At 71.8% G+C, this 57,671-nt stretch carries 44 protein-coding genes, 4 tRNA genes and 1 pseudogene (1 of these 49 running past the window's edge); 26 read left to right on the forward strand and 23 right to left on the reverse strand.

Annotated elements, in window-relative coordinates; genetic code table 11:
• The first annotated feature begins 200 nt into the window (after positions 1-200).
• Both AB0C62_RS20855 and AB0C62_RS20860 read left to right on the forward strand, forming a co-directional pair.
• Positions 201-452, forward strand: coding sequence for a hypothetical protein (locus AB0C62_RS20855; protein ID WP_362975176.1), 252 nt, complete (start codon positions 201-203; stop codon positions 450-452).
• 273 nt (positions 453-725) lie between these two features.
• Positions 726-812 (forward strand) — tRNA-Ser (locus AB0C62_RS20860).
• 92 nt (positions 813-904) lie between these two features.
• Here the strand turns inward: AB0C62_RS20860 and AB0C62_RS20865 are convergent.
• From AB0C62_RS20865 to AB0C62_RS20905, 9 genes are all read right to left on the reverse strand, one after another.
• Positions 905-1,759 carry an HAD family hydrolase gene (locus AB0C62_RS20865; RefSeq protein WP_362975178.1) on the reverse strand — a complete coding sequence of 285 codons (855 nt, stop codon included), beginning with the start codon at positions 1,757-1,759 and terminating at the stop codon, positions 905-907.
• Positions 1,756-3,033 (reverse strand): serine--tRNA ligase, encoded by a 1,278-nt coding sequence (gene serS, locus AB0C62_RS20870; RefSeq protein WP_362975180.1) that lies wholly within the window; start codon positions 3,031-3,033, stop codon positions 1,756-1,758. Before serS ends, AB0C62_RS20865 begins: the two co-directional genes overlap by 4 nt.
• A 671-nt stretch (positions 3,034-3,704) precedes the next feature.
• On the reverse strand, positions 3,705-4,640 hold the full coding sequence (pheA, locus tag AB0C62_RS20875) for a prephenate dehydratase (protein ID WP_362975181.1): 936 nt from the start codon (positions 4,638-4,640) through the stop codon (positions 3,705-3,707).
• 196 nt (positions 4,641-4,836) lie between these two features.
• The gene (efeB, locus tag AB0C62_RS20880; RefSeq protein ID WP_362975182.1) at positions 4,837-6,204 is read right to left on the reverse strand and encodes an iron uptake transporter deferrochelatase/peroxidase subunit; all 1,368 of its coding nucleotides are present in this window, start codon (positions 6,202-6,204) and stop codon (positions 4,837-4,839) included.
• Positions 6,205-6,212: 8 nt separating this feature from the next.
• Positions 6,213-8,318: a copper resistance protein CopC gene (locus tag AB0C62_RS20885; protein ID WP_362975184.1), complete on the reverse strand. Its 2,106-nt coding sequence runs from the start codon at positions 8,316-8,318 to the stop codon at positions 6,213-6,215.
• Positions 8,319-8,331: 13 nt separating this feature from the next.
• The gene (locus AB0C62_RS20890) at positions 8,332-8,832 is read right to left on the reverse strand and encodes a copper chaperone PCu(A)C (protein WP_362975185.1); all 501 of its coding nucleotides are present in this window, start codon (positions 8,830-8,832) and stop codon (positions 8,332-8,334) included.
• On the reverse strand, positions 8,829-9,482 hold the full coding sequence (locus AB0C62_RS20895; protein WP_362975187.1) for an SCO family protein: 654 nt from the start codon (positions 9,480-9,482) through the stop codon (positions 8,829-8,831). Before AB0C62_RS20895 ends, AB0C62_RS20890 begins: the two co-directional genes overlap by 4 nt.
• Positions 9,483-9,681: 199 nt before the next feature.
• Positions 9,682-10,425 (reverse strand): YcnI family protein, encoded by a 744-nt coding sequence (locus tag AB0C62_RS20900; protein ID WP_362975189.1) that lies wholly within the window; start codon positions 10,423-10,425, stop codon positions 9,682-9,684.
• Positions 10,426-10,636: 211 nt separating this feature from the next.
• Positions 10,637-11,461, reverse strand: coding sequence for a hypothetical protein (locus AB0C62_RS20905; protein WP_362975191.1), 825 nt, complete (start codon positions 11,459-11,461; stop codon positions 10,637-10,639).
• 252 nt (positions 11,462-11,713) lie between these two features.
• Between AB0C62_RS20905 and AB0C62_RS20910 the strand changes: the two genes are divergently transcribed.
• Entirely contained in the window at positions 11,714-12,169 is a 456-nt protein-coding gene (locus tag AB0C62_RS20910; RefSeq protein WP_362975193.1) for an ATP-binding protein, read from the forward strand.
• A gap of 20 nt (positions 12,170-12,189) precedes the next feature.
• Here the strand turns inward: AB0C62_RS20910 and AB0C62_RS20915 are convergent, their stop codons facing one another.
• The 4 genes from AB0C62_RS20915 to AB0C62_RS20930 form a co-directional block, all read right to left on the reverse strand.
• Entirely contained in the window at positions 12,190-13,722 is a 1,533-nt protein-coding gene (locus AB0C62_RS20915) for an MFS transporter (protein WP_362975195.1), read from the reverse strand.
• 274 nt (positions 13,723-13,996) lie between these two features.
• Positions 13,997-15,427 carry a PLP-dependent aminotransferase family protein gene (locus AB0C62_RS20920; protein ID WP_362975197.1) on the reverse strand — a complete coding sequence of 477 codons (1,431 nt, stop codon included), beginning with the start codon at positions 15,425-15,427 and terminating at the stop codon, positions 13,997-13,999.
• A gap of 160 nt (positions 15,428-15,587) precedes the next feature.
• The gene (locus AB0C62_RS20925) at positions 15,588-17,039 is read right to left on the reverse strand and encodes an aminopeptidase P family protein (RefSeq protein WP_362975347.1); all 1,452 of its coding nucleotides are present in this window, start codon (positions 17,037-17,039) and stop codon (positions 15,588-15,590) included.
• Positions 17,040-17,174: 135 nt separating this feature from the next.
• The gene (locus AB0C62_RS20930) at positions 17,175-18,686 is read right to left on the reverse strand and encodes a PP2C family protein-serine/threonine phosphatase (protein ID WP_362975349.1); all 1,512 of its coding nucleotides are present in this window, start codon (positions 18,684-18,686) and stop codon (positions 17,175-17,177) included.
• A gap of 483 nt (positions 18,687-19,169) precedes the next feature.
• On the opposite strand from AB0C62_RS20930, the gene AB0C62_RS20935 reads away from it, so the two are divergent.
• Both AB0C62_RS20935 and AB0C62_RS20940 read left to right on the forward strand, forming a co-directional pair.
• Positions 19,170-19,835, forward strand: a complete 666-nt coding sequence (locus AB0C62_RS20935; RefSeq protein ID WP_362975199.1) for a bifunctional DNA primase/polymerase — start codon at positions 19,170-19,172, stop codon at positions 19,833-19,835.
• A gap of 130 nt (positions 19,836-19,965) precedes the next feature.
• Positions 19,966-20,475, forward strand: a complete 510-nt coding sequence (locus AB0C62_RS20940; RefSeq protein WP_362975351.1) for a hypothetical protein — start codon at positions 19,966-19,968, stop codon at positions 20,473-20,475.
• 233 nt (positions 20,476-20,708) lie between these two features.
• Here the strand turns inward: AB0C62_RS20940 and AB0C62_RS20945 are convergent, their stop codons facing one another.
• The 3 genes from AB0C62_RS20945 to AB0C62_RS20955 form a co-directional block, all read right to left on the reverse strand.
• Positions 20,709-21,674 carry a DUF5926 family protein gene (locus AB0C62_RS20945; protein ID WP_362975201.1) on the reverse strand — a complete coding sequence of 322 codons (966 nt, stop codon included), beginning with the start codon at positions 21,672-21,674 and terminating at the stop codon, positions 20,709-20,711.
• A 128-nt stretch (positions 21,675-21,802) separates the two neighbouring features.
• Complete coding sequence (locus tag AB0C62_RS20950; RefSeq protein WP_362975203.1) at positions 21,803-22,432, reverse strand: ATP-binding protein; 630 nt, start codon at positions 22,430-22,432, stop codon at positions 21,803-21,805.
• Positions 22,433-22,559: 127 nt separating this feature from the next.
• On the reverse strand, positions 22,560-23,369 hold the full coding sequence (locus AB0C62_RS20955) for a glycerophosphodiester phosphodiesterase (RefSeq protein ID WP_362975205.1): 810 nt from the start codon (positions 23,367-23,369) through the stop codon (positions 22,560-22,562).
• 256 nt (positions 23,370-23,625) lie between these two features.
• Here AB0C62_RS20955 and AB0C62_RS20960 point away from each other — a divergent pair, with 256 nt between their 5' ends.
• Entirely contained in the window at positions 23,626-25,143 is a 1,518-nt protein-coding gene (locus tag AB0C62_RS20960; protein WP_362975207.1) for a trypsin-like peptidase domain-containing protein, read from the forward strand.
• Between the two features lie 63 nt (positions 25,144-25,206).
• Positions 25,207-25,293, forward strand: a tRNA-Ser gene (locus AB0C62_RS20965).
• 112 nt (positions 25,294-25,405) lie between these two features.
• On the opposite strand, the gene AB0C62_RS20970 is transcribed toward AB0C62_RS20965, so the two are convergent.
• Positions 25,406-26,281 (reverse strand): bifunctional DNA primase/polymerase, encoded by an 876-nt coding sequence (locus AB0C62_RS20970; RefSeq protein ID WP_362975209.1) that lies wholly within the window; start codon positions 26,279-26,281, stop codon positions 25,406-25,408.
• A gap of 383 nt (positions 26,282-26,664) precedes the next feature.
• Here AB0C62_RS20970 and AB0C62_RS20975 point away from each other — a divergent pair, with 383 nt between their 5' ends.
• The 8 genes and pseudogenes from AB0C62_RS20975 (at position 26,665) to AB0C62_RS21010 (ending at position 35,440) form a co-directional block, all read left to right on the forward strand.
• The gene (locus AB0C62_RS20975; protein WP_362975210.1) at positions 26,665-26,973 is read left to right on the forward strand and encodes a hypothetical protein; all 309 of its coding nucleotides are present in this window, start codon (positions 26,665-26,667) and stop codon (positions 26,971-26,973) included.
• A 279-nt stretch (positions 26,974-27,252) separates the two neighbouring features.
• Positions 27,253-28,449, forward strand: coding sequence for an acyl-CoA dehydrogenase family protein (locus tag AB0C62_RS20980; RefSeq protein WP_362975212.1), 1,197 nt, complete (start codon positions 27,253-27,255; stop codon positions 28,447-28,449).
• A gap of 191 nt (positions 28,450-28,640) precedes the next feature.
• Positions 28,641-29,837, forward strand: a complete 1,197-nt coding sequence (locus tag AB0C62_RS20985) for a bifunctional MaoC family dehydratase N-terminal/OB-fold nucleic acid binding domain-containing protein (protein WP_362975353.1) — start codon at positions 28,641-28,643, stop codon at positions 29,835-29,837.
• A gap of 1 nt (position 29,838) precedes the next feature.
• Positions 29,839-30,924 carry an acyl-CoA dehydrogenase family protein gene (locus tag AB0C62_RS20990; RefSeq protein ID WP_362975214.1) on the forward strand — a complete coding sequence of 362 codons (1,086 nt, stop codon included), beginning with the start codon at positions 29,839-29,841 and terminating at the stop codon, positions 30,922-30,924.
• A gap of 125 nt (positions 30,925-31,049) precedes the next feature.
• Positions 31,050-31,409, forward strand: a pseudogene (locus tag AB0C62_RS20995) (acyl dehydratase); the annotation flags it as partial.
• Between the two features lie 215 nt (positions 31,410-31,624).
• Positions 31,625-32,791 (forward strand): lipid-transfer protein, encoded by a 1,167-nt coding sequence (locus tag AB0C62_RS21000; protein WP_362975216.1) that lies wholly within the window; start codon positions 31,625-31,627, stop codon positions 32,789-32,791.
• 236 nt (positions 32,792-33,027) lie between these two features.
• On the forward strand, positions 33,028-33,582 hold the full coding sequence (locus AB0C62_RS21005) for a SigE family RNA polymerase sigma factor (protein WP_362975218.1): 555 nt from the start codon (positions 33,028-33,030) through the stop codon (positions 33,580-33,582).
• 214 nt (positions 33,583-33,796) lie between these two features.
• A complete protein-coding gene (locus AB0C62_RS21010) occupies positions 33,797-35,440 on the forward strand; it encodes a long-chain fatty acid--CoA ligase (protein WP_362975355.1) in 1,644 nt (547 codons plus the stop codon).
• Positions 35,441-35,643: 203 nt separating this feature from the next.
• Here AB0C62_RS21010 and AB0C62_RS21015 read toward each other — a convergent pair whose 3' ends face one another.
• Positions 35,644-40,086 carry a PAS domain-containing protein gene (locus AB0C62_RS21015; RefSeq protein ID WP_362975220.1) on the reverse strand — a complete coding sequence of 1,481 codons (4,443 nt, stop codon included), beginning with the start codon at positions 40,084-40,086 and terminating at the stop codon, positions 35,644-35,646.
• A 281-nt stretch (positions 40,087-40,367) separates the two neighbouring features.
• A complete protein-coding gene (locus tag AB0C62_RS21020) occupies positions 40,368-40,925 on the reverse strand; it encodes an SSI family serine proteinase inhibitor (protein ID WP_362975222.1) in 558 nt (185 codons plus the stop codon).
• Positions 40,926-41,093: 168 nt separating this feature from the next.
• Between AB0C62_RS21020 and AB0C62_RS21025 the strand changes: the two genes are divergently transcribed.
• Positions 41,094-41,184 (forward strand) — tRNA-Ser (locus tag AB0C62_RS21025).
• 203 nt (positions 41,185-41,387) lie between these two features.
• Positions 41,388-41,460 (forward strand) — tRNA-Arg (locus AB0C62_RS21030).
• A 555-nt stretch (positions 41,461-42,015) separates the two neighbouring features.
• Here AB0C62_RS21030 and AB0C62_RS21035 read toward each other — a convergent pair.
• Positions 42,016-42,456, reverse strand: a complete 441-nt coding sequence (locus AB0C62_RS21035; protein ID WP_362975224.1) for an STAS domain-containing protein — start codon at positions 42,454-42,456, stop codon at positions 42,016-42,018.
• Between the two features lie 214 nt (positions 42,457-42,670).
• Here AB0C62_RS21035 and AB0C62_RS21040 point away from each other — a divergent pair, with 214 nt between their 5' ends.
• The 8 genes from AB0C62_RS21040 (at position 42,671) to AB0C62_RS21075 (ending at position 53,652) form a co-directional block, all read left to right on the forward strand.
• Entirely contained in the window at positions 42,671-43,546 is an 876-nt protein-coding gene (locus AB0C62_RS21040) for a DUF2797 domain-containing protein (RefSeq protein ID WP_362975225.1), read from the forward strand.
• 118 nt (positions 43,547-43,664) lie between these two features.
• A complete protein-coding gene (locus AB0C62_RS21045) occupies positions 43,665-44,609 on the forward strand; it encodes an amidohydrolase family protein (protein ID WP_362975227.1) in 945 nt (314 codons plus the stop codon).
• A gap of 166 nt (positions 44,610-44,775) precedes the next feature.
• Positions 44,776-45,516, forward strand: coding sequence for a response regulator transcription factor (locus tag AB0C62_RS21050; RefSeq protein WP_179165267.1), 741 nt, complete (start codon positions 44,776-44,778; stop codon positions 45,514-45,516).
• Positions 45,513-47,108: a HAMP domain-containing sensor histidine kinase gene (locus tag AB0C62_RS21055; RefSeq protein ID WP_362975229.1), complete on the forward strand. Its 1,596-nt coding sequence runs from the start codon at positions 45,513-45,515 to the stop codon at positions 47,106-47,108. Before AB0C62_RS21050 ends, AB0C62_RS21055 begins: the two co-directional genes overlap by 4 nt.
• Positions 47,109-47,121: 13 nt before the next feature.
• Positions 47,122-48,648: a bifunctional glycosyltransferase family 2/GtrA family protein gene (locus tag AB0C62_RS21060; RefSeq protein ID WP_362975231.1), complete on the forward strand. Its 1,527-nt coding sequence runs from the start codon at positions 47,122-47,124 to the stop codon at positions 48,646-48,648.
• Positions 48,645-50,933: a glycosyltransferase family 39 protein gene (locus tag AB0C62_RS21065; RefSeq protein WP_362975232.1), complete on the forward strand. Its 2,289-nt coding sequence runs from the start codon at positions 48,645-48,647 to the stop codon at positions 50,931-50,933. The genes AB0C62_RS21060 and AB0C62_RS21065 overlap by 4 nt, the downstream gene beginning before the upstream one ends.
• Positions 50,934-51,175: 242 nt before the next feature.
• Entirely contained in the window at positions 51,176-52,705 is a 1,530-nt protein-coding gene (locus AB0C62_RS21070) for an MFS transporter (RefSeq protein ID WP_362975234.1), read from the forward strand.
• Positions 52,706-52,878: 173 nt separating this feature from the next.
• Positions 52,879-53,652, forward strand: coding sequence for a TetR/AcrR family transcriptional regulator (locus tag AB0C62_RS21075; RefSeq protein ID WP_362975236.1), 774 nt, complete (start codon positions 52,879-52,881; stop codon positions 53,650-53,652).
• Positions 53,653-53,817: 165 nt separating this feature from the next.
• Here the strand turns inward: AB0C62_RS21075 and AB0C62_RS21080 are convergent, their stop codons facing one another.
• Entirely contained in the window at positions 53,818-54,288 is a 471-nt protein-coding gene (locus AB0C62_RS21080) for a PPOX class F420-dependent oxidoreductase (RefSeq protein WP_362975238.1), read from the reverse strand.
• Positions 54,289-54,442: 154 nt separating this feature from the next.
• Here AB0C62_RS21080 and AB0C62_RS21085 point away from each other — a divergent pair, with 154 nt between their 5' ends.
• The gene (locus AB0C62_RS21085) at positions 54,443-55,171 is read left to right on the forward strand and encodes an ANTAR domain-containing protein (protein ID WP_362975357.1); all 729 of its coding nucleotides are present in this window, start codon (positions 54,443-54,445) and stop codon (positions 55,169-55,171) included.
• Positions 55,172-55,178: 7 nt separating this feature from the next.
• Here the strand turns inward: AB0C62_RS21085 and AB0C62_RS21090 are convergent, their stop codons facing one another.
• Entirely contained in the window at positions 55,179-56,000 is an 822-nt protein-coding gene (locus AB0C62_RS21090; protein WP_362975240.1) for a YceI family protein, read from the reverse strand.
• 95 nt (positions 56,001-56,095) lie between these two features.
• A protein-coding gene (locus AB0C62_RS21095; RefSeq protein WP_362975242.1) for an MFS transporter crosses the window boundary here: on the reverse strand, positions 56,096-57,671 show its 3' portion. 956 nt of this gene lie beyond the right edge of the window; the window shows 1,576 of its 2,532 coding nt (coding positions 957-2,532); its start codon lies beyond the right edge, outside the window — the gene reads right to left on this strand; the stop codon is at positions 56,096-56,098.

Below are 57,671 nucleotides of genomic sequence, written 5' to 3' on the forward strand. Positions count from 1 at the left end.
CCAGGAGTACGTCGAGTCCGCCGCCCAGGGGATCCGCGTCCACGAGCAGGGTGCGCCTGCCCTGGCGCGCCGACGTGAGGGCCGATCACCGGCCACGCGCGCGGGGAGCCTCTTCTCTCTGCCGGTTTTTCTTGACGGGGGCTTCACCCCGGTCCGGGCACACTGGGGCGAACGGGGACGTACGGCCAGGAGGAACGGGGATGGCAGCAGAGGAACCGCGGGGTGACGACCCCGAGCGGCCCGGGGACGCGGCCGGTGAGCGCTGGGACGACCTGGTGCTCGACGAGGACTTCGTGCGGTCCGCGGAGACGACGGAACCGTCGGCCCGGGCACGCATGCTCGCCGCCCGCTGGCGTGAGGAGGGCCCCGAACCGGAGCCGTGGCGCTCGGACGAGCCGCCCGCGGGATGGTTCTTCAGCAAGGGCCGCCGGCGCAGATGGCGCCGCAGGTGAGACCCGCAGCCGGTCCCTCGGGTGACGGCCTTTAATCAGTGGCGCCCAAGTCGACCGGCAGGCACAGTAGTTGTGTCCCCACCGCCGGAAACGACCGGCGCCACACTCTGGGAGAGGAGCGCGACGATGTTCATCAGGAGCAGTTCGTCGAGCTCCCGACAGGGCAGCCCGCGGCGGGTTTCGGAGTAGTTACCCCTCCGTCGAACCCGCTCCGCACGGGGGGCTGCCCGGGGCGGCCGCTTCGAGCGCGCGTGTCGCGCGGGCCGCCCACCCGGAGGATTGGCCGAGTGGGAAGGCACCGGCTTGCTAAGCCGTGGTCGGGGGTGAAACCCCGCGCGCGTTCGATCCGCGCATCCTCCGCAACACGTTCCACCCGCAGCAGCGCTCACGCCGCTGCGGTGACAGTCGTCATCAAGGCGTGGCAATCCCTGCGGTCATCACCGCGGAACCCGCTACGACTGAGCCAGCAACCGCTCGAGCACGACCGCGATGCCGTCCTCCTCGTTCGTGGACGTCACCTCGTCCGCGACCGCCTTGAGGTCGGCGTGGGCGTTGGCCATCGCCACGCTGTGCGCGGCCCACGCGAACATCGGGATGTCGTTCGGCATGTCGCCGAAGGCGATGGTGTCCACGGCCTTCGCGCCGAGGCGGCGGGCCGCCAGCGACAGTCCCGTCGCCTTGGAGAGGCCGAGGGGGAGGAGTTCCACTATCCCCGCGCCCGCCATCGTGACGCCGACCAGCCCGCCAGCGACCTCCGTGGCCACGGCCGCGAGTTCGTCGTCCGAGAGCGTCGGGTGCTGGACGTACACCTTGTTCAGCGGCGCCGACCAGAGGTCCGCCGCGTCCCTGATCGGCACGACCGGCAGCGGTCCGTCCTGCACCCGGTAACCGGGGCCGACGAGCACCTCGCCCTCGAGTCCGTCACGGCTCGCCGCGAGCAGCAGCGGGCCGACCTCCGCCTCGATCTTGGCGAGCGCGAGACCGGCGAGCTGCCGGTCCAGCGTCACCGAGGTGAGCAGACGGTGCTCCCCCGCGTCGTACACCTGGGCGCCCTGGCCACAGACCGCGAGGCCCTGATAGCCGAGGTCGTCGAGGATGTGACGCGTCCAGGGCACCGCGCGCCCGGTGACGACGATGTGCGCCGCGCCCGCCGCGGTGACCGCGGCGAGCGCCTCACGCGTACGCGCCGAGACCGTCTCGTCGGAACGCAGCAGCGTCCCGTCGAGGTCGGTCGCGACGAGCTTGTACGGGAACGTCCGCGCGCCCGTGGCCTCGGACGGGCCCGTGGACCCCGTGGTACCGGTCACTTGGAGATCGGCTCCAGAAGCTCACGGCCGCCCAGGTAGGGGCGCAGCACCTCGGGCACCCGCACCGATCCGTCGGCGAGCTGGTGGTTCTCCAGGATCGCCACGATGGTGCGCGGCACGGCACACAGCGTGCCGTTCAGCGTCGACAGCGGCTGGACCTTCTTGCCGTCCCGCATGCGGACGGACAGGCGCCGGGCCTGGAAGCCGTCGCAGTTCGAGGCCGAGGTCAGCTCGCGGTACTTGCCCTGGGTCGGGATCCACGCCTCGCAGTCGAACTTGCGGGAGGCCGAGGAGCCGAGGTCGCCACTCGCCACGTCGATGACCTGGAAGGGCAGTTCGAGGCCGGTCAGCCACTGCTTCTCCCAGTCGAGGAGGCGGCGGTGTTCGTTCTCCGCGTCCTCGGGGTCGACGTACGAGAACATCTCGACCTTGTCGAACTGGTGCACGCGGAAGATGCCGCGGGTGTCCTTGCCGTAGGTGCCGGCCTCGCGGCGGAAGCACGGTGAGAAACCGGCGTAGCGCATCGGCAGCTGGTCGGCGTCGAGGATCTCGTCCATGTGGTACGCCGCGAGGGGGACCTCGGAGGTGCCGACCAGGTAGTAGTCGTCCTTCTCCAGGTGGTACACGTTCTCCGCGGCCTGGCCGAGGAAGCCGGTGCCCTCCATGGCGCGCGGGCGGACCAGCGCGGGGGTCAGCATCGGGGTGAAGCCGGCCTCGGTGGCCTGGGCGATCGCCGCGTTGACGAGGGCGAGCTCCAGGAGCGCGCCGACACCCGTCAGGTAGTAGAAACGCGAGCCGGACACCTTGGCGCCGCGCTCGACGTCGATGGCGCCCAGCGACTCGCCGAGCTCCAGGTGGTCCTTGGGCTCGAAGCCCTCGGCGGCGAAGTCGCGGATGGTGCCGTGCGTCTCCAGGACGACGAAGTCCTCCTCGCCGCCGACCGGGACGTCGGGGTGCACCAGGTTGCCGAGCTGGAGGAGGAGGCGCTTGGCCTCCTCGTCGGCCTCGTGCTGCTCGACGTCGGCCGCCTTGACGTCGGCCTTGAGCTGCTCGGCCTTCTTCAGCAGCTCGGCGCGCTCTTCGGGGGAGGCCTTGGGGATCAGCTTGCCGAGCGACTTCTGCTCGGAACGCAGCTCATCGAAGCGGACGCCGGACGACCTGCGCCGCTCGTCGGCGGAGAGAAGGGAGTCGACGAGCGCGACATCCTCTCCACGGGCGCGCTGGGAGGCGCGAACACGGTCGGGGTCCTCACGGAGCAGGCGAAGGTCAATCACCCCTCAAGGCTACCGGTGCGTGCTTCCGGCGAACGACTCGATATTCCGGTGCGTGAGGTCTGTCACGTTATGAGTGAAATGCCGGGTCGAATCTCTTGATCACCGATCATCGTCAATGAAAGGGACCTTACTCCCTGAAACGGGGCAGGGGGCCGGTCGACGGTTGACCGGATTTCCTTGCGGGAGCCGGGACTTGGGATCGGGTTGTCCACAGGAATCTGCCACTCGGGATAGTTATCCACAGGCTGTGTGGAAGATCTGTGGATGCCGGAATTGATCATTCCGGCGACACTTCTGCGGATGAGGAATTCCCGGCTCAAACCCTCCGTACACCCACTTTCGGGTGTAAATGATTCGCTCCATAGAGTTGATCAATGGAAAAGGGTGGACGAAGGGTGACGTGCGGGTCTGTGGAGGAACTTGGGCATTGTAGGACGATTTGTCGACGATGTAGTGCTTCGTTGTCGACTTGTCCCCAGGTCGAGAAGCGCGCCTGTGGATAACTTCTGTGGATGGCGAAAATAGGCAGGTAGGACCGGGGGAGAAAACCCGGACGGGTGTGGATCCGCCGGTCGGGAGGGGGGTGCCCTCAGGGCGTGCGGGGCCGGGGCATGCGAATGCGCCGGTCGGGCCGGTGGGTATCGGTCGGCCGGACGCTTCGGTCCTGTCGGTCAGGAACGGCCGTCCTGGCAGCGCGCCAGCCAGTCCGACGCCGCGGAGAACTCGCTGTCCGAGGTCCCGGGCCGCAGCGGCCGGACGTCCTTCAGTGCGACACCGGCACGCGGGTACGAACCGAGGAAGCGCACCTGGGGGCAGATCCGTTTGAGGCCCATCAGCGCCTCACCCACCCGTCGGTCGGTGATGTGGCCCTCGGCGTCCACCGAGAAGCAGTAGTTGCCGATGCCCCGGCCGGTGGGGCGGGACTCGATCCGCATCAGGTTGACGCCGCGCACGGCGAATTCCTGCAGCAGTTCGAGCAGGGCGCCCGGGTGGTCGTCGCCGAGCCAGATGACCACGGACGTCTTGTCGGCGCCGGTGGGCGCGGCGGGCCTGGCCGCACGGCCGACCAGCACGAAACGGGTCTCGGCGTTCGCCGCGTCGTGGATCTCGGTGACCAGCGGGTCGAGACCGTACGTCGCCGCCGCGAACTCGCCCGCGAAGGCCGCGTCGTACCGGCCTTCCTGGACCAGCCGGGCGCCGTCCGCGTTCGACGCGGCCGACTCCCACAGGGCGTCCGGGAGGTGTGCGCCCAGCCAGTTGCGCACCTGGGGCTGGGCGACCGGGTGCCCGGTGACCGTCTTGACGTCCTTCAGCGTGGTGCCGGGCCTGACCAGCAGGGCGAAGGCGATCGGCAGCACGACCTCGCGGTAGATCATCAGCGGGTCGCCCTTGGCCAGCTCGTCGAGCGTGGCGGTGACACCGCCCTCCACCGAGTTCTCGATCGGGACGAGCGCACCGGCCGCCTGGCCGCCGCGCACCGCGTCGAGCGCGGCCGGCACGGACACCATGGGCACCAGCTCCCGCGTCGCGGCCTCGGGAAGCGTGCGGAGGGCGGCCTCGGTGAACGTTCCCTCGGGGCCGAGATAGGTGTAGCGCGTCGCCGACATACCGTCACCCTAATGGGCCTTGCCCCACGAGGCTCACGGCTGCGGAAACAGGGCACCCAGGGGTGAATCCACCCGACCGGACGGACCGGACGACGGGAACTGTGCCGGACGGGTGGGACGACGGGACCTCTGCCGGGCGGACCGACGGACGGGACCTGCGCCGGGCGACCGGAGGACGGGAACCGTACCGGGCCGCTCAGCCCTCCAGAAGCCGTTGCCCCACGTACTCCCCCCGCGCCGCTCCGCCCGGCACCGCGAACAGGCCGCTCGACTCGTGCCGGATGAAGTCGGAGAGGGCGTCACCGCGGTCGAGTTTGCGCTGGACGGGGACGAAGCCACGCAGCGGGTCGGCCTGCCAGCACACGAAGAGCAGGCCCGCGTCGGGCACCCCGTCCGCGTCGATGCCGTCGTGGAAGGAGAACGGCCGGCGCAGCATCGCGGCACCGCCGTTCTGGTCGGGCCGGGTGATCCGGGCGTGCGCGTTGATGGGCACGACCAGGTTGCCGTCGGCGTCGGTCCTGTCGAGGTCCATCGTGGTCTTCTCAGTGCCGCCACTGAGCGGTGCCCCGGTGGACTTCCTCCGGCCGATGACGTCCTCCTGGGCCTTGCCCGAGAGCTTCTCCCAGTCGTCGAGCAGCATCCGGATCCGGCGTACGACCGCGTACGAGCCGTTCGCCATCCACGCCGGGTCACCGGAACCGGGCACGAAGATCCGCCCGTCGAAGTCGGGCTCGGACGGCTTCGGATTGCGCGTGCCGTCGATCTGCCCCATCAGGTTGCGCGCGGTCATGGGGGACGCGGTGGCGCCGGGCGACCGGTTGAAACCGTTCATCTGCCAGCGCACCCGTGCCGCGCTGCCCGCGTCCTTCTGGAGCGCGCGCAGGGCGTGGAAGGCGACCAGGGCGTCGTTCGCCCCGATCTGCACCCACAGGTCGCCGTTGCTGCGTCCCTTGTCGAGGTGGTCGGAGGAGAAGTCGGGCAGCGGATCCAGTGCGACCGGACGCTGCTTCTCCAGCCCTGTACGCGCGAAGAAGCCGTGGCCGAAGCCGAACGTGACGGTCAGGGACGACGGGCCGGCGTCGAGCGCGACGTCGGTGTCGTCATGGCTCGCGGCCTCGCCCGCCATCAGTCGCTCCGCCGTCGCCGACCATCGGCGCAGCAGGGCGGAGGCTTCCCGGCGGCCCGCGCCCGCCGTCAGGTCGAAGGCGACGAGATGGCCGCGCGCCTGGAGGGCGGTGGTGATGCCGGGCTGATGTTTCCCGTGAAACATCTCCGCGTCCGCGCCGACCGAGGCCAGCGGAACGGTCCGGTCGGCGGAGGGGGCCGCGGCGTAGCCCACGGCGGCCCCGCCCGCGCCGAGGGCGAGCCCCGTGGCACCGGCGGTCCCGAGCAGCCGACGTCGTGACATGACCCTCGTCGGAGCGCCCTCCGACGAGGCCGCCCGCGCCGACGGGTCGGCGGAAGCCTCGGGAGCCGTCGCGCGGGGGGCCTTCGGGGAGGTCTTCTTCGCGGAGGCGGTCTCGCGGGCGGCGGAGGACGTCCCGGGAGTGGACTGGTCAGCCATGGTCAGGTTCAGCCGATCTGCGCGTTCTTGTTCACGGTGACCTGGTCGATGTCCGAGGTGCGCACGGTCACCGCGATCTTCCAGTCGCCCGCCATGGGGATCTGTACAGCGCTCGCCGCCCAGTGTCCCGTGGCGATCCGGTCGGGCGTCACGGGCAACGGGCCGACGTCCTTCGCCTTGAGGGTGAGGGCGAGCTTCACCTCGGGCACGTCGAAGGCCTTGCCGTTCGGCCGGACCACGAAGACGTGCATCTCGTTGCCGCCGACGCGCGCCGGGTCGAAGGTGACCTCGGCCGTGCCCTTGCCGTCCTGGCCACCCGTGTCGAAGGGGATCTTCAGCGACAGGGGACCGGACCGCTGGGCGGCGGCTCCCTTGGCCTGCTGGACCGCCTCTTCGGTGCGTCCCGGCTCGGTGGTCGTCAGCGCGGTCGTGACCGCTAGCAGGACGACCGCGACGGCCGCCTCGGCGAGCACCGAGCGGCGCAGGCCCGTGCGGTTCGGGTCGGCGTCGCGGACGCGCTGGGCACGCGCCGTGTCCACGGCGGCCTGCTGCCGGGCCAGTTGGGCGGCGCGTCGGGAGTCGGCGGGGACGGTCGCGGGTGTCCTGCGCGCCGACCGCTGCTCCACCAGCGCGGCCTTGGCGGTCCGGGGGGCCGCGTCAGCGAGCCCGCCCGTCCAGCGCCGTGAGATCGAGGCGACGCCCACGAGCACGGCCACCAGACCGATCTTGACGAGCAGCAGCTGCCCGTACGTCGTGTCGGTGAACGCCGACCAGGAGCCGACCTGGCGCCACGACTGGTAGATGCCGGTCGCCACCAGGACGAGGACGCTCCCGAACGCGAGGCGGGAGAAGCGGTGTACGGCCGCGGCCTCGATCTGCTCCTCGGCCGGTGCCCGGAACAGGGCCACCAGCAGAGTCGTCAGGCCGCCGAGCCAGACGGCGACGGCCAGCAGGTGCAGCACGTCGACGGGCATGGCGATGCCCGCCTGGACGCCGGTGGAGGCGTGCTCGGCCATGGCCCAGCTCGCGGCGAGTCCCGCCGCCACGACCACGCCGCCGATGGCGAGTCCGAAGGTGAGGTCCTTCTTCTCGGCGGCCAGGTCGGCCGCCTCCGTGGCGGGGTCGGGGGTGTAGTCCGTCCCGTCCGGGTCCTCGGCGGCTTCCGGGGCGGCGGCCTTCGTGACCGCAGCCTTCCCGCCGCTCCCCTTGGTGCCGACGGCCTTCGCCCCGGTCGGCTTCGTGGCGGTTCCCTTGGCGCGGCCGCCCTTGGTGCTGTTCGCCTTCTTGGTGGCGGCGGCCAGCGCCTCGGCGGCCGCCCGCGCGTCCTCGTCCCGCTTGGCGTACGCGCCGAACAGGACGGCGATGAACAGTGCCGCCGCGGCGAGCAGCAGCAGCCGTGACACCAGCGCCGCGCCCGACTTGGTCTGCAATACCTGTCCGAGCAGGTTCAGGTCGAAGATGTCGCCGACCTTGCCCGACCCGACGTACGAACCGCGCAGGAGCAGCAGGGCGAGCGTGGAGACCGTCAGGGTGAGCCAGCCGGCGACCACGAGTCGCTGGACCGGCCGGACCCCGGAGCCGCGCTGCCAGCAGCCCAGCACGAACGCGGCGCCGCCGACGAGCAGGATGAACCCGGCGTAGGAGAAGTAGCGGCCGGCTCCGTAGAGGAAGCCCACCACTCCGCCGCCGACCGCCTGGCCGGACACGGCGACGGAGGTCTGCGAGGGCGCGCCGATGGAGAAGGTGAAGGCGCCCGAGACGGGGTGGCTGTCCGCAGACACCACCTGGTAGGTCACGGTGAACGTGCCGTCGGGCAGGCCCGCGTGGAGCTTCACGCCGTACGTGCTGCCGCCCAGGTCGCTCGGACCGCCGGTGTCGACCCGCTTGCCCTGGGGGTCGAGGACCCGCAGCGAGCTGTCGTTCATCGAGACCTGCTCGGAGAAGGTGAGCGAGATCTGCGAGGGTGCCTCGGCGACCACCGTCCCCTGCTGCGGATCGCTCCCGGTCAGCGCGGCGTGCGCGGAAGCGGGCGCGGCGCCCGCCAGGAGTGCGCCGGCGACGGCGAGGAACAGCAGCAGGAGGGTCCGGAAGCGGGGGGCGATGGTCGGTGTCACGGTGGTGCCTCCCTCAGTGCCCGGAGTCGGGGTTGTAGGTCGCGGACTTCACCGGCATGGAGATCTTCACCGTGCCGGACGTGGCGAAGTGCAGTTCCAGAGCCACCTTCTCGCCCTGCCGGGGCTTGTGGGTGAGCTTTGCGAACATGAGGTGGTTGCCGCCGCTCGCGAAGTCCAGGGTGCCGTGGGCGGGCACGGCGAAGGACTTCTCCTCCTCCATCGCACCGTCCTTGGTGGAGTGGAGCGTCACGTCGTCCGAGAGGTCGCTGGTGACGGAGGTCAGCCGGTCGGCACCACCGGAGTTGGTGACGGTGAAGAACCCCGCCGCCATGGTGGCCATGCTCGGGGCGGGCATGTAGGCGCCGGTGATCCTGAGGTCGGGCCGGCCCGAGGAGGACAGCGATCCCGAGGAGTCGCCGTCGCCCGAGCCGCAACCCGCGAGCGTCACCGCCGCGGCTATGGCCAGCGCGCCGAGGGCGAGGGGCCGTGCCGGACGGCCGGGGCGGCGCCTCACGGGGTCTTCCCCTCGACGATCTTGGGAAGGTCCTTGGTGTAGTCGTCGACCGTGGCGTCCTCGCCGTACAGCACATAGCCGCCGTCGGTCTTCGGCGAGAACGCGATGACCTGGGTGCCGTGCACGGAGACGAGCTTGCCGTTCTTGTCCTTCGAGGTCGGCTCGATGGAGATGCCCAGGGTGCGGGCGCCGGCCTGGATGGTGGAGAAGTCGCCGGTCAGGCCGATGAAGTCGGAGTCGATGCCCTTGAGCCACGTGCCGAGCGCGGCGGGGGTGTCGCGGTCGGGGTCGGTGGTGACGAACACGACGCGCAGCTTGTCCTGCTCGGCCTTGGGCAGCTGCTTCTTCGCGACGGCCAGGTTGTTCATCGTCAGCGGGCAGACGTCGGGGCAGTGCGTGTAGCCGAAGTAGACGAGCGTGGGCCGGCCCTTGGTCTGCGCGCGCAGGTCGAACTTCTTGCCGTTCGTGTCGGTGAGTACGAGGTCCGGCTTCTCGAACGGCTTGTCGAGGACCGTCGCGGGCTTGCCCGAGTCGGCGTCGACGGACACGTCGGCGACGGGCTTGTTGCTGTCGTCGCCAGTGCCGCAGGCGGAGAGGGTCAGAGCGGCGGCTGCGAACAGGGCGGCCACCGCGTACGTCTTCTTGCGCATAGAAAAATGTCCCAGATGTGAGTGCCCGGGTGCGCACCGGGGGTCGTCCGCGGCCGAAGGGCCAGGTCCGGCAGGCCGGGAGGGCCATGCCGGACCCGGCCGTGATCCGGCCGGACGGGTCCGGAGAGCCGCGTTCCCGCGGCCCTCCGGTGCGCACCGAGGCGGGTGGGTCTCAGTGCCTCGGACGCCGTGCGGCGTCTCAGGCGTTCGTACGCCGACGGCCGGCGATCACGCCGTACGCCACGCCCAGCGCGCCCACGACGATGCCCACGACGCCGAGAACACGCGCGGTCGTGTCGCTGCTGTCCGAGGAGGCGGCCGCCTGATCGGTGTCCTTCACGGCGCCCTCGGACTTCTCCTTGTCGGAGGCGTCCTCGGCGCCGGCGGAGCCGTGGTGGTCCTCCGTCGCGGCCGACAGGGCGAGCACCGGCGCCGGGTTCTCGGGCTCCTCGGCGCCCTCCTTCTGCGGCTCGATCCAGCGCACGACCTCCTTGTCGTCGTACGTCTGGATCGCCTTGAAGACGAGCTGGTCGGTGTCTTCGGGCAGCGCGCCGACGGAGAGCGGGAACTTCTGGAAGAAGCCCGGCTGGACGCCCTTGCCGTCGGCGGTCCAGGTGACCTTGGTGACGGCTTCGTCGATCTTCTCGCCGTGCAGGGTCACCGGCTTGTCCAGCTTGGACTTGGTGACCTCGACGTTCCAGCCCTGCACCGGCTGCGGCATGACGGAGGCGAGCGGGTGGTCCGCCGGGAGGTTCACCTCGAGCTTGGTGGTCGAGGCGTCGTCGCGCTCGTTCGGAACCTTGAAGTTCACGACGGCGTAGCCGCCCTTGGCCGCCGCCCCGTCGGGCGAGACGCTGACGTGCGCGAACGCGGGCGCGGCGGACAGGGCGAGAACGGCCGAGGCGGCGACGGTGCCGACGGCGGCGATACGAGAAGCCTTCATGGAAGGGAACACTCCACTCTCAGTTCGATGGCGAAGGGGACGCGCGGACGCCTCGGTGGTCCGGTACGGAGTGAGCCCGTGCCCGGGGAGACCTGGCGGGTACGCGCGCGTGCGGCACGACCGCGTCCCCTCCGGGAGAGCCCGGGAGGCCCGTGAAGTCCCTGGGATACGGGGACTTCGGGCTTCCGGCTCCGCGAGGCGGCGCGTCGTGTCAGGCGGCGAGGGAGAGAGCGGAGGCGGGCGGTCCGCGTCGGACCACCGTGTGCTGGAGCGCGGCCGTCCGCGGAGCGCGGAGCGTACGGGGCGCGGTACGGCGCGGGCGCGCGATCTCGGGCGCCCCCTGAAGACCCGTGCGCAGAGCGCGTACGAGAGACAGGGCGGCACGCAACGACCGTACGAGGGCCCCTTCGGCGACGCCCTGGGCCGACAGCCGCATGAGGCGGAGCAGCGCCAGATCACCGCGGCGCAGCACCCACCCGGCGGCGACGGCCGCGAGGGCGTGACCGAGCAGCATCGGCAGAGAGGGCAGCATCGGCATCGCGGCGCCCCCGGCGACCGGCACCGCGTCCGTGGCATGCCCCATGGACGACGTGCCCGTGTCGAGCCGCGCGTCGGCGAGGATCTTCTGGGCGTGCGCGGGGCTGATCGCCGCGGCGGTCGTACCGCACACCAGCCGGGCGGCCCGGGCCACGAGAGTGGCGTCGGACATCGGCATGCCCGAGGGCATCGAGCCCATGGACCCGGTGGCCGTGGTGACCGCGTGCTGGCTCAGCCCGAAGAGCGTGTGCAACGCGGTCTGGCCGACCGCGAGGACGGCCACGATGCCGGGCAGCGCCCGCTCCCGCCCCGCCAGCGTGACGGCGACGGTGAACACCACGAGGAAACCGACGCCCAAGGTCCACAGCGGAACCACGGCGCAGGAGGCGATTCCATGACCGGCCGCGGCCAGCGCGACGCAGACCGCGGCGAACACCGCGGCCCTGAGGATCCGTAGGTCGGCTCCGGAGGGCGCCGAACGCTGGTGGGGGGCAGTCATGGCGGGCTCATCATCGCACTGGGCACACCCGTCACCCACGGCAGGTCCACAAGGTGAGGTACGACCGGTCTGTCCGCAACGCCGCCTACGACCGGAACGTCGGCTTCCGTACGTCAACTCGCAACCGCATACACCGACCTCCGGCGCCCGCGCATCCGCCGTATGGGCGCCGTCCTCGGACGTATGCGATTGCGCACGGGTGCTTGCGGCAATACGTATCGGTATGTCGAGCCGCGGCCGGGAGGCTGGAGCATGAGCATCTGGTGGTCACTCCATCTGCGGCGCGAGGCTGCGAGCGTTCCCCTCGCCCGACGCCTGCTGCTCGGCACGATGGAGAGCGCCGGTGTCGACCCCGACGTCTCCTACGACCTCTCCGTCGCCCTCACCGAGGCCTGCGCCAACGCCGTCGAACACGGCGGGGACACCGCCCGGGGTGACGCCGGTGAGGCGTACCGGGTGACGGCCTATCTCGACGGCGACCAGTGCCGCATCGAAGTCACCGACTCCGGCCCCGGCTTCCCCGGTGGGAACGCCCGCCCCGCACTCCGCCCCGCCGACCAGGACGCCGAACACGGCCGGGGCCTCTGTCTGATCCAGGAGCTGGCCGACCACGTCCACTTCGGCAACGACCCGGGTCCGGGCGGCGCGGTGGTCAGCTTCGACAAGATCCTCAAGTGGCGGAAGTCCCCCTCCCTGCTGCCCGCCTAGCGACGCGAGCGGTCCTGCGCTCAGCACTCCGCGCCCTGCGCCGCGGCGGCACCGGCCGGCGCGAGCCGGATCCGGGTCCCGACCTTCGGGCGGCCCTCCCCGCCCTCTCGGCGCGTCACCTCACCTTCCCGGCGCTCCTGCGCACCGTCCCGGTGATTGCTCTCGGACTTCTCCCCGTCGGCCGCCTCCTGGCGATCGGCCCCGCCCTGCTGCTCCGACTGCGCCGAGCTGCGGGAGGCCGCCCATCGGGTCGCCGGGCCCATCGCGTACGAGGCGCCGAGCATCAGGCCACCGAGCAGCAGCCAGCCCGGCGTCCCCCAACCGACCAGCAGGGCCGTCAGGACGAGCGGGCCCATGGTCCGCGCCACCGTGACCCCTGTGCCGAAGAAGCCCTGGTACTCGCCCATGCGGTCGGCGGGGGCGAGGTCGAACGCGAGCTGCCACGAGCCCGCCGAGTGCTGCATCTCGGCGACGACCTGGAGCATCGCACCCGCCACGAGGACGGCCGCCGCGATCCAGGGGGAGACGCCGGACGACAGGGCGAACACCATGCAGGACGCCAGCATGACGAGCCCGGAGCGCCGTATCGAGCGGGTCGCCGTGACGAGGCCCGTGACACCGCGGGCCATCCGCACCTGGAACACCATCACCGCACCGGTGTTGAGCACGAACAGCGCGGAGACCAGCCAGGCGGGTGCCTCGGTGCGCTCGGTGATCCACAGCGGAATGCCGAGGCTGAGGAGCGGCATCCGCAGCAACAGCACGGTGTTGAGGAACGTGACCAGCACGTAGGGGCGGTCGCGCAGCACACCGGCTGCCGCGCCCCGCCCACTCCCCCGGCCGCTGCGCCCGCCCCGACCGTCCCGAGGACTCTTGCCGACGAGACCGACCCCGACCCGGCCGGCCGTCCGGTCCACCCCGGCGGGCTCGACCGACGGCAGTCGCCACAGCAGGCCGGCGCACACCAGGAAACTCACCGCGTCCAGCACGAACACCCCGAGGTACGCGGACCGGGTCCCGGCGTGCAGCGCGAGACCGCCGAGGCCCGCGCCCACCGCCAGACCGGCGTTCAGCGTCGACTGGAGGTGCGCGAGGAGTCCGGTGCGCTCCCCGGCCGGTATCAGCGAGGCGAGCAGCGCCTGCCGCGCCGCCCCGAGCCCGGACTGCGCGGAAGCGTAGGCGCAGGCCGCGAGGACGAAGGGGAGGAATCCTCGGACGAGCAGGAAGGACGCGACCGCCGTGGCGGTGGCCAGCGCCAGCAGGACGGCGGTGCCGCGCGGCCCGCGCCGGTCGGCGAGCCGGCCCAGCGGCACACCCACCAGCGAGCCGATCGCCCATGCCACGGTCAGCCCGAGCCCGACCCGCTCGGCGGGCAGCCCGACGACGTGCGTGAAGTACAGCGCGGACGTCACGTAATAGGCGCCGTCACCCACCGAGTTGCTCAACTGTGCGAGAGCGAGCACCCGCTGCGGTCCGGCGGGCGGCAACACCCTGCCCGCCCCGTTTCGCTTCACGGTCGAGCGCTCTGCGGATCGTGCGTCGCGAGTCGTCATGTCTTCGACGCTACGGGCCGGATGGACCGCTCGGCAGGCCCATTCCTCACACCTTTTCGTGACCCAATTCACGGGTCGGCCATGACATTCGTCAGATCCTGCGGACGGCCGTCGAGCCCCGGATCAAGGGTCCTGGACCAAGGCGTTCGGGTCAGGGAACCAAGCACGGCGGCTCGTCCCGGGCGCCCGGGACAAGGGCCCCCGGCTCAGTGGTCCGGGTTCCCGGGTGGTCAAGGCGCCTCGGTTCGGACGCCCTCTGCCAACGCGCCCTGGATCAGAACGCCCCGGCTCTCGCCGTTCCGCTCGACCCGCTCGGGCGGGCCGCCGGCCGCGCGCCTCCCAGCACCCGCCCGAGAGCCTCCAGCGCCTCGGGATACGTCCGCTCCCTCGGTGTCCCGTACCCGACGACCAGACCCTGCGGCCGCCCGTCACCCGGAGCGTGCCAGTGGTCGCCGAGCCGTCCTACCGCCAACCCTTCCTCCGCCGCGCGCGCCAGCACCTCCGCCTCGTCCGTCACTTCGACCAACGCGTGCAGGCCCGCGGCGATCCCCCGCACGCTCCTGCGCGCCCCCACCCGGTCGAGGAGCTGGTCCCGGCGGCGCCGGTACCGGAGCCTGCACGCGCGCACGTGACGGTCGTAGGCGTGACTGACGATCATCTCGGCCAGCGCCAACTGGCCGATGGACTCGGTGTGGTGGTCACTGTGCAGCTTGATGTCGGCGACCGGGTCGACCAGTTGGGGCGGCAGCACCATCCAGCCGAGGCGCAGTGCGGGGCCGAGCGTCTTGGAGGCGGTTCCGAGATAGACGGCGTGGCCTGGTGCCATGCCCTGGAGCGCGCCGACCGGCTGCCGGTCGTAGCGGAACTCGCCGTCGTAGTCGTCCTCGATGATCAGCGCGTCCCGCGCGCGTGCCCAGTCGGTGAGCGCCCGCCGCCGCTCCGGGTGGAGCGTGACGCCGGTCGGGTACTGGTGCGCGGGGGTGACGACGACCGCGTCCGCACCGAGGGTCTCCAACCGGTCGGCGCGGGCGCCGTGTTCGTCGACGGGCAGCGGCACCACGGTGCCGCCCGCCTTGCGCACCACGTCCCGGTGGAACGGCAGCCCCGGGTCCTCCATGGCCACGGTCCCGCCGTCCAGCACACGCGTGAGGAGGGCGAGGCCCTGGACGTAGCCGGAGGTGATGACGATCCGCTCGGGCGGCGCGATCACTCCGCGGGTCCGCCCCAGGTAGTCCGACAGGGCGGTGCGCAGTTCGATGCGGCCCCGAGGGTCCCCGTAGTCGTACGCCAGGGAGGGCGCCGTGGCGATGGCCCGGCGCAACGCCCGCAGCCAGGCCGCCGCCGGGAACGTTCCGACGTCCGGACTGCCGGGGCGCAGATCGAAACGGGGCGCACGCGCGTGTGGCGCCCGTACGTCCGCCGGGGTCCCGTCTGCCGGAAGGGAAGCCACCTCGGTGCCCGAACCCTGCCGGGCGGTCAGATAGCCCTCGGCGATGAGCTGGTCGTACGCCGCCTTCGCCGTGCCCCGTGAGAGGCCGAGCTCGACGGCGAGGCGCCGTGTCGCGGGCAGCCGGGTACCGGGGGCGAGCCGTCCGGCGCGGACGGCGTCCCGCAGCGCCCGTTCCAGCCCGGCCCTGCGCCCGGCCGCCGCGTCCGGCTCCAGATGGAGATCCACCCCGACGCCGGACCAGAAGTCGTCGTCCACGAAAAGCCGCCCCCTAGGCACACCGAAAACCCGCGGGCGCACCGATCCGCCCGCGGGCCACCGCACTCCGGGGGCCGCCGTCCCCCGGACAAACCGCTGGCCGGGCACTCTGGAGGGCACCCGGCCGGCAGTCTCGTATCAGCCCTCGTGGGGCACTATGTCAGCCCTTGAGGGACGCCATCCAGGCCTCGACCTCGTCCGACCGGCGCGGCAGGCCGTCCGACAGGTTCCGGTTGCCGTCCTCGGTGACGAGGATGTCGTCCTCGATGCGGACGCCGATGCCGCGGTACTCCTCGGGCACGGTCAGGTCGTCCGCCTGGAAGTACAGGCCCGGCTCGACGGTCAGGCACATGCCCGGCTCCAGCGTGCCCTCGACGTACGTCTCGGTGCGCGCGGCGGCGCAGTCGTGGACGTCCATGCCGAGCATGTGGCCGGTGCCGTGCAGGGTCCAGCGGCGCTGCAGGCCGAGCTCCAGGACGCGCTCGACCGGGCCCTCGACGAGGCCCCACTCGACGAGCTTCTCGGTCAGCACCCGCTGCGCGGCGTCGTGGAAGTCGCGGTACTTGGCACCCGGCTGGACGGCCGCGATACCGGCCTCCTGGGCCTCGTACACGGCGTCGTAGATCTTCTTCTGGATCTCCGTGTACGTGCCGCTGATCGGCAGCGTGCGCGTGACGTCGGCGGTGTAGAGCGTGTGGGTCTCCACGCCCGCGTCGAGCAGCAGCAGGTCGCCGGAGCGGACCGGGCCGTCGTTGCGCACCCAGTGCAGGGTGCAGGCGTGCGGTCCGGCGGCGCAGATCGAGCCGTAGCCGATGTCGTTGCCCTCGACCCGCGCGCGCAGGAAGAAGGTGCCCTCGATATAGCGCTCGCTGGTGGCCTCGGCCTTGTCGAGGACCTTCACGACGTCCTCGAAGCCGCGGACGGTGGAGTCGACGGCCTTCTGCAGCTCGCCGGCCTCGAACGCGTCCTTGACCAGGCGGGCCTCGGAGAGGAACACCCGCAGTTCGTTGTCGCGCTCGGCGGTGACCTTGTCGGTCAGGGCGGCCTCGACGGCGGCGTCGTATCCGCGCACGACACGCACGGGGCCGGTGGCCTCCGACAGCGCGGCGGGCAGCTCCCGGACGTCCGAGGCGGGGATGCCGTACAGCTGCTCGGCCTCGGCGAGGGAGTGACGGCGGCCGACCCACAGCTCGCCCTGGCCGGAGAGCCAGAACTCGCCGTTCTCCCGGTCGGAGCGCGGCAGCAGGTAGATCGTCGCCTTGTGGCCCTCGGTGGCCGGCTCCAGCACGAGGACGCCGTCCTCGGTGAGGTTGCCGGTGAGGTACGCGTACTCGACGGAGGCACGGAAGGCGTACTCCGTGTCGTTCGAGCGGGTCTTCAGGTTGCCCGCGGGGATCACCAGGCGCTCGCCCGGGAAGCGCGCGGAGAGCGCGGCGCGGCGGGCGGCGGTGTACTCGGCCTGCGCGATCGGCGTGAGGCCGCGCAGCTCGGTGTCGGCCCAGCCGGACTTCATGCTGTCGGCGAGCTCGTCGGACACGCCCGGGTACAGGCCGTTCTTCCGCTGCTTGATGGGCTCTTCCTCGCCCGCTTCGTCAGCGGTTTCGTCAAGCACGGCTTCCGGGGTCTCCGGTGTGAGCGCCTCCGACACGGTCTGCCTCCTAGATACGACTCTGGACCTCCTCCATCGTACGGTCGTGCTGAAGGGGGCCCAGGGCCGGAAGGCCTGTTACACGAGGTGTCCGTGCGCTCACTCGAAGCGGGCCGCCAGGAGGACGACGTCCTCGTCGCTGTCCGCCTCGTCGAGACCGTCCGGCAGGACCGTGCGCAGGACGTGGTCGGCGATCGCGCCGGGGTCGTCCCGCACGGCCTTCGGGACCCCGGCCGCCGCCGCGTGCAGCCGCGCGAAGGCGCGGTCCATCGGGTCGCCCGTGCGGTGCAGCAGCCCGTCGGTGTAGATGAGCACGGTCTCGCCGCGTTCGGCGGTCATCTCGACGCTCGGGGCCTCCCAGCAGGCGAGCATCCCGAGCGGCGCCGACAGCGAGGTCTCGACGAACTCGGTGCGGCGCGGGCCGATGACCAGGGGCGGACTGTGACCGGCCCCGGCGAGCGTGAGCTTGCGCAGGGCGGGCTCGCAGTAGGCGAACAGGGCGGTCGCCGAGCGGGCCGGTTCGGTGAGCCGGAGCAGCAGTTCGAGGTCGGAGAGCACCGCGACCGGATCCTCGCCCTCCATCACCGCGTACGCCCGCAGGGAGGCCCGCAGCCGGCCCATGGCGGCGACCGCGCTGGGCCCCGAGCCGGTGACGGAGCCGACGGCGAGACCGAGCGCGGCGTCGGGCAGCGGCAGCGCGTCGTACCAGTCGCCGCCGCCCCGCGGACCGGTGCGGTGCCGGGCGGCGAGCTGGACGCCGGAGACCCGCGGCAGCCGTGACGGAAGCAACTCCGCGGAGATCGTCGTCATGCACGCGCGCGTGCGCTCCAGCTCCAGGAGCCGCGCCAGGTGCTCGGTGGCGTACCGGGCGTACAGGCCGATGAGGTGGCGCTGCCGCTCGACCGGTTCGGCGGGCTCGTCGTAGAGCCAGACGGCGGCGCCCAGGCGGCCGGCGGCCTCGGTGGACAGGGGCAGCGCGTAGCTGGCGGCGTAGCCGAGGCGGGCGGCCACCTCGCGGTGGCGGGGGTCGAGCCCGTCCTCCGAGAGGAGGTCCGGCTGGGCGATCTCGCCCTCGCCGCCCGGCAGGCCGTCCAGGATCTTCCCGTACGACATGGAGCTGCGAGGGACGGTCTCGATGTGGCCGAGGTCCGCGCGGGCGAGGCCGAGGCCGATCGTGGTGTCGGGGCCCAGTCCGTCGCCCGGTTCCATGACGACGAGACCGCGCCGAGCGCCCACGAGGGCCGCTCCGGCGCGCAGCAGTTCCTGGAGCGCCTCGTCCAGGGTCGACGTGCGCGCCAGCCGCTCGGTGAGTTCGTGGAGGGTGGTGAGATCCGAGACCCAGCCCGCGAGTCGATCTTGGAGAACCGCTCCGGGGCCGGTGGGCGGCGCGACCGAGGCGGCACCCGGGGGAGCAGGCGCGGGCGCGACAGTGTGTGCGGGCGAGGGAACCGTTGAATCGATTCCAGCCACTTTCGGAAGGTGAGGGGCGTTCATGACGTCCGGCTTTCCGGCCGGTGCGTATTGCTCGTTAGCATCGCAAACCCCCATGTAGTTCTGCGCCGCTAGCAGTGTCTCCACATGTACACGCACTCGTGAGGGGATGTCCAGCATTGTCCTGCTGGGATTCCTGGTGTCCATGAGACCGGCGGTAACCCTTGCGGGAAAACTAAGTTGGCCTAAAACTGACTCGGGTAACGGCTTATTGAGGTCGACTGGCCTCGTTCGACGGAGCGTCACAGCGGTCGTGGTGGGTACGTACTCGGTGAAGGCCAGGGGCGGTTGAGATCCGCCCGGAACCTGGCGACGGACCCGGGCGTCTTAACCACTGACGACCGTGCCCCATCCTCCCGTGGCGGAGGCGGCAAGAAGTACTGCGGGACGTAAAACGCCAGGCGCCGCCACCCCACGCCATGCCCATGCTTTGGATGTACGCAGTGTGGGCGCGGACACAGCCACATGCTCGGCCCAGAGGGGTTCCCCTTGTCTCCAGCAGGGGTGTGATGCGCCAGCAGGTACGCACAGTGAAGAGATCGACACATGGTGTGATGTGATCCTCGGTGTTGCCAGGCGTGCAACGGAAAGGAACGAGCGCTCATGCGCGAGATCCTCGGAAGGCGACGCAGGCTCCTGTCCAGGCGAAACAACGGGAGGCCTGAGATCCTCAGCGCGGCCCTGACCTTCGCGACCGCATGGCACTGGCCCGTCCTCCCGGGTGTGGCGGCCGACCCGCAGGGGCGTGCCCGCTGCGGATGCCCCGACCCGGAGTGCACGGTGCCCGGTGCCCATCCCTTCGACCCCGGCCTCCTCGCGGCCACCACGGACGAGCGCATGGTGCGCTGGTGGTGGGGCAACCGGCCCTCGGCGCCCATCGTGCTGGCCACCGGGGGAAGCGCCCCGTGCGCGGTGAGCCTGCCGGCTCTCGCCGCGGCCCGCGCTCTGGAGGCCCTCGACCGCGCGGGCATGCGCCTCGGCCCGGTCGTCGCGTCCCCCAACCGCTGGGCGATCCTCGTCGCCCCGTACTCGATGGAGCAGCTCGGCGAGCTGCTCTACGCCAAGGAATTCGTCCCCGGCTCCCTGCGCTTCCACGGCGACGGCGGATACATCGCACTGCCGCCGTCCGAGACCGGCCAGGGCCAGATCCGCTGGGAGCGCGCTCCGCTGCCCGGCTCGGCCGCTCCCTGGGTACCAGGTGTGGAGGCCGTGGTGGACTCCGTCGTCGAAGCACTCACTCGTACGGGTGTGAGCGCACCCGAGTTGTAGGGGCGTCCGGCGCGCGGTGAGCCGCGCGCCCGCCCACGCTCGTTATCGTCCGACCATGCAGCGCAATTCTGGGGGACACGGGGCCTCGACGCCGCCGCGCGGCGGGGCCGACCCCCGAAGGGTCCGTCTCATGGCGCTGGTCGGCGTCGTGGCGTTCGTCCTCGCACTTCCCCTGGCCGTGGCGTCCGCCGGCTCCGTCGGCGACAACGATCCGTCTGCCGTGCGCGGGACCGCTCGCACCGACGACCGGCCGCGCTCTCCCGAACCCTCCCGCTCCCCGCGGCTGCTCGGCCTCGGACTGGCCACCGCCGCCCGGTGTGGTCCCGAACTCTCCTCGCCCGACGGCGTCGAGGCACAGACCTGTGTCCTGACGCAGGGCGAGGAGACCTGGGCGCGCACCTACTACCGCAACGCGACCGGCGAAGAACTGAGTTCCCTGCTGAGTCTGATGGGCCCCGGAGGGCGCACGGTGCAGATCAACTGCGCGGTGGACGCCGAGGACGATCCGGGGGCGTGCGAGACCCCCAGGGAACGCACCGCGGGGGGCGCGGAGGCGTACACGGCGATTGCCGAGTTCGCGAAGGGATCCGGGCCCGACGGGCCGCTGTTGCTGCGCTCGGGGAGCAACTCGGCCTCGTAGCAAGGCTGTTGACCGCGTGTCTGACAGCGGGCATGAAAAGACCCGGTTGCTGGCGACGGGGGATGCACCAGCAACCGGGCTACTCGAACGGTAACAAGAGATCGGCGGTTCGCAAATTCGATCTCGGCTATTCGGACACGGATTTACCTGTCACAACGGGGAGTTGTGACAGGAGTCACCCGCTTCCGAGGTCGCGACCAGCTGACCGGTCGGTCAGTTTCCGAGTCTGTGAGTCAGCTGAGAGTCACCTGTCGGTTCGTGAGTCCGCCCCGCGCGCGACGCTCGTCCGCCGTCAGCGGCTCGTCCGTGGCCAGAGCCGTGGCGAGGCGCTCGGCGAACTCCGCGGCCGGCTTCTCGACGTCGTCCGCCGTGACCCCCGTCGGCAGGTCCCAGACCGGCACGGTGAGCCCGTGCGCGCGGAAGGAACCGACCAGCCGGGTGCCCTCGCCGAGGCCCGAACGGCCTGCCGCGTGAAGGCGCGCGAGGGCGTCCAGAAGCTGCTCCTCCTCGTGGGGCATGACCCAGCGCAGGTGGTTCTTGTCGGGCGTCTCGCACCAGTAGGCGGCGTCGACCCCGGAGAGCTTCACGGTCGGGATGGCCGCGGCGTTGGCCCGCTCCAGAGATGCGGTCACCTCCGCCGTGGCGTTCTCCGCGTCCGGGACCCAGAACTCGAAGCCGCTGTGCACAACTGGCTCGAAGGCGCCTTCCGGGTCGAGCAGGTCCTGCAGGCGCGGGCCCTCGGCCGGGGCGCGGCGGCCCTCGACCGGGGTGCCCGGCTGCGCGGTGAGCGCGCGCTGGAGGGTGTCGGCCAGGTCGCGGCTGATGTCGCCGGAGGCCGTGTCGTTCTGCAGGCCGAGCAGCACCGAGCCGTCGTCGCGGCGCAGCGCGGGCCAGGCCATCGGCAGGACGGTGGCGAGCGTGACCGAGGGAACTCCCTCCGGCGGGCTCTCCTTGAGCTTCAGTTCGACCGTCGCGGCGGGCACCAGCTCGCGCAGCGCGACCCAGTCCCCCTCGCCCGGCAGGCCCTCGAAGGGGCGGTGGACCAGCTCGGTCACGGCGTGCGCTGCGGCTCGGCCGTGGCAGGCCTTGTAGCGGCGGCCGCTGCCGCAGGGGCAGGGCTCGCGAGCGCCGACAACCGGGATCTCTCCGTCGTTGAGCTGCGGCTGCTTGGCCCTCGTCTGAGGTCGCTTCTTGGCCATCGTGGGTGTCTCCCGATCACGGCTCGTCTCGTACGGGCGCGAGCCTAGCCGTTCGTAGGGAGGCCGACGGGACCCTGTGGACAACGCACCGCGTCGCACCGGAACCTGTGGTTCGGCGCGCGGGTGCCTCAGCCGAGATCGTCGAAGGCGTCCGCGAAGTCCACGCCGGATATCCCGGACACGGTCGGTGACGCGACGCGCGTAGCGAAATCGTCGCGTCTGCGGGCTGTTTCCACGTCGTCCTGGATGACCACCCACACCGTGACCTCGCCGCGGATGTCGTCCCGGACACCCCAGTCCTTGGCCAGCGCGGTGATGATGTTCAGCCCGCGGCCGCCACGAGCGGTGACCGAGGGCGTCGACGGAACAGGGCGGGTCGGACCACCGCCGTCCGTCACTTCGAGCGTCAGCCGTCCCGCCGGTTCGACGCGCCAGGCCGCCCGCACGTCGCCGTCGCCGGAGAACGCGTCGCCCAGGGGCCTGCCATGTCGGCAGGAATTGCTGAGCAGTTCGGAAAGGATCAGTACCGCGTCGTCGATGACCGTTTCCGCCACGCCACCGGAGCGCAGGTGATCCCGCATCCGATGCCGTGCTTCCCCCACGCCCGCAGGGCCATGGGGTACGGCCATGCTCGACGACGTGGGCACCTCCTGTGCCACCACCAACGCCACCCCCGAGACCTCCTTTGCCCCACGCCACGGAGTGGATGCCCCTTTGGACTGGACCGGAAACCGGCCAATCGACGTCTGCTGACGCACTTGTAACGATCGAATACGGAGCGAACGCGCCGGTGCACTCCCTGTGACGGGCGTCCGGTTTTCGATGGTTTTTGAGGGGCGATCGTGGTGCTTTACGTGGGGTGTCCGAGGGCGGGAGGAGTCGGGGTCAGCGGCCCAGCTGACGCAGCACCGCGCGGGGGCGGTTGGTGATGATGGCGTCGATGCCCAGCTCAACGCAGAGGTCCACGTCCTCGGGCTCGTTCACGGTCCAGACGTGCACCTGGTGCCCGGCCCGCTTGAGGCGCTCGATGTACCCGGGGTGGCTGCGTACGATCCGCATCGAGGGGCCCGCGATCCGGACACCCGCGGGCAGTCGTCCGTCCCGTAGCCGGGGAGAGACGAACTGGAGCAAATACACCGTGGGCAGCGTCGGGGACGCGCCCCGGACGCGATGCAGGGAGCGCGCCGAGAAACTCATCACACGGACCGGGGAGTCGGCGGCGGACTCCGGGGAGTCGAGGCCGAAGCGCTTCAGCAGGACCAGTAGGCGTTCCTCGACCTGGCCCGCCCAGCGGGTCGGGTGTTTCGTCTCGATGGCCAACTCGACACGGCGGCCGGCGTCGGCGACGAGTTCGAGCAGTCTCTCCAGGGTGAGGACGGAGGTGTCCTCGGGGCCTCCGGGGGCGTGCTCCCAGTCGGGGGACTCGTCGCGGTTCTTCCAGGAGCCGAAGTCCAGGGCGGCGAGATCGGCGAGTTCCAGGGCGGAGACGGCGCCGCGGCCGTTGGACGTACGGTTGACGCGGCGGTCGTGCACACAGACGAGATGGCCGTCGGCGGTCAGGCGCACATCGCACTCAAGGGCGTCCGCACCGTCCTCGATCGCCTTCTTGTACGCGGCCAGTGTGTGTTCCGGGGCCTCTTCGGAGGCTCCGCGGTGGGCGATCACCTGGATCGGGTGCTGTCGTGCGAGGGTCACCGCGTCATGGTGCCACCGTCGCGGGGTAGGCGTGAGGTGGGAGACGTAGCACTTCCTCCTTTTAGTGACAAAGGTCCGTTATAAAGAGTCGCCTCGGACGCACAGGCACCGCTTATGGTGCTCTGACGCCCAGTGGGAAAAGCTGACGGCGTACAAAAGCACATGCACAGCTGAATCGCGCCGGGCCATCAGCAAGCGTGAGTGGGTGTGACCGAGTGCGACCGAGAACAACAGCCGTGGATCGAGGAGAAGAGCTGTGAGCACCGAGAACGAGGGCACCGAGGTACCCCCGGCCCCGTCCGCACCTCCTGTGCCGGTGGACACTCCCGCTGTTTCCGCGCAGGCCCCGCACGACGGGAGCGCACCGACCGCTCCGATCCCCGCCGTCCCGCAGGGCGCCCCCGGCGCACCGGAGCACGCGTCGGCGCCCGCGGGCGCTCCGGCGTACGCCTCGGCCGGTGCCGGGCACGGAGCCGACCCCTACGGACAGGCCGCCGACCCCTACGCACAGAGCACCGGAGCCCAGGGCTCCGCCCCCGAGGCGGGCTGGCCGCCTCCGCCGCCCGCCACTCCGTCGTACGCCGACGGCGGCGGTTCGGGAACCGGCGGCTGGGGCTCCTCGTACCAGCAGCCCGCTCCGAAGCCGAAGAACGGCCGCGGCGGCCTGGTCGCCGCGATCCTGGTGGCCGCGCTGGTCGCCGGCGGAGTCGGCGGCGGCATCGGCTACGGCCTGGCCAAGAACAACGACGACTCCACCGGCTCGACGACGGTCTCGGCCCCGAGCACCAGCGGCCAGGTGAAGCGCGCCTCGGGCACGGTCGCGAACGTGGCCGCCACGGCGCTGCCGAGCACCGTCACCATCGAGGCGCAGAGCACCAGCGGCGAGGGCGGCACCGGTACGGGCTTCGTCTTCGACACCCAGGGCCACATCCTCACCAACAACCACGTGGTGGCGGAGGCCGTCGACGGCGGCAAGCTGAGCGCGACCTTCCCGAACGGCAAGAAGTACGACGCCGAGGTGGTCGGACACGCGCAGGGCTACGACGTCGCGGTCATCAAGCTGAAGAACGCGCCTTCGGGAGAGCTGAAGCCGCTCACCCTCGGCAACTCGGACCAGGTGGCCGTCGGCGACTCCACGATCGCGATCGGCGCGCCCTTCGGTCTGTCGAACACGGTGACCACCGGCATCATCAGCGCCAAGAACCGTCCCGTCGCCTCCAGTGACGGCAGCGCCAGCAGCAAGGCCTCGTACATGAGCGCCCTGCAGACCGACGCCTCGATCAACCCGGGCAACTCCGGAGGCCCGCTGCTCGACGCCTCGGGCGCGGTCATCGGCATCAACTCGGCGATCCAGTCGTCGAGCAGCGGCGGTCTCGGCGGTTCCGGCCAGTCCGGTTCCATCGGTCTGGGCTTCGCGATCCCGATCAACCAGGCGAAGAACGTCGCCCAGCAGCTGATCAAGAACGGCAAGCCGGTGTACGCGAAGATCGGCGCCTCGGTCTCCCTGGAGGAGGGCACGAGCGGCGCGAAGATCACCGAGCAGGGCGCGAGCGGCGCGGCGGCCGTCGAGTCCGGCGGGCCCGCGGCCAAGGCGGGCCTCAAGCCCGGCGACGTCATCACCAAGCTGGACGACATGGTGATCGACAGCGGCCCGACCCTCATCGGCGAGATCTGGACGCACAAGCCGGGCGACACGGTGAAGCTCACCTACACCCGCGACGGCAAGACCCGCACCACGGACGTCACCCTCGCCTCGCGAGAGGGCGACAGCTGACCCACGGGTCGGGCACCGGACCCGTTACTCTTGTCCCCGCGCCGCCGATCAACGGCAGCGCGGGGTGGGTTGCCCGAGCGGCCTAAGGGAACGGTCTTGAAAACCGTCGTGGCAGCGATGTCACCGTGGGTTCAAATCCCACACCCACCGCAGGTGAACGGCCCCTGACCGGGTTTTCGGTCAGGGGCCGTTCGCGTGCTCCCTGGTTCCGGCGCCGCCGGGTGCGCGGCCGTCACGCGTGGCCCCCGGCGATGGCGCGCCCTCAGCGCTGCCGGGGTGAAGGAGCCGTCATGCGGGCCGCGGAGGCGATCGTCGAGCGGGCCTCGTGTTCGGTGAGGCCGGTGCGGACGGCGGCCCGGACGAGCGGGGTGATCAGCTGGGGGCCGATGCCGTTCTCGTAGGCACGGCAGGCCGCCCAGAAGAGGCGTGTGTTGCGCTGGCCCTCGTGCGCGGCGAGGACGAACTGGACCAGCCCCTGGCCCTGTTGCCCTGTGGAGGATGGGGTCGGGTGAAGTCTGCGCGGCGGCGGCAGCAGCAGGTCCAGGAGCTCGCGCGGGCAGGGTGCGGGCGCGAGCCGTGCGGTGCCGGGAGCCGTGCCGTACACGCCGTGTTCGGTACGGGAGCCTGGGCCGACGAGGTAGCCTCCGGCGCCACGGATGTCGATGCCGGGGGCCAGCCTGCTCGCGGAGTTGGGGACGACCACGTCCGGCGGGCCGCTCAGCCACAGGTGCCGGCCGCCGCTCGGGGTCACGACGACGACCGTCTCCGGGATCGTGAACAGATGGCGCAGGGCCAGTTCGCGCAGGGCGGTGGAGGAGTCCGTACCGCATTTGGTGTCGAGGTCGATGCCGATGAGGTGGTGCGGGTCGAGGCCGCAGGCGATGCCGTAGCCGGTGGCCCAGGGGGCGGCGGCGAAGAGTTCGCGGATGCGCCGGGGCTCGGTCGAGGCGTCGTACACGCCGTGTCCGAAGCGCCCGCACTCGCCGTGGCAGGGGGTGGGTTCGGGGTCGTCGCGGTGGGGGGAACGCAGGGCCGGGAGCTTCGTTCGGGACAGCGGGATCACTGCCAGCCCGCGCTCGGCGGCGGACAGGGCGTGGGCCAGGGCCAGGGTGGTGGCCTGCCGGTCGATGGTGGCCATGCCTCTATGTTCGTACGAGTGTTCGAAAAAAGGAAGAGCTCGCCGAGCGTGGCGGCATCCGGAGTCGGTGATGGGTGAGATTGGCCGAAAATGTGCCGGAACGCTTCAGCTGTTGCGGCACCTGGGGAGGGTCGGAGATTGACGAGCTGAATCGTCGCTGAACAGGGGTTTTGTCGAGTGGAAGGGGGTTTATCGACTTGTCATCACGCTTGAGGGGGAATCATGGCTTCCGGGGTGGTTCACCGGGGTCCCGTGGGCAACTCTGGAATCGCGACGTCGTGCACTTCACCGAGGCGGTCGGCCAACTGCCTTGGTAAAAGCCGTACTTCCCGTACAGCCCGGTTCATCGCCGGTGCGTACACCCCGGTTCTGGAGGAATTCACATGGCAGGCATCCGTACCGCTCGCGTCCTCGCCGCCGTCGCGGCCCTTCCTCTGGCCGCCGCCCTCTGCACGGGCGTCGCGTCGGCGGACAACGGTGGCTTCGCGAGCAACGGATCGAACGCGGGAGCGGCGACCGTCAGCGGCGGCGTCGGACGCGACAACAACGGCAACTCCTCCACCACCCAACAGCAGGCGGTCGGGGCCGGAGCCTCGAACCAGAACAACACCGCCCAGGTGAACGGGTCAGCCTTCACGGCGATCAACCAGGGCAACTCGAACGTTCTGGTGAACTTCGTCAACCTCTGGTGAGCCACGGGCCGATGCGCTCTCATCGGCCCTGGGGCTTCCGCGTGGGGTAGTGCTCTGTGGGGTTTCACAGCGGCTGCGCGACGGTGCTTCGGCGCCGTCGCGCAGCCGTGTTTCCCCGGGGAATCGTCTGCGGCGCCCGGGTCCGTGGCCGGCCGGTCGAGGGCGCCCGGCGGGCCGTCTTCCGCGCCCCCGGGTGCGGCGTCCATGACCTTGACAGTGCACCGTATCTGACGGACAGTCAGAAACTCCTGTCCGTACGAGGTCCGGGAGGCCGCCGCCGTGCACCTCGCCCCCACCGAACGCCAGCAGCGGCTGCGTGCCGAACTCCGCGCGTACTTCGCGGGCTTGATGCCGGACGGTCCGCCGCCCGCCGACGACCCGGTACGGCAGCGCGAACTGCTCCGCCGTATCGGCGCCGACGGACTGCTCGGTCTCGGCTGGCCGGTCGCGTACGGCGGGCAGGGACGCGGCGCGGACGAACAGTTCGTCTTCTTCGACGAGGCATACCGGGCGGGCGCGCCCGTCTCGATGGTCACGCTGAACACCGTCGGTCCGACCCTCATGAAGTACGGCAGCGAGGAGCAGAAGGAAACCTTCCTGCCCCGCATCCTGAGCGGCGACCTCGTCTTCGCCATCGGCTACTCGGAGCCGTCGGCCGGCACCGACCTCGCCTCCCTGCGGACGCGCGCCGTACGGGAGCCGGCGGCACCCTCGGATCCGGAGGGCACCGGAGACGGGTACTGGAGGATCGACGGGCAGAAGATCTTCACCTCCAACGCCCAGAACGCCGACTGGATCTGGCTCGCCTGCCGGACCGACCCGGACGCGCCCAAGCATCAGGGCATCTCGATCGTGCTCGTCCCCACGGACGTGCCCGGTTTCTCGTGGACGCCGATCGAGACGGTCGGCGGCCAGACGACCACCGCGACCTACTACGACGGCATCCGCGTCCCGGCCGCGAACCTGGTCGGTGAGGAGAACGGCGGCTGGGGACTCATCACGAACCAGCTGAACCACGAGCGGGTCGCCCTCGCCGCGATCGGCATGCAGGCCGAGGACTTCTACGCGGCGGCGCTGGAGGCGGCCAGGACGCCCGATCCAGTGACGGGGCGGCGCCGGGTTGACGAGCCGTGGGTCCGTTTCCAGCTGGCCGAAGTGCATGCCCGGCTGGCGGCATCACGCCTGCTCAACTGGCGTTTGGTGGGGGACGTGGGGGCGGGCCGGCTGGCGCCGGGAGACGCCAGCGGCGTGAAGATCATGGGAACCGAATCCGCGGTCGCGGTGTACCGAATGTGTCAGCACATTGTGGGAGAGGACGCACTGGTCCGCTCCGGTTCACCCGGGGCGTTCGGGGCCGGCGAGCTGGAGCGGATGAACAGGGCGGCGCAGATCAACACGTTCGGGGGCGGGGTGAGCGAGGTGCAGCGGGAGATCGTCGCGACGATGCGGCTCGGGATGAAGAGGGGGCGGCGATGAGCGGGCGCGGGACAGGACGCGGAGAGACGAGGACGGACGGCCGCGGCGGGGGCGGACTTGGGGCGGCCGGTCATGGTGTGGGTGACCGTCGTGCCGGTGCGGGTGCGGGTGCGGGTGCGGGAGCCGAGGGTGCGGTGGGAGCCGGGGGCGCGGCGGGAGCCGGGGGCGCGGCGGGTGGCGGAGGCTTCGCGCTGGACGGTGGGGTCGGCGGCCATGGCGGTGGTGGCGACGAACTGCTCGTGAGGCTGAGGGAGTTCGAAGGGCGCGCGGCCACCGTCGGAGGCGCCGGCAGGGACCCGGTCAACGCACCGATGATCCGGCACTGGTGCGAGGCGATGGGGGACACCCATCCGGCATACCGAGGGCCGGACGCGGTGGCTCCGCCCACCATGCTCCAGGCGTGGACGATGGGCGGTCTCGCGGGGCACACCGGTCGGCCCGGCCGCTCCGACACGAACGACGAGCTGTTCGCTCTCCTCGACGGAGCGGGCTGCACCTCCGTGGTCGCCACCGACTGCGAGCAGGAGTATCTGTGTCCACTGCGGCCCGGGGACGAGATCACCTTCGACTCGATGATCGAGTCCGTCTCCGAACGCAAGACGACCAAGCTGGGCACGGGGTACTTCATCACCACGCGCATGGACGTCCGCGCGGGAGGAGAACTCGCGGGGACGCACCGTTTCCGCATCCTCAAGTACGCGCCGGCACATCGGAGTCCGAGGGGGGATGAGGGTTCCGATGACGGGGCGAGGGGATCGGGGGGAGCAGGTCGACCCGCGGGTACGGGCGACACCGCGGAGGCGACGAGCACAACCGGCCCCGCTGTACCGGTCGGGCCCGCGGAGACCGTCGGCGCCATGGGCTCCGCCGTAGCGGGTGGCACCGCCGGCGCGCCCCAGCCGAGGAGCAGTCGTCCGCGCCCCGTGGTCAACCGGGACAACGCCGGTTTCTGGGAGGGCGTCGGACGGCAGCGGTTGCTGATCCAGCGCTGTACGGGGTGCGGGACGCTGAGGTTTCCCTGGCTGCCGGGGTGCAACGCGTGCGGCGGCCCGGAGTGGGACACCGTGGAGGCGAGCGGTGAGGGGACCGTCTACTCGTACGTCGTGATGCACCACCCGCCGTTCCCCGCTTTCGATCCTCCCTACGCGGTCGGCCTGATCGAGCTCGCCGAGGGCGTGCGGATGGTGAGCAACGTGGTGGGCGTGCCGCACGACCGCGTCCGGGTCGGCATGCCTGTACGTCTCGAATTCCGGCAGTACGACGAGGAGTTGCTTCTGCCGGTGTTCCGGGCCGGCGCGGGACGCGAGGGCGGCGGTACGGCCGGCGGACCGGCCACTTCGTCGGCCGCGCCCGGTGATGTCGGCGTCCCCTCGGGCGGGAGGAGCTGACATGGACTTCACGCCCACGGAAGAACAGGCCGCCGCCCGGGACCTGGCCGCGCGGATCTTCGGCGACCTCTCCACGCCCGAGCGGCTCACCGCGGCCGGGACGGACAGCGACGCGGGACTGTGGAAGGAGCTGTGTGCCGCCGGGCTCGTGGCGGCCGTCGATGACATCGGGCTTCTCGGCGTGGTGTTGCTGCTGGAGGAGCAGGGCCGCACCACGGCGCAGGTGCCGTTCGCGGCGAGCTGTGTGTACGGGCTGCTCGCCATCGCGACGCACGGTTCCCCCGAGCAGCGCGAGCGGTTGCTGCCCGGCATCGCGAACGGGACGGTGGTGGTGGCCGGAGCGCTGCACGGCTCGGGGTCGGTCGTCGGCAGCGAGGCCGGCCGCTCGCCGAGTGCCGCGGAAGCCGGACGGCCGCTGCTGACCGGAGTCGTCCCGGTGGTGCCCTGGCTGCGGGACGCCACACATGTTCTCGTGGCCGACGACCGACGCGGGCTCTGGCTGGTGCGCACCGCGGAGGCGCCGGCATGCGAACCCGTCGAGCTGACGGCGCCCTGGGCGGCGGGGCGCCTGACCCTCCAGGGGACACCCGGCGAGCCACTCGGCACGGAGGGGGCGTACGAGGACGTGCTGGCCACGGCACGCACCGCCTTCGCTGGACTGCAGGCCGGGGTGGGCGCGGGATCGCTGGCGCGCGCCGTCGCCTACACGAACGAGCGGGAGCAGTTCGGGCGTCCGCTCGCCGCCAAGCAAGGAGTCCAACTGCGAGCCGCCGACGCGTACATGGACATCGAGGCGATACGGGTGACGGCGTACGAGGCGGCATGGCGCCGGGACGAGGGGCTGCCGTACCGGACGCACGCCCTGACCGCCGCGTGGTGGGCGTCCGAGGCCGGGCAGCGCGTGGTGCACGCGGGCCAGCATCTGCACGGCGGAGCGGGGGCCGACCTCGACCACCCGGTGCACCGGCACTTCCTGTGGGGGCGGCAACTGGACGCGTATCTCGGAGGCGGGGGCGAAGTGCTCCAGGAATTGGGTGAGTTGATCGTGACGGGCGAGCCGATGGCGGAGGGGGCGGTGGAGACATGAGGGTGGAGCGGACGGGGGCGGGTTCGGTGACGCGGGCCGGCGATTCCGGGCCGGCGCCCGGACATGGAGACCCCGGCGAGGCAGCGTCCGGCGACGCGAGCTCGGCGTACAGGGCCGGGGACGTACTGCCGCCGTTGGAGATCGAGATCACCCGTACGTTGATCGTGGCCGGGGCGATCGCGTCGCGGGACTACCAGGACGTGCACCACGACGTGGAGCTGGCGCGGGAGAAGGGCTCGCCGGACATCTTCATGAACATCCTGACCACCAACGGCCTGGTCGGACGGTACGTGACCGATCGTTTCGGCCCGGCCTCCGTACTCCGCGCGGTCGCCATCCGACTCGGCGCCCCGAACCACCCGGGAGACACCATGGTGATGACGGGCTCGATCGAGAAGGTCGACGGCGACACGGTCACGGTGCGCATCCTCGGCACCAACAAGATCGGCCGGCACGTCATGGGCACGGTGACGGTGACCGTCCCGGGCCCGAGGACGACTGCACCGCCGTCCGCCCCGGTCAGCGCCTCCTCCTCGTTGACCTCAACCTCAACCTCCACCTCAACCTCAACCTCCGCCGCTGCCGCTCCACCCACCCCCAAGTCCGTCTCCGTCCCGGAGTCCGTCTCCGCCTCCGCATCCCGTTCCGATTCCGCGTCCTCTCTCGTCTCCGGTGGGGCGTCGGCCGAAGGCGGTGCCTCGTGAGTGTGCGGAGGAGGGACGACCTCGGTGGGCGGGCGGCGATCGTGGGGATCGGGGCCACCGAGTTCTCGAAGGACTCGGGACGCAGCGAGCTGCGGTTGGCGGTGGAGGCGGTGCGGTCCGCCTTGGACGACGCGGGGCTGACACCGGACGACGTGGACGGGATGGTGACGTTCACGATGGACACCAGCCCGGAGATCACCGTCGCCCAGGCGGCGGGGATCGGGGAGCTGTCCTTCTTCTCCCGCGTCCACTACGGCGGCGGTGCCGCCTGCGCGACCGTCCAGCAGGCGGCGCTCGCGGTGGCGACCGGGGTGGCCGATGTCGTCGTCTGCTACCGGGCGTTCAACGAGAGGTCGGGGCGCAGATTCGGCTCGGGAGTCCAGCGGCGGGAGCCGTCCGCGGAGGGCGCGGCGCTGGGCTGGGCCCTGCCGTTCGGGCTGCTCACCCCGGCCTCGTGGGTGGCGATGGCGGCCCAGCGGTATCTGCACACCTACGGTCTGACCCCCGAGGCGTTCGGGCATGTCGCGGTCACGGACCGGAAGTACGCGGCGACGAACCCGGCGGCGTACTTCCACGGCAGGCCGATCACGCTCGCCGAGCACGCGGCGTCCCGGTGGATCGTGGAGCCGCTGCGGCTGCTGGACTGCTGTCAGGAGACCGACGGCGGCCAGGCGCTGGTCGTCACCTCTGTGGAGCGGGCCCGTGATCTGCCCCGTCCCCCGGTGGTCGTCGCGGCCGCCGCGCAGGGGGCCGGTCGGGCACAGGAGCAGATGACGAGTTTCTACCGGGACGATCTGACCGGGCTGCCCGAGATGGGAGTGGTGGCCCGGCAGTTGTGGCGGACCGCGGGGCTCGGGCCGGCGGAGATCGACGTGGGGATCCTGTACGACCACTTCACCCCGTTCGTGCTGACGCAGCTGGAGGAGTTCGGATTCTGCAAGCCGGGGGAGGCCGCCGACTTCGTCGCGGAGGAGCGGTTGCCGCTGAACACGCACGGAGGACAGCTCGGGGAGGCCTATCTGCACGGGATGAACGGCATAGCGGAGGGCGTCCGGCAGCTGCGGGGCACGTCCGTGAACCAGATAGCCGGAGCCGAACGGGTCCTGGTCACTGCGGGCACGGGGGTTCCCACTTCGGGGCTGATCCTCGGCTCCGACGACTGAGGGAGCCGTCCGCCTCGCCCGCAGGTCTCCCCCTCGGCCGCAGGTCTCCCCGCCCCGATCAACAGTCGCCTGCCGTCCGTCTGCCGGCCCCTCTCAGGGGTGAACCCTCAGGGGGCGGTGGGCGCTCGTCCACCTTCAGAAGGTGGGGCCACCCCCCTTCCTACAACCTGAGGCGGACATGGCTTCGGGACCTGCGGCCGATCCGCGGGAGGAGGGGGCGAACCTAGCGTGGAGCCATGACCACACTCGTCTGCACCAGCGCCTCGGACGCCGCCACTCCGGCGACGCAGACCCGTTCGTACCCGTCGTTCTCCTCCTACATGAGGGCGCGCCAGCCGGTGCTGCTGCGGACCGCCCGGTCGCTCACCGCGAACCCGAGCGACGCGGAGGACCTGTTGCAGACGGCCCTGACGAAGACGTACGTCGCCTGGGACCGGATCGAGGACCATCGGGCGCTGGACGGCTATGTGCGGCGCGCGTTGCTGAACACGCGGACGTCGCAGTGGCGCAAGCGCAAGGTCGACGAGTTCGCGTGCGACGACCTTCCGGAGCCGGAGGGGCTGCCCGCGGCGGACCCGGCCGAGCAGCAGGTGCTGCGCGACGCGATGTGGCGGGCTGTCATGAAACTGCCGGCGCGCCAGCGGGCGATGGTGGTGCTGCGCTACTACGAGGACCTGAGCGAGGTCCAGACGGCGGAGGTGCTCGGCGTCTCCGTCGGCACGGTCAAGTCGGCGGTGTCGCGCGCGCTGGGCAAGATGCGGGACGACCCGGAGCTGGCTCCCGCCGCCTGAGGCGAGTGCGCAGGTCCTGTCCGGTGGGTCCGACGCGGACGTGGGCGGGACGCGGAGCCCTGTCCCGCGCTCCATACAGCGCCCGAGCAGGTGTGGCGCTGATCGATCATTCCTGCGCCTAGTGACATACCACGCGGTATGTGAGCAGAATCAGCGGAACCCATTACTACCGCGTAGGCAATGTCGCCCCCGGGAGGACGCCGTGCTGAGCACGATGCAGGACGTACCGCTGACTGTGACCCGCATTCTCGTGCACGGGGCGCGGATCCACGGAGAGTCGCAGATCACGACCTGGACGGGACAGGGCGAGCCGCACCGGCGCAGCTTCCGCGAGGCCGGCGCGCGGGCCAACCAGCTCGCCCACGCCCTGCGCGACGACCTCGGGGTGACGGGCGACGAGCGGGTCGCGACGCTGATGTGGAACAACGCGGAGCACGTCGAGGCGTACTACGCGATCCCCTCCATGGGCGCCGTACTGCACACGCTGAACCTCCGCCTCCCGGCCGAACAGCTCGTGTTCATCGTGAAGCACGCCGCCGACCGCGTGGTCATCGTCAACGGCTCGCTGCTCCCGCTGCTCGCTCCCCTCCTCCCCCACCTGTCGACGGTGGAGCATGTGGTGGTGTCGGGCCCCGGTGACCGTTCGCTGCTCGACGGGGCGAGCGTGCGCGTGCACGAGTACGAGGAACTGCTCGCCGGGAAGCCGACGGAGTACGACTGGCCGGAGCTGGACGAGCGGCAGGCCGCGGCCATGTGTTACACCTCCGGCACCACCGGGGACCCCAAGGGCGTCGTGTACTCGCACCGTTCGATCTACCTGCACTCCATGCAGGTCAACATGGCGCAGTCGATGGGGCTCACCGACCAGGACACCACCCTGGTCGTTGTCCCGCAGTTCCACGTCAACGCGTGGGGCCTGCCGCACGCGACCTTCATGTCGGGCGTCAACATGTTGATGCCCGACCGTTTCCTCCAGCCCGCGCCGCTCGCCGAGATGATCGAGAGCGAGCGGCCGACGCACGCCGCGGCCGTCCCGACCATCTGGCAGGGCCTGCTCGCCGAGCTGACCGCCAAGCCGCGGGACGTCTCCTCCCTCACCCAGGTGACGATCGGCGGCTCCGCCTGCCCGCCCTCCCTGATGGCCGCCTTCGACGAACTGGGCATGAGCGTCTGCCACGCCTGGGGCATGACCGAGACCTCCCCGCTCGGCACCGTCGCCCGCCCGCCGGCCCACGCCGTCGGCACGGACGAGGAGTTCGCGTACCGGCTCACGCAGGGCCGTTTCCCGGCCGGTGTCGAGGCCCGCCTCACCGGCCCCGGCGGCGAGCGCCTCCCCTGGGACGGCGAGTCGGCCGGCGAGCTGGAGGTCCGCGGCCCCTGGATCGCGGGTGCCTACTACGGTGGCGCCGGCGCGGAACCGCTGCGTCCCGCCGACAAGTTCAGCCCCGACGGCTGGCTGAAGACCGGTGACGTCGGCACGATCAGCCCCGACGGCTTCCTGACCCTCACCGACCGCGCCAAGGACGTCATCAAGTCGGGCGGCGAGTGGATCTCCTCGGTCGACCTGGAGAACGCCCTCATGTCCCACCCGGACGTGGCCGAGGCCGCGGTCGTCGCCGTCCCCGACGAGAAGTGGGGCGAGCGCCCGCTGGCCACCGTCGTCCTCAGGGAGGGCTCCACCGCCGACTTCGCGTCACTGCGTGCCTTCCTCGCCGACGAGGGCAAGATCGCCAAGTGGCAGCTGCCGGAGCGCTGGACGATCGTCGAGGCGGTGCCGAAGACGAGCGTCGGCAAGTTCGACAAGAAGGTGCTCCGCCGGCAGTACGCCGAGGGCGGCCTGGACGTGACCCGGCTCTGACGCATCGGCTCTGACGTACCGCCTCTGACACACCCCGCCGGGTCCCCACCACCGGACCCGGCACGCGACCCCTGCGCCGGGCGGGCGCTTCACGGCCTCCGCCCGGCGTACGGCTGTCCCGGGCCCGGGCCCGGGCCCGGACCCGGAGCGCCCCACCTCCGCGTCGCGGAGTGGGATGTGCACGACGGGATGTGCTCGGGGCGCTAGTTGGTACCGATGCGGGCCAGCAGATCGACGATCCGGTCCTGGACCTCGTCGCTCGTGGAGCGCTCGGCGAGGAACAGCACGGACTCTCCCGCGGCCAGCCGCGGCAGTTCCGCGGGGTCGACGGCGGCGGTGTAGACGACCAGCGGCGTACGGTTCAACTGCCCGTTCGCCCGCAGCCAGTCGACGATTCCGGCGCGCCGACGACGTACCTGCATCAGGTCCATCACCACGAGGTTCGGCCGCATCTGCGCGGCCAGCGTGACGGCGTCCTCGTCCGTCGAGGCCCGCGCCACCTGCATTCCGCGCCGCTCCAGCGTCGCGGTGAGGGCGAGCGCGATCTCCGCGTGCTCCTCGATGAGCAGGACGCGCGGCGGATGCTGCTCGGAGTCGCGCGGTGCGAGGGCCTTCAGGAGGACGGCGGGGTCGGCACCGTACGCCGCCTCGCGCGTCGCCTGCCCGAGTCCCGCCGTCACGAGGACGGGCACCTCGGCGGCCACGGCGGCCTGCCGCAGCGACTGGAGGGCTGTGCGCGTGATCGGGCCGGTCAGCGGGTCGACGAACAGCGCGGCGGGGAACGCGGCGATCTGCGCGTCGACCTCCTCGCGCGAGTGCACGATGACGGGACGGTAGCCGCGGTCGCTCAGCGCCTGCTGGGTGGTGACGTCCGGCGCCGGCCACACGAGCAGCCGCCGCGGGTTGTCCAGCGGCTCCGGGGGCAACTCGTCGTCCACCGGCCGGGGGTGCGGCTGGTCGGCGACCTCGACGGCACCGCCGGGACCGTCGAGCGGCTCGGGTCCCTCGGCGGCGTTCTCGTCCGGTGCTCCTATGGCGTACGACCGTCCGGCGCCCTCGGTGGCTCCGGGCCGGCGGGGTCCGGTCCCGGGCTGGCCGGTCTGCTGGGGCGACCGCGTGCCGTTCTCCGGGCGTTCGACGACGGGCTCGGGCGGTGTGCCGAGCTTGCGGCGGCGGCCCGAACCGTTCGTCTGGTGCGGGGGAGGCGTCGGCGCCTGGACTCCGCCGCCCGGCTGGGCCGCGGCGACCTGGCGGGCGAACGGAACGCCCTGGCCGAGCGTGCGCACGCTTATGGCACGGCCCTGCGTCGAGTTGGAGTCCGCCGCGGCAGAGGCTGCGGACGCCTCGGCGGGCAGCGGCTGCGCGACCCGCGGGGCGGGCCGCTCCGGCGGAAGCGGCGCGGTGGCCGGCTGCGCCGCCGACGGCGCGGGCTGGGCGGAGCGTGCGGCGGCCGGTGCGGCACCGGGAACACCGGGCTGTACGGGGCGACCGGCGCCGGGCGCCGGGGTGTTCGCGCCCGAGGTGTCGTCGGCGCCGGGGGCGGTGTTCGCGTCGGGCCACGCCTGCTGGGCCGCCGGAGCGGGCGCACCGGGCATCGCGGCGGCACCGGCCGGGGTGCCCTGCGCACCGACGGGGGCACCCGGGGCTCCCTGTGCGGGGCGGCCCTGAGCCGGAACGCTGTGAGCGGGAGCCCCCGGCGCGGGAACCCCTTGCCCAGGGCGGGCCTGCCCGGGAACGGGCTGCCCGGGAACGGGCTGCCCGGGAACGGGCTGCCCGGGAACACCCTGTCCCGGTACCTGCTGTCCGGGAACAGCCGGCGAGGGAACCCCCTGTCCAGGGAATCCCTGCCCAGGAGCCCCAGGAGCCCCAGGAGCCCCAGGAGCCCCAGGAGCCCCAGGAGCCCCAGGAGCCCCAGGGATGCCGGGCGTTCCGGTGGTCCCGGTCGTCGTTCCTGTCGGAGCGACCGGCTGACCGGGCTGGCCCGGCGTCGCGAGCTGGCGGGCACGACGGCGGCCCGGACCGGAGACGGGGTGCGGCTGGGGCGGGGTGTGGTCGTCGTCGGCGTGCGACACCGCGTCGTGGCGGCCGTCGTCGGCCTGACCGTGACCTGTCCCGACGGCGCCGGCGGCCTGCCGGGCCAGGGCGACCTGGGCCTGCGCCTCCTGGGCGGCCTGCGCCTGGAGGGCCTGGGCCTGTGCCGCCTGCGCCTGAGCCGCCTGGGCCTGGGCGGCCTGCGCCTGCGCCTCGGCCTGGACGTACTCCGGCGAACGGTCCGCCTCCGCGGGCGGGAGCGCGAACACCGTACGGGCGCCCGTCTCCTGTGCCGCGGCACGTTCGGCCGCCGCGGCCAGCGCACGACGGCGCCGTCCGGTCGGCTGCTCCGCGTCCGAGGCGTCGTCGTCCGGACCGGCCGGACCCGTGTTCTCTGCCCCTGCCTGCGCACCGGCGGTGGCCGGCAACGCGGCGGGGAGTGCCTGCTGTTCACCGTCACGGCGGGCGCGTCGTCCGGAGGGCACCGGCACCCCCTGCGGAGGCACCGTCCCGCCCAGTCCCGTTCCGATGGCCGCCGTTCCCGCGCCGTGCTCGCCCGCCATGACGACCGCGCCCTCGGAGACCGCGTCGTCCACGCCCGGTACCGCGGCGTCGCCCGCGCCCTCGGCGGGACTCGGCCGGCCACGACGGCGCCCGGTACCGCCCGAACCCTCACCGGCCGCCTCGGCCGCTGTCCCCTGCGCGGGAACCGGCACCTCGCCGACCACGGGCTCCCCGGCCGCGCGCCGACGGCGCCGACCGGTGGGAACCGTCCCGCCGGCCCCGGTGCTGTCCCCGGACTGTGTGTCGGACTCGGCCGTGACGTCGCCGTCCAGGAAGGCGTCGACGGACGAGCGCCGGGCCCGTCGCCGGCCGCCGCTCTGCTGCGCGGCCTGCTCGGGCAGCGCGACCTCGGTGGAGACCGGCGGTCCGATCACGGGCGCGACCGCTCCGGCCCCGCCCCCGATCGGTACTTCGAGGACGAACGCGCTGCCGCTCATCCCGGGGACCTCGTGGGTCTGGAGCACACCACCGTGGGCGCGCACGATCCCGCGCACGATCGGCTCGTGCACCGGGTCGCCCCCGGCGTACGGCCCGCGCACCTCGATCCGGACGACCTCGCCGCGCTGCGCCGCGGCCACGACGACGGTGTTGTCCATGTAACCGCCCGCCGAGACGGGCGCGTTGCCGGTGGCGTCGACTCCGGCGACGTCCGCGATGAGGTGGGCGAGGGCGCGCGCGAGCCGCTGCGGGTCGACCTCGGCCTCGATGGGCGGCGCGTGCACGGCGAACTGGACGCGTCCGGGCCCGATCAGGTCGACGGCCCCGTCGACACCGGCCGCCACGACGGCGTCGAGCATGACGTTCGTACGGGCGATGGTCTCGTCGCCCGCGTCGAGGCGCTGGTAGCCGAGCACGTTGTCGACGAGCGTGGTGATCCGCGAGTAGCCGGCCGCGAGGTGGTGGAGCACCTGGTTGGCCTCCGGCCACAGCTGCCCCGCGTCGTCGGCCGCGAGCTTGGAGAGTTCGCCGCGCAGCTGGTCGAGGGGCCCGCGCAGGGACTGGTCCAGGACGGCGAGCAGCTGCTCGTGCCGGGCGGTCAGTGCCTCGTAGCGGTCCTTCTCCCGCTCGCCGAGGGACGCGTACCGCTCGTCCCCCGCGGCGAGTTCCTCCTCGTGCCGCTCGGTCAGCTCGGCGACCTCGGCGGTGTGCCGCTCGCGCAGGGCCTCCAGTTCGGCGGCGTGCTCCTCGCCGATCCGCTCCAGCTCCTCGGTGTGCCGAGTGGCCGCGGCGTCCTTCTCCTCGACGAGGGTGTCGTACGGCCGCCGGTCGGTGAAGGTCATGACGGCGCCGACGAGCTGGTCTCCGTCGCGTACCGGAGAGGTCGTCAGGTCGACGGGCACCTGGTCGCCGGACTTCGACCACAGCACCTGGCCGCGCACCCGGTGCTTGCGTCCGGAGCGCAGGGTGTCGGCGAGCGGTGACTCGGGATAGGGGAAGGGCTCGCCGTCGGCCCGCGAGTGCAGGATCAGGGCGTGCAGGTCCTTGCCGCCGAGGTCGCTGGCGCGGTAGCCGAGGATCTGGGCGGCGGCGGGGTTGACGAGGACGACTCGTCCCTCGGTGTCGGTCCCGACGACACCCTCGGCCGCGGCGCGCAGGATCATCTCGGTCTGGCGCTGCGAACGGGCGAGTTCGGCCTCGGTGTCGACGGTGCCCGAGAGGTCGCGGACGACGAGCATGAGCAGTTCGTCGGGGGTCGGGCCGTAGCTGTCGTAGGCCTGCTGGCCGTCCTCCAGGTTCGCGCTGGTGACCTCGACCGGGAACTCCGTGCCGTCGGTGCGCCGCGCGGTCATCCGGGTGGGCTTGGTCCGCCCGCGCTGGTCGATGGTGTCGGGCCGCCGCATGGACCCGGGGATCAGCCGGGAGTCGAACTCGGGCAGCAGGTCGAGCAGCCCGCGGCCCACCAGTGCCGTGCCCGGGGTCTCGAAGGCCTCCAGGGCGATGGTGTTGGCGTTGACGACGGTTCCGTTGGCGTTGACCAGCAGCAACGCGTCGGGAAGGGCATCCAGTATGGCTGCGAGGCGAGCAGCGCCTCGGGATGGCCTGCTGCTCACGAGACGCTTCCTCCCTGTTACCGCACCTTGCCGACCGCGGATGCCATCTTGCCAACCTGCCCGCGGCGTGTCACGCGAGGGAGTCTACGGGCAGAGGTCCCGCCGACGGTGCCGGATGAGAGGGAGGTCGCACGCAGAACACACGCAGAAGCGACGAAGAAGCTGTGACCACGTGTTTTCGCCCAACCGCTCGGGCGCTCCTCGCCCAATCGCCCGAGCCCTCCTCTCTCAACCGCGGGGACACCCCTCGCGCGCCCGCCTCCGCTCCGCCCGCTCGTGGGTCAGGACATCAGGTCGGGCAGGAACGGGACCATGGTGTTCCAGCGGGAGATCTCGCACCCGTTCGTCCGGTCGTAGCGGGCGTCGACGGGCCGTCCCGCCCAGGTACCCGTGACGTGCGCGGTGGCCGGACCGCCGTACTGCATGGTGCACAGGGCGTCCGGCGGTACGGGGGCGAAGAGGTCCTTGCCCCACGTGGTGTTCCCGTCGAGCAGGTCGCAGGCCTCGGCGGGCCGCGGATGACTTCCGCCCGCGGGATGACAGTCCAGCTCGTACGTGCCGTCCGCGCCGTTGCCCGCGTCGTGGACCGTCACCGTCAGCCGGTCCCCGGAGTCCTCGGGGCGGGCCGGCGGCGGCATGGCGGCGGGCTCCGTGCCACTGCGCGCGGCGGTGTAGAGAGAGGACAGGCCGGCGGGAGCGGCGGCCAGGTACGCGGGGGATGCCGTGGGGAGGGGGGAGGCGGCCGGTGGGGGTGCGGGGGTACCGGCCGACGCGCTGGGCACGGCGGTGAGCGCGGCGGTGGCGGACGCGGCGGCGGTGAGGAGCAGTCGGCGCAACATGAACTGCCTAACGCGACGCGTCCTCCCTGGTTGCGCGCGGTCGCGCGCCGGTGGCGGGCTTTGCCCTCCGGCCTGCCTGCCTAGTACCGTAGGGGGCGATTGGTGACGCGGCGCTCGTCTGTGTCATCATCTGCACGCACCACTCGCGCTGGCGTGAGCGGTTGTGCGGGAGGCGTCGCCTAGTCCGGTCTATGGCGCCGCACTGCTAATGCGGTTTGGGCCTTCAAGCCCATCGAGGGTTCAAATCCCTCCGCCTCCGCGCGAAGATCCGAAGCCCCGGTCCACTGGACCGGGGCTTCGTCGTTCCCGGGCTGCTCTGAACCGTCCAGAACGGTGTTTTCGCAGCTCACAAGGGGTGAGGCAAACGGATTTCACATGGCGGCGGCAGTCATGTAATGTTCTTCCTGTCGCCGCGAGCGGGGGAAAACCCCGGGAAGCGAAGGCAGAAGAACAACAAAACAAGCACTCGTAGCTTAACGGATAGAGCATCTGACTACGGATCAGAAGGTTGCAGGTTCGAATCCTGCCGAGTGCACACAGATCGAAGGCCCCGCCGGTTGAACCGGCGGGGCCTTTGACGTTGGCCGTGACATCGACGCCGGTCTGGTTCGGAGCGGGGGTCGGGTCATCCCGGGTGGGTCGGGCTCCCCTCCCGTTGCCGGCTCGCACCGACCGTCCTCACCACCCACCCGGGTGTGCCGGAGCACATTCCGGCTCCAGAAAGCCGGAGAGGACGAAGGCTGGGAGCTGCGTCGTCGGCGATGCGGCCCCAGCCGCTCACAGTGGTCGGATGGTCACGAGGACCCGGGGGCCGGGGGCCTGAAGACAGGGGCCGGTCGCCGTCACCGGTCGGAACCGGGAAGCGGTGGGCCCTGTGCGTGCAGCGTATACCTGGCCCCGGCAGTGGCAGCAGCGCGCGTTTCGGTCGATGTACGCGAGGGCGTCAGGGCAGGGGTGTGCGTCTGAGGGGGCGGTGAGGGTCCTGAGTCCGCCCGTCCGGACTGCCGTGGGCACCGACCCGTGGCCGACGGTCCCCGGCGCCCGCGCGCACGGTGGCCTCAACTGCCCCCGCGCGTGAACTCCCCGGCACTTACATGTCGTTGGCGGTCGTCGTGTGCCGGATCGCCTCCTCCACCGTGGTGAGGATCTCGAAGTGCGGGCCGAGTCCGGCGGCCTTGAGGATCCGCAGATGCCAAGGCCGGACGCAGACCAGGGCCAGACGGCCCTCACGTTCGAGGACCCGGCGCCGGGTCCTGCAGAGCACACCGAGCCCGGAGCAGTCGAGGAACTCCACCGGCCGCAGGTCCACGACCACCCGGGAGCCCCGGTAGGCGCTCGCGGCGTCCGTGTGCACCCGGACGTCGGGGATGACGTTCAGATCGACGGTGCCGTGCAGCTCCACCACCGTCACTCCCCGGTCGAGACGGCTGCGCGCGTTCGGGCCCGGCGGCGGGAGGGCCCCCAGGGGTGCCGCGCCTCCGAGCGGGGTGGCGTCCGTGTGCCTGTCCTTGATGCCCATGGCGTTCCTCATACGAGATCCCTAACGGGAGCTTTGGTCGTCGGAACGTCACCGGGGGCAAGGGTGACGCCCGTCCACCGTAGAAACATGAAGGGTGAAAGAAACGCCCAGACGCCCGATGTGTCACCCATGTGGGTGAACGGCGCTTGCGTCCGAGCGGCCACCACCCATCCCCTGCTGATCCGTGCGCGGGGCGATGTCAGTGCCGGGCCCTACTGTCGGTGGTGTGCGGCAGGTGTGGGCGTGTTCGGGGTTGCGGTGGTCGGGGGACGGGCCAGTGCTCGTGTGGAGCGGGGGGCGGGAGAGCCCGCTGGCCCGCGGGCGGCGCGTGGCGTTCGGGGTCGTGGACGGGGGTGTGCGGACATGCGTCGGGGCCAGGGGGAACGCGTGTGCCGTGCGCGCCGTCGTCTCCGCGCGCGGTACGGGCGCGCGCTGCGAGGACTGCGCCCGGCTGGACCGGGCGCACTCGGTGGCCGCCGACACGATGGCCGACGACCCGCGGCCGTACCGCGTGTATCTCGCGTGGTTCGGGCCCGGCATGGTGAAGGTGGGGATCACGCGGGTCGAGCGGGGTTCCGCACGGCTCCTGGAACAGGGGGCCGTCACCTTCAGCTGGCTGGGGCAGGGGCCGTTGATGGCGGCGCGGCGGGCCGAGGAGCTGCTGCGGGCCGCGCTCGGGGTGCCGGACCGGATCCCGTACGCCGCCAAGCGGGCGGTGCGGGCCGCCCTGCCGGGGCCCGAGCAGCGGATCGCCGGCATCAGAGAGCTGCACGCGCGGGTGGGGCGGCTCGACAACTGGCCCGAGTCCCTCCGGCGCGAGCCCTTCGAACCCGTCGACCACACGGACGTGTTCGGGCTCGACGGCATGCCTCCCGCGCAGGGGGTCGTGAGCGAGCTGGTGGCGGGAGGGGCGATCAGCGGTGAACTGTGCGGTGCCGCCGGACCCGATCTGCACCTGGTCACCGGGCGCGGTGTCCTCGTCCTCGACACCCGGCTGCTGACCGGATGGGAGCTGACCGGTGTCACGGAGGAGAGCGGTGTACGGGCTTTCCCCGTACGGGACCTGCCCGTGGAGTCGGGGGTCCAGGACGGGCTCTTCTGAGGGCATGGTCCGGTCGTCCGGGGTTCCGCTCGGGGGCCCGTCCGGCGGCCGGCCCGCGTTCCGGTTCCGTGCGGAAGGCGCTGGACGCCGGGGGACCGGCGGACGGAGAGTGGCGGACATGAGCGATCACTCTGACGTATCCGCCGGGACGCGGCCGGGAGAGCGGGCGGCCGCCTCGGCGGCGGTGCCCGGGGAGGCCGTGGAGGTGCGCGCGTTCTGGCAGGGCCTCGGACTGCCCGGACTCGTGGACGTCCACACGCACTTCATGCCCGAGCGGGTGCTGCGCAAGGTCTGGGACTACTTCGACCGCGTCGGGGAGCTGACCGGCGGCGTCGAGTGGCCCATCACCTACCGCGCGGACGAGGACGAACGGCTCGCGCTGATCCGGGAGTTCGGGGTCCGTGCCTTCACCGCGATGCTGTACCCGCACAAGGCCGGCATGGCCGAGTGGCTCAACTCCTGGGCCGTCGACTTCGCGCGCCGCACCCCGGACTGCCTCCACACGTCCACCCTCTTCCCCGAGCCGGGCGTCGACCGGTACGTGCGCGAGGCGGTCGAGGCGGGCGCGCGCGTCTTCAAGGCCCATGTGCAGGTGGGGGCGTACGACCCGGGGGACGAACTCCTCGACCCGGTCTGGGGGATGCTCGCCGAGGCGGGCATCCCCGTGGTGATCCACTGCGGATCGGGGCCCTCGCCCGGCAAGCACACCGGGCCGGGCCCGGTCGCGGGCGTCCTCGCCCGCCATCCCCGGCTGCGGCTGGTCGTCGCGCACCTCGGCATGCCCGAGTACGAGGACTTCCTCGCCCTCGCCGAGCGGTACGACGAGGTGCGGCTCGACACGACGATGGCGTTCACGGACTTCAGCGAGCGGCTCGCGCCGTTCCCCGCCGGACTGCTGCCCCGCCTCGCCGACCTCGGCGACCGGGTCCTGCTCGGCACCGACTTCCCGAACATCCCCTACCCCTACGTCCACCAGTTGCGCGCCCTGGAACGACTCGGTCTGGGGGACGACTGGCTGCGCGCGGTCTGCCACGGGAACGGGGCGCGACTGTTCGGGCTGTGAGGCACAGGGAGGTGCGCCGGGGTGCGCCGGGAGGTGCCGGGAGCCACGGAGGTAAGAGCGGCACATGACCTTTCCAGGAGGTTCCTGAGAGGCGGCTGTGCGTTTCTCAGATAAATCACAGGTTGTCGAAAGGACGTTCTCAGCGGCGCCCAGCAAGGTGTCCGCTATGACCACGACCTCGCCCCAGGGGCGCACCGAACTGCTGAGGCCGGACGGGAGCCCCGTCCGCGTCCTGGTGGTGGACGACGAGCTGTCGATCACCGAGCTGCTGTCCATGGCCCTGCGCTACGAGGGCTGGCAGATCCGCAGCGCGGGCGACGGGACGGGCGCGGTGCAGACCGCGCGCGAGTTCCGGCCCGACGCCGTCGTTCTGGACATGATGCTGCCGGACATGGACGGGCTGGCCGTCCTCGGGCGCCTCCGCCGGGACATGCCGGACGTGCCGGTGCTGTTCCTGACGGCGAAGGACGCGGTCGAGGACCGGATCGCGGGGCTCACCGCCGGCGGCGACGACTACGTCACCAAGCCGTTCAGTCTCGAAGAGGTCGTGGCCCGGCTGCGGGGACTCATCCGGCGTGCGGGTGCCTCGGACCGGCGCTCCGAGTCCGTGCTCGTCGTCGGGGACCTCACGCTCGACGAGGACAGCCACGAGGTGTCCCGGGGCGGCGCCAACATCCACCTCACCGCGACCGAGTTCGAGCTGCTGCGGTTCCTGATGCGCAATCCGCGCCGGGTGCTGAGCAAGGCGCAGATCCTCGACCGTGTGTGGTCCTACGACTTCGGCGGCCAGGCCAACGTGGTCGAGCTGTACATCTCGTACCTGCGCCGCAAGATCGACGCCGGGCGTGAGCCGATGATCCACACCCGGCGTGGGGCCGGTTACCTGATCAAGCCCGCCGCGTCATGAGCGGACGACGACGGCCGCGGACGCAGGGGAGGCGAGGGCAGCCGCGCACTCTGCGGACGCGGCTCGTCGTCGCGTCCGTCGCGCTGATCGCGGTCGTCTGCGCGGTGATCGGCACGGTGACCACGATCGCGCTGCGCTCCCATCTGTACGAGCAGCTGAACGGCAACGTGGCCCAGATGGCCATGCGCGCGGCGGGCGGCCCGCTGGGTGATCCGCCGGGCAGTGGCCGGACCATGCGGCCGCCGAGCGACGACGGCATCGCCAAGGATCCCCTGGACTTCGTCACCCGGGGCCAGGCCATCGGCGCCATCGGCGCGATCGTGAAGAACGGCGAGGTCACCCAGGGCGTCGTCAGCGTCGGGAAGAAGGACTCCAGCGGCGCCGAGCAGCCCACTACGGTCAAGCTCGGCGACAGCCAGCTGGCCGCCCTCGCCTCCGTGGCCAAGGACGGGAAGCCGCACACCGTGGAGGTCCCGGGCCGTGGCGCGTACCAGGTGCAGTACAAGAGCGGTGGGAACGGCGCCTTCTACGTGGCCCTGCCGACCAAGGACGTCACCAACACCCTCACCACGCTGATCTACGTCGAGATCAGCGTGACCGCAGCGGGCCTCGTGGCGGCCTCCCTCGCCGGAGCCGCCATCGTCACCCTCGCCCTCCGCCCCCTCCGCAAGGTCGCCGCCACCGCCACCCGGGTCTCCGAACTACCCCTGCACACCGGGGAGGTCACACTCTACGAGCGGGTGCCGGAGTCGGAGTCCGATCCGCACACCGAGGTCGGGCAGGTCGGGGCGGCGCTCAACCGGATGCTCGACCACGTCCACGGAGCGCTGCAAGCACGTCAGCAGAGCGAGATGCGCGTACGACAGTTCGTCGCGGACGCCAGTCACGAGCTGCGCACCCCGCTCGCCTCCATCCGCGGGTACGCCGAACTCACCCGGCGCGGCCGGGAGGAGACCGGGCCCGACACCCGGCACGCGCTGGGGCGGATCGAGTCCGAGGCGGGGCGGATGACCCTGCTCGTGGAGGATCTGCTGCTCCTCGCGCGGCTCGACGCCGGACGGCCCCTCCAGTACGAACAGACCGACCTCGTCCCCCTGGTGATCGATGCCGTGAGCGACGCGCGGGCGGCGGGGCGGGACCACTACTGGCGGCTCGAACTGCCCGAGGAGCCCGCGCTGGTGGCGGCGGACGCCGCACGGCTGCAACAGGTCATGGTCAACCTCTTCGCGAACGCCCGGACGCACACCCCGCCGGGGACGACCGTCACCGCGCGGGTGCACCGGCACGGCCCGTGGCTGTGCGTGGACGTCCAGGACGACGGACCCGGTATCCCCGCCGACCTGCTGCCCCGCGTCTTCGAGCGGTTCGCGCGCGGCGACTCCTCGCGCTCCCGGGCGTCCGGCTCCACCGGTCTCGGGCTCGCGATCGTGCAGGCCGTGGCGGCCGCGCACGGGGGCGGCGTGACCGTGGACAGCGTGCCCGGCAGGACCGTGTTCACCCTGCACCTGCCCGCGATCGCGCCCGAAACGTCGTGGCAACAGCACTCACAGGCACAGCACAGCGCCACCACATGGGCACAACAGGGCGCGTGACGAGAGTCGTTCCATGCGAACCGACTCTTCTCCCGGCGACCTGCCGGCGCGGGAGCATCTCCCGGCCACAGCCGCCGGCACGCCTGTCCTGGACGTAGTGATCCCCGTCTACAACGAGGAGAAGGACCTCCAGCCCTGTGTGCTCAGGCTCCACGAGCACCTCAAGCGCACGTTCCCGTACGCGTTCCGCATCACGGTGGCGGACAACGCGTCGACGGACACCACCCCTCAGGTGGCGGCGCGGCTGGCGGCCCGGCTTCCGGAGGTCGTCTCCTGCCGGCTGGAGCAGAAGGGCCGCGGCCGGGCGCTGCGGACCGTGTGGTCGGCGTCCGACGCGCCGGTCCTCGCGTACATGGACGTCGACCTGTCCACCGATCTGAACGCCCTGCTGCCGCTGGTGGCGCCGCTGATCTCCGGTCACTCGGACCTCGCGATCGGCTCGCGGCTCGCCCACTCCTCGCGGGTGGTGCGCGGCGCCAAGCGGGAGTTCATCAGCCGCTCGTACAACCTGATCCTGCGCGGCTCGCTCCAGGCCCGCTTCTCGGACGCGCAGTGCGGGTTCAAGGCGATCCGTCGTGACGTCGCCCAGGTGCTGCTGCCCCTGGTCGAGGACTCCGGCTGGTTCTTCGACACCGAGATGCTGGTGCTCGCCGAGCGGGCCGGGCTGCGCATCCACGAGGTGCCGGTCGACTGGGTCGACGACCCGGACTCGACCGTCCACATCGTCAGGACCGCGACGGACGACCTGAAGGGGGTGTGGCGGGTGGGACGCGCCCTCGCCGGTGGGTCGCTCTCGCTCGACCGGCTCGCCCGGCCCTTCGGGGACGACCCGCGTGACCGTGAACTGACCGATGTTCCCAAGGGGTTGGCCCGGCAGTTGGTCGGCTTCTGTGTCGTGGGCGGTCTGTCCACGCTCTTCTACCTGCTGCTCTACAGCGGCTTCCGCTCCTTCTCGGGGTCGCAGGTCGCCAACGCGCTGGCGCTGCTCGTCTCCGCCGTCGCCAACACCGCGGCCAACCGGCGGCTGACCTTCGGGGTCCGCGGCCGGGGCGGCGCCGTCCGCCACCAGGCGCAGGGCCTGGTCGTCTTCGGCATCGGGCTCGTCCTGACCAGCGGATCCCTCGCCGCCCTGAACGCGGCGACGGACGATCCGGCGCACTCGACCGAACTGGCGGTCCTGATCGCCGCCAACCTCGCCGCGACCGTCCTGCGGTTCCTGCTCTTCCGCGCCTGGGTCTTCCCGGACCGGCGCGACGAGCCGTCGGCGCCGGCACCCTCGCCGGTGGTGGCCTCGCACCAGCCGGGCGGACACGCGGCCCATCCGGCGGCGCCCCACCCGATGCCCGTACGACACGGCCGGGCGGCGCATCAGCCGCTGCCGCAGCGGCCCGCGACCCCGGCCTCCTCCACCCCGGCCACGAACCCGTACGACACGACCGGGTTCCGCGCCGGTGACGCCGCGGACCACGGCTGGGGGGACTCGACCATGCAGATGCAGGCGGTGCGCCCGCACGACCACGATCCGAGGAACGCGCGATGACGACGCAGCCCGACACGAGTACCGGGGACGGTACGGGCGCGAGCCCCGCCGCTGACGCCCGGTTCGCCGGCAGCCCCGCCCCCTCCTGGGGGCCGCCCGCCCCCACGCTCCCGTCCGAGCCGGACCGCCCCGCGGTCGCGCCCGGAGCCGGTGAGCCCGCGAGGCCGTTCCTCCGCCGGGTCTGGCGGGGCAGGCCCGAGGACCCGCGCTGGGCGCGCCCCGCGTTCCTCGCCCTGCTGCTCGCCACCACGGTGCTCTACCTGTACGGCCTGAGCGCCTCCGGGTACGCCAACTCCTTCTACTCCGCGGCCGTCCAGGCGGGCAGCCAGAGCTGGAAGGCGTTCTTCTTCGGCTCGCTCGACTCGGCCAACGCCATCACCGTCGACAAGCCCCCGGCCTCGCTGTGGCCGATGGCCCTGTCGGTACGGATCTTCGGCCTCGGCTCCTGGGCGATCCTCGTCCCCGAGGTGCTCATGGGCGTGGCGACGGTCGGCGTCCTGTACGCCGCCCTGCGCCGCCGGTTCAGCCCGGCGGCGGGCCTGATCGCGGGCGCGGTGCTGGCGCTCACTCCCGTCGCCGCCCTGATGTTCCGGTTCAACAACCCGGACGCGATGCTCGCGCTGCTCATGACCGTCACGGTCTACTGCGTGATCCGGGGCCTTGAGGACGGCCGGACGAAGTGGCTGGTCTGGGCGGGTGTCGCGGTCGGCTTCGCGTTCCTCGCCAAGACGCTCCAGGCGTTCCTGATCCTGCCGCCGCTGGCCGTGCTGTACGCGGTGTGCGCGCCGGTGAGCCTGCGGAAGCGGTTCGCGCAGATCGGTCTCTCGGCGGGGGCGATGGTCGTCGCCGGCGGGTGGTGGGTCGCGATCGTCGAGCTGTGGCCCGCGTCCTCGCGCCCCTACATCGGCGGCTCGCAGAACAACTCCTTTCTGGAGCTGACCTTCGGCTACAACGGGCTCGGCCGGATCAACGGCGACGAGACCGGCAGCGTCGGTGGCGGCGGGGGCGGTGGCGGAGGCGGCACCGGACAGTGGGGCGAGACCGGCTGGAACCGGATGTTCAACTCCGAGATCGGCGGCCAGATCTCCTGGCTGCTCCCGGCGGCGCTGATTCTGCTGGTGGCGGGCGTCGTCCTCACCCGGAAGGCGAAGCGGACCGACCTGACCCGCGCCTCGTTCCTCGCGTGGGGCGGCGCGCTGCTGATGACCACGCTCGTCTTCAGCTACATGGCGGGCATCTTCCACCAGTACTACACGGTGGCGCTGGCCCCCTACATCGCTGCCGTGGTCGGCATGGGCGCGACGGTGCTGTGGGAGGAGCGCGGCAAGGTGTGGGCATCGCTCACCCTGGCCGGAGCGGCCACCGCGTCCGCGGCCTGGGGGTACGTCCTCCTCAACCGCACCTCCGACTACCTGCCCTGGCTCAAGTGGCTCGTCCTCGTGGGCGGTCTGACCGGCGCGCTCGGCCTGATCTTCGTGACACGGCTCGGCCGTCGTCTGGCGCTCGCGGCGGCGGGGCTGAGCTTCGTGGCCGCGGTCGCCGGTCCGACCGCGTACACGCTGTCCACGGTGGACACCGGTCACTCGGGCTCCATCGTGACGGCCGGTCCGTCCGGGGCGAGCACGATGGGCGGACCCGGCGGCGGTGGCGGCGGTGGCATGCGGGGTGGTTTCCCGGGAGGCGGACAGAACCAGCAGAACGGGAACGGCACCCAGCAGAACGGGCAGCAGGGCGGCGGCACGGGTGGTCCCCCGACGGGCGGCACCGGCGGTTTCCCCGGCCAGAACCAGCAGGGCAACGGGAACACACAGGGCAACGGCGGCACCCAGGGCGGGAACCAGCAGGGCGGCCTGCCCGGCGGTGGCCCGGGTGAGGGCCGTGTGGGCGGAGGCGGCGGCGCGGGCGGTCTGCTGAACGGCGCGAACGTCGGCTCCGCTGCCAAGACGCTGCTGTCGAAGAACGCCGGCGACTACACGTGGGCGGCGGCGGCCATCGGCTCGCAGAACTCGGCGAGTTACCAGCTCGCCACCGGTGAGCCCGTGATGGCGATCGGCGGCTTCAACGGCACCGACCCGTCGCCGACCCTGGCCCAGTTCAAGAAGTACGTGACCGGAGGGAAGATCCACTACTTCATCTCGGGCGGCGGTATGGGTGGCGGCACGGGCGGCAGCGCAAGCTCCTCGACCTCGTCTCGGATCAGCTCCTGGGTCACGGCCAACTTCAAGAAGGTGACGGTGGGTTCGGCCACGTTCTACGACCTGACGCAGCCGACGAGCAGCAGCTGACCGTCGACCGATGTCACGTCCCGCGGGGCGGCAGGCGGTGGCCCGGAGCGAACACGCTCCGGGCCACCGCCTGTTCGGGACGCCCAAGGAGGGACGCCCAAGGAGGGACGCCCGAGGAGGGGCGGCCGAGGAGGGGCGGCCGACAGGGCCGGGGCAGGCGGTCAGCAGTCCTCCCAGCGGTCGGCCGGACTCCCGAGAAACCGCGTTGTACGCCGTATGGTGACTGTTCTACGGTGTACAGCATGTCAACCTCGTCCCCTCCGCAAGGGCACCCCCAGCGCTGGCTGATCCTCGGGGTCATCTGTCTGGCCCAGCTCACCGTGCTGCTCGACAACACCGTCCTGAACGTCGCCATCCCCTCCCTCACCCGCGAGCTGGACGCGGCGACCTCCGACATCCAGTGGATGATCAACGCCTACTCGCTGGTGCAGTCGGGGCTGCTGCTCACCGCGGGCAGCGCCGCCGACCGCTACGGCCGCAAGAAGATGCTGGTCAGTGGACTCGCCCTGTTCGGAGTCGGATCGCTGGTGGCCGGACTCGCCGACTCCACCGGGCAGTTGATCGCCGCACGGGCCGGCATGGGGGTCGGCGGGGCACTGCTGCTCACCACCACCCTCGCCGTCGCCATGCAGATCTTCACGCCGGACGAGCACCCGAAGGCGATCGGCATCTGGAGCGCGGTCAACGCGGTGGGCTTCGCCGCGGGGCCGCTGATCGGCGGCTTCGTGCTGAACCACTTCTGGTGGGGCGCGATCTTCCTCATCAACCTGCCCGTCGCGGCACTCGGCCTCGTCGCGGTGATCGCCCTCGTCCCCGAGTCGAAGGCCGCGCCGCGCGTCGTGGCCCTCCCCGGGTCCCCGGGAGCGCCACGGCGTGCGGACCGGCCGGACGTGGTGGGTGCCCTGCTGTCGACGGTCGGCATGACCGCGCTGGTGTTCGCGATCATCTCGGGGCCCGAGCACGGCTGGACGTCGGCGCGGGTACTCGGCACGGCCGCGCTCGCCGTGCTCGTCCTCGGCGCCTTCGCCGCCTGGGAGAGCCGGATCCCGTACCCCATGCTCGACCTGCAGTTCTTCCGGAACCAGCGGTTCACCGGAGCCGTCGCCGGCGCCGTCCTCATCACGTTCGGGATGGGCGGGGCACTGTTCCTGCTGACGCAGCACCTCCAGTTAGTGCTCGGATACGGGCCGTTGGAGGCGGGCCTGCGGACCGCGCCGCTCGCGCTCGTCGTCGTCGCGCTGAACTTCTCCGGTCTGTCGGCCCGCTGGACCGAGCGGCTCGGCACACCGCTCTCCATAGTGATCGGCATGACGCTGATGTCCGCGGGCCTGGTGTCGATCGCCACGCTCACCGGCCACGGATACGCCGGAACGCTCGCCGGACTGCTGCTCATCGGGGCGGGCTGCGCGGTGGCCAACCCCGCGATGGCGCACGCCATCATGAGCGCCATCCCGCGCGAGAAGGCGGGCGTCGGCGCCGGTATCAACGGCACCCTCGCCGAGTTCGGCAACGGGCTGGGCGTGGCCGTGCTCGGCGCGGTGCTCAACTCGCGCTTCGCGGCGCTGATTCCGGTGGCCGCCGCCTCGCTGCCCGCCGCGCTCGCCTCCGCCGGGTCGGCCGAGGAACGCGGGCGGATCACCGACGCGTTCTCCTCCGGCCTGGAGGCCAGCCAGCTGGTGGGCGCCGTCGCCGTCCTGCTCGGAGGACTCCTGGCGGCCGCGTTGCTGCGGAGGGCGGAGAGGGCGGACTCCGCGGCGGTGGTCGCCGTGTGAGGGCGTACGAGTCCGCGCGAGGGCGTTTCGGCGGCGGCCCGGAGGACACATCGGACAGAGACGGCGCGGTGGTGCCCGTCGAGCGCCGTCGAGCGCCCGCTTAGCATCGTCAGGGTGGCGGACCGGGGAGTTCTCGGCCCGTCCCGTGGTTCGAGTTCCGAGGAAGGTGCGCCATGGTGAGGGCAGCCGACAGGGCCGAGCGTCCACCGCGGACCAGTGTCTGGCTGGAGGGCAAGGCGCCCCGGGGCGGGGCCGCGCGGGGTGGCGGGCAACCGTCGGGGCTCGACCGGGAGCGGATCACCGAGGCCACCGTGCGGTTGCTGGACGCGGAGGGGCTCGCGAAGTTCTCCATGCGGCGTCTCGCGGCCGAGCTGAACGTCACGGCCATGTCCGTGTACTGGTACGTCGACACCAAGGACGACCTCCTGGAGCTCGCCCTCGACGCGGTCTTCGGTGAACTGGAGCTGCCGGACGTCGAGTCGGCGGAGCACTGGCGGGATCAGCTGCGGGCGCTGGCCGTCGGGAACCGGGCGCTGCTGGTGCGCCACCCGTGGGTGTCGCCGCTCGTCGGGAGCTTCCTGAACATCGGGCCGCACTCCATGGCGTTCTCCATGTGCGTGCAGCGGGTGATCCGGAACACCGGGTTGCCGCCCCGCGGTCAGACCGGGGCGATGTCGGCCGTCTTCCAGTTCGTGTACGGGTTCGGGACGATCGAGGGCCACTTCGTGCAGCGGTGCGCCACGGCGGGGGTGTCGCAGGACGAGTACTTCCGCGAGGCCATGAGCACGATCAGCGAACAGCCGCAGCTGGCGGCGGACTTCGCCAGTGCGGCGGATCTGATGGAGGCACGGGGCGGCGACACCGTCTCCGAGATGCGCGACCGGGACTTCGGGTTCGCACTGGAGCTGTTGGTCGCGGGGATCGAGGCGATGGTGGCCCGGGGCTGAGGTCCGGCTGCGCGCCGGGCGTGCTGGATCAGACGTCACCCACCGACGGCCCCTCCCGTACGGGAGAAATCCAGCCCCTCCGGCGTTTGAGGAGCGGGGTCCGGGGCGGAGCCCCAGGTACGGGAAGGGTAGGGGCGGAGGGGGCGAGAAAACCTGTGGCGTCGGCTACTCCTGCGGGGCCAGGTGGGCCGGGAAGCCGCCGGTGGACACCGGGCCCCAGCGGGTCGGGGTGACCCGGATGATCGACTTGCCCTGCTTGCGCATCGCCGCCCGGTACTCGTCCCAGTCGGGATGCTCCCCGGCGATGTTCCGGTAGTACTCGACGAGCGGCTCGACGGAGTCGGGGGAGTCGAGGACCTCGGCGGTGCCGTCGACCTGGACCCAGGGTCCGTTCCACTCGTCGCTGAGGACGATCAGGCCGACCCGCTCGTCCCGCTGCGCGTTGCGCGTCTTGGCCCGCCCGGGGTACGTCGACACGACGATGCGGCCCGAGTCGTCGACACCGCAGGTCAGCGGGGAGCCCTGCGGGCCGCCGTCGGCGCGGCGGGTCAGCAGGATGGCCCGGTGTCGGGGGCGTACGAAGTCCAGCAACTCGTCGAGGGAGACGGAGGTGTTCGTCGCGATGTTGGGTGCCATGCGATCAGCGTAGGCCGCGTGCGCCCCTGTCGCCCCCGGGCTGTACCCGTGCACGCCACCGGACCCCATCCGAGCAGCTAAAGTGCTGTTCGTCCTGTGCTCGCAGTCGGGAATGTGCTGCGGAGCTCTCCTGCGCATGGCCGTTTGGCCGTGCATGCCGAAGAGGTTCGTGGTGGCTGCGTCCGAGTTTTCTGAATTGCCCCGTTTTGCTACGGGTTTCGAGCTGGCTGATGCCCTGACGGTCGCCGCTCAGCAATTGCACGACACCGTGAGCACCCACAGCACCCTGAAGACCGCCGTACGCCTGGCCGTGCACGTCCTGCCGGGCGCCGAGCACGCCGGGATCTCCGTCATCGAGCGCAAGGCCCACCGGGAGACGCTCGCCTGGACGGACGAGGTCGTCCGCTCGGCCGACACGCTGAACGCGGGCCGTGAGCACCAGCCGTACTGGAACCGGCTGTGGACGGCTCCGGTGGCCCGGATCGAGGACAGTGCCTCCGTGGAGGGGGACGGGGACCTCGCGCTGTCGAGCCTCGGGCTGAGATCGGTGCTGTCGCTCAGACTCAGGGCCGACCGGCGCCGGCTGACCGTCCTGACGGCGTACGCGGGCAAGCCGCGCGTCTTCGACGACCAGGCCACCCGGGTCGGCCGGCTGTTCACCGCGCACGTCAGCATCGCGCTGGAGACGGCGACGATGCGCGAGCAGCTCACCGAGGCGATGCGCACCCGGGATCTGATCGGGCAGGCCACGGGCATCCTGATGGAGCGGCTCGACATCGACGCGTCCGAGGCGTTCGACAGCCTCGTGCGCACCTCCCAGCGGGAGAACGTCAAGCTCCGTGACCTGGCCCGACGGATCGTCGACGCCAGCGAGGGCGAGTGAGCCGGGCTCAGACGGCCGGCAGCGACTCGCCCTGCACCGCCTGGATGTCCAACTCCACCTTCAGCGTCGTACCGATGGCGGAGATGCCCGCCTGGACGACCTGGTTGTAGTTCATGGCGAAGTCCTCGCGACGCAGTTCCACGGTCGCGCGGAACGCGGCGCGGGTGCCGCCCCAGGGGTCGGCGCCGGTGCCGAGGTAGGCGAGGGCGAGGTCGACGGGGCGTACGACGCCGTGCATGGTGAGTTCGCCGTGCACGGTCCAGCGGTCGGATCCCGCGGGCGTCACGTCCGTCGACCGGTAGCTGATGTGCGGGTACTTCTCGACGTCCAGGAAGTCGGGCGACTTCAGGTGGCCGTCGCGCATGCCGTTGCCGGTGTCGATGGAGGCGGCGGAGATCGTCGCCTCGACGCGGGACCTGCTCACGTCGTCGGGGGCGATCTCGATGCGGCCGGCGAAGTCCGTGAAGCGGCCGTGCACGCTGGAGATGCCCAGGTGCTGGGCGACGGCGCCGATGGAGGAGTGCGCCGGGTCGATGGTCCACGGGCCGGGCGGGGGCAGTTCGGTGCCGCCCTGGCGGGCCAGCGTCACCTGGCCGACCTCGGCCCGGCCGGCGGCCGTGACGATCGCGCTGGACGCTGCGGGCGCGTACCCGACCGCGGTCACGATCACGGTGTAGGCGCCGGGTGCGAGGCTCGTGGTGTCGCGGACGGCCCCGTCGGTGTCCGCCTCGGCCCGCAGCACCTGCGTGCCGGTCATGTCGGTCACCGTGACGACCGCGTGCGACACGGCCCATCCGTCCCGCGTACGGATCTTCGCGGTCAGTCCCATGTGCAGTAACTCCTTGCGATGCGGCAATGAAAACCGGCCCGTGGGGGGCGCACCTCCGCTCAGAGTGCGCGCTCCCCACGGGCCGGGGCTTCGAACTACTCGCCGGGGTGGGCGAGTTCGATGTCGTGGTCGTCCACGCCACGGCCGCCGACGGTCAGCGCCGTCGCCACCGGCGGGTAGCCGGTCGCGATGACGGTGTACTCGCCGCCGTCCAGGTCGGTGAAGGCGTAGGCGCCGTCCGCACCGGTCCTGGCGGTGCCGACCACGTTGCCGGCCGCGTCGACCAGCGTCACGCGGGCGTCCGACAGGGGGCCGTGCGGTGCCTTGACGACACCCTGGACCTGGGAGCCCGAGTCGAGGTCGACCTCGATCCGGGTGACCCCGGCGCCGCCCACCTCGACGGGCAGGGCGCGCGGCCGGTGGCCCGCCGCGTTCACGGCGACCGTGACGACTCCGGGGACCAGTTCGGCGAAGGCGAACTCGCCCTGCTCACCGGTGGTTCCGGTGGCCAGCACGTCACCGCGGACGTCGGTCACGATGACCATCGCGTCCTTGACGGGGGTACCGCCGTCGGCCGCCCGGACGACACCGCTCAGCCCGCTCGTGCCGCTCAGCAGGATGTCGTACGTGAGCGGCTCGTCGTTCACGACGATCGTCGAGGCCTGCGGCTGGAAGCCGTCGGCGGAGGCGATCAGGACGTAGGAGCCGACGCCGGGCGCGTCCACCGCGTAGGAGCCGTCGGTCTGGGCGACCGAGCGGCCGAGCTGACGTCCCGCGAGGGAGATCAGCGTGACCGCGGCCTGCGGTACGGGCGCGCTCTCGTTGCCGCGGACCTGGCCGCGCACCGGGATGCCGCCGGACACGGGCTGCGGGACGCTCTCGCGCGTCGCGGTGGCGACGGCGGCGAGGCGCTGCGTGCCCTCGGGGCCCGCCTCGGTGGCCGCGACGGCCTGGGCGGGGATCCGCTCGGCGTCGGCCGGGACCTCGACGGACTCGGCGACGGCCGTCTCGGTGGCCGGGGCGCCGGACTGCTCGGCGGCGGCCTGGGCCATCGCGCCGGACGTCCGCAGCGGGACCTCCTTGATGAACAGCACGATCAGGAAGGCGACCAGCGCCATGCCGGCGGCGATCAGGAAGACGTCCGCGATGCCGTGGCCGTACGCGCTCTCCATCACCGTGCGCAGCGGCGCGGGCAGCTTGTCCATGTCCGGGATGGTGGAGCTGGAGTCCGAACCGGAGCCGAGGGAGGCGTACTTGGGGCCGAGGTCGGTCAGCCCGTCCTTCACGTAGTCGGTGATCCGGGTGGCCATGACCGCGCCGAGCGCGGAGACACCGATCGCACCACCGAGGGAACGGAAGAAGGTGACCGTGGAGCTGGCGGAGCCCAGGTCGGACGGCGCCACCTGGTTCTGCGTGGACAGCACCAGGTTCTGCATCATCATGCCGATGCCGAGGCCCAGCAGCGCCATGAAGATCGCGATGTGCCAGTACGTCGTGTCGTAGCGGATCGTGCCGAGCAGGCCGAGGCCCGCGGTGACCAGGAAGCCGCCGCTGACGAGCCAGTACTTCCACCGTCCGGTCTTGGTGATGACCTGGCCGGAGACCGTGGAGGAGATGAACAGACCGGCGATCATCGGGATCGTCATGACACCCGACATCGTCGGGGACTTG

This window comes from Streptomyces sp. NPDC048643, assembly GCF_040650615.1.
Taxonomy (GTDB): Bacteria; Actinomycetota; Actinomycetes; order Streptomycetales; family Streptomycetaceae; genus Streptomyces.

What these genes read in the sequence shown, in the direction of transcription:
- efeB (WP_362975182.1), bottom strand. Translation starts at nt 6,204, where the DNA reads ATGGCTGACCAGTCCACTCCCGGGACGTCCTCCGCCGCCCGCGAGACC.
- AB0C62_RS21050 (WP_179165267.1), top strand. Translation starts at nt 44,776, where the DNA reads ATGACCACGACCTCGCCCCAGGGGCGCACCGAACTGCTGAGGCCGGAC.
- AB0C62_RS20975 (WP_362975210.1), top strand. Translation starts at nt 26,665, where the DNA reads ATGGCAGGCATCCGTACCGCTCGCGTCCTCGCCGCCGTCGCGGCCCTT.
- AB0C62_RS20935 (WP_362975199.1), top strand. Translation starts at nt 19,170, where the DNA reads ATGCGCGAGATCCTCGGAAGGCGACGCAGGCTCCTGTCCAGGCGAAAC.
- AB0C62_RS21075 (WP_362975236.1), top strand. Translation starts at nt 52,879, where the DNA reads ATGGTGAGGGCAGCCGACAGGGCCGAGCGTCCACCGCGGACCAGTGTC.
- AB0C62_RS21055 (WP_362975229.1), top strand. Translation starts at nt 45,513, where the DNA reads ATGAGCGGACGACGACGGCCGCGGACGCAGGGGAGGCGAGGGCAGCCG.
- AB0C62_RS20990 (WP_362975214.1), top strand. Translation starts at nt 29,839, where the DNA reads ATGGACTTCACGCCCACGGAAGAACAGGCCGCCGCCCGGGACCTGGCC.
- AB0C62_RS20915 (WP_362975195.1), bottom strand. Translation starts at nt 13,722, where the DNA reads ATGACGACTCGCGACGCACGATCCGCAGAGCGCTCGACCGTGAAGCGA.
- AB0C62_RS21085 (WP_362975357.1), top strand. Translation starts at nt 54,443, where the DNA reads ATGCCGAAGAGGTTCGTGGTGGCTGCGTCCGAGTTTTCTGAATTGCCC.
- AB0C62_RS20900 (WP_362975189.1), bottom strand. Translation starts at nt 10,425, where the DNA reads ATGAAGGCTTCTCGTATCGCCGCCGTCGGCACCGTCGCCGCCTCGGCC.
- AB0C62_RS20855 (WP_362975176.1), top strand. Translation starts at nt 201, where the DNA reads ATGGCAGCAGAGGAACCGCGGGGTGACGACCCCGAGCGGCCCGGGGAC.
- AB0C62_RS21070 (WP_362975234.1), top strand. Translation starts at nt 51,176, where the DNA reads ATGTCAACCTCGTCCCCTCCGCAAGGGCACCCCCAGCGCTGGCTGATC.
- AB0C62_RS21020 (WP_362975222.1), bottom strand. Translation starts at nt 40,925, where the DNA reads ATGTTGCGCCGACTGCTCCTCACCGCCGCCGCGTCCGCCACCGCCGCG.
- AB0C62_RS21035 (WP_362975224.1), bottom strand. Translation starts at nt 42,456, where the DNA reads ATGAGGAACGCCATGGGCATCAAGGACAGGCACACGGACGCCACCCCG.
- AB0C62_RS21090 (WP_362975240.1), bottom strand. Translation starts at nt 56,000, where the DNA reads ATGGGACTGACCGCGAAGATCCGTACGCGGGACGGATGGGCCGTGTCG.
- AB0C62_RS21005 (WP_362975218.1), top strand. Translation starts at nt 33,028, where the DNA reads ATGACCACACTCGTCTGCACCAGCGCCTCGGACGCCGCCACTCCGGCG.
- AB0C62_RS21045 (WP_362975227.1), top strand. Translation starts at nt 43,665, where the DNA reads ATGAGCGATCACTCTGACGTATCCGCCGGGACGCGGCCGGGAGAGCGG.
- AB0C62_RS21065 (WP_362975232.1), top strand. Translation starts at nt 48,645, where the DNA reads ATGACGACGCAGCCCGACACGAGTACCGGGGACGGTACGGGCGCGAGC.
- AB0C62_RS20930 (WP_362975349.1), bottom strand. Translation starts at nt 18,686, where the DNA reads ATGCTGGACATCCCCTCACGAGTGCGTGTACATGTGGAGACACTGCTA.
- AB0C62_RS21060 (WP_362975231.1), top strand. Translation starts at nt 47,122, where the DNA reads ATGCGAACCGACTCTTCTCCCGGCGACCTGCCGGCGCGGGAGCATCTC.
- AB0C62_RS20940 (WP_362975351.1), top strand. Translation starts at nt 19,966, where the DNA reads ATGGCGCTGGTCGGCGTCGTGGCGTTCGTCCTCGCACTTCCCCTGGCC.
- AB0C62_RS20895 (WP_362975187.1), bottom strand. Translation starts at nt 9,482, where the DNA reads ATGCGCAAGAAGACGTACGCGGTGGCCGCCCTGTTCGCAGCCGCCGCT.
- AB0C62_RS21010 (WP_362975355.1), top strand. Translation starts at nt 33,797, where the DNA reads ATGCAGGACGTACCGCTGACTGTGACCCGCATTCTCGTGCACGGGGCG.
- AB0C62_RS20910 (WP_362975193.1), top strand. Translation starts at nt 11,714, where the DNA reads ATGAGCATCTGGTGGTCACTCCATCTGCGGCGCGAGGCTGCGAGCGTT.
- AB0C62_RS21080 (WP_362975238.1), bottom strand. Translation starts at nt 54,288, where the DNA reads ATGGCACCCAACATCGCGACGAACACCTCCGTCTCCCTCGACGAGTTG.
- AB0C62_RS20970 (WP_362975209.1), bottom strand. Translation starts at nt 26,281, where the DNA reads ATGGCCACCATCGACCGGCAGGCCACCACCCTGGCCCTGGCCCACGCC.
- AB0C62_RS20905 (WP_362975191.1), bottom strand. Translation starts at nt 11,461, where the DNA reads ATGACTGCCCCCCACCAGCGTTCGGCGCCCTCCGGAGCCGACCTACGG.
- AB0C62_RS20945 (WP_362975201.1), bottom strand. Translation starts at nt 21,674, where the DNA reads ATGGCCAAGAAGCGACCTCAGACGAGGGCCAAGCAGCCGCAGCTCAAC.
- pheA (WP_362975181.1), bottom strand. Translation starts at nt 4,640, where the DNA reads ATGTCGGCGACGCGCTACACCTATCTCGGCCCCGAGGGAACGTTCACC.